The organism is Raineyella antarctica, from assembly GCF_900092135.1.
Taxonomy (GTDB): Bacteria; Actinomycetota; Actinomycetes; order Propionibacteriales; family Propionibacteriaceae; genus Raineyella; species Raineyella antarctica.
In genome coordinates this window covers 168,090-225,760 of sequence record NZ_FMYF01000002.1, presented here as the reverse complement: position 1 = coordinate 225,760, position 57,671 = coordinate 168,090, and the positions used below count along the sequence as shown (strand labels likewise).

Genomic DNA, 57,671 nt, shown 5'->3' with positions numbered 1-57,671 from the left:
ACGCAGGCGCTGTTCAACATGCCGCCGGGCGACTGGTCGGGGGGCGAGCGCGGCATTGCGGCCCTGCCCGGTCGGGAGGCCGAGTTCGAGGCCGCAGTCGAGACCGCCCTGGCGTACGCCGAGGTGCTCGACTGCCCGCGCCTGCACACCATGGCCGGGATCACCGGCGGCAACCCGTCCGCGGCCTGTGGCGAGACGTACCTGCGCAACATCCGCTACGCCGCCGACCGTGCCGCCGAGGCCGGCTGCCTGATCCTGGTCGAGCCGCTGAACCCGTACGACGTGCCCGGTTACCACATCGCCAGCGTGCGGCAGGGGCTGGAGTTCCTCGACACGGTCGAGCGGGACAACGTCCGGCTCCAACTGGACCTCTACCACGCGCAGATCACCGACGGCGACGTGACCCGGCTCATCCGGCGGACGGTCGACCGGGTCGGCCACGTCCAGATCGCCTCGGTGCCCGAGCGGCACGAGCCCGACACCGGCGAGCTGAACTACCCGTACGTGCTCGCCGCCTTGGACGACGCCGGTTACACCGGCTGGGTCGGGTGCGAGTACAACCCGGCCGCCGGCACCGAGGCCGGACTCGGCTGGCTCGACGCCTACCGGACATCCTCGCGATGATCCCCCTGGAGCGGCGCCGGCGCATCCTCAGCGTCCTGGAGGAGCGGGGAACGGCGAGGATCTCCGAACTCTGCGAGCTCCTGGACGTCTCGCACATGACCGTACGCCGCGACATCGGAGCCCTCGAGGAGCTGGGGCGCGTGGCCTCGGTGCCCGGCGGGGTGTCGCTGCCGGCCCGTCTGGTCCTGGACCAGTCCCACGCCGTCAAGGAAGGCATCCGCCAGGAGGAGAAGACCGCCATCGCCCAGCAGGCCGCGAGCATGGTCGGGCCCGGCGAGCTCGTGCTGCTGGACGCCGGCACGACCACCCTGGCCCTGGCCCGCGCGCTCGCCGACCGCGCGGACCTGACCTTCATTACCAACGACCTGGCGATCGCGACCTACCTGTCGGAGCATGCGGCCAGCGAGGAGCTGTACCTCGCGGCGGGCAAGGTCGATCGGGCGAACCTCTCCACCGAGGGCGCCCAGACGGCCGCGGCGATCGCCGAATACAACATCGACATCGCCTTCCTCTCCACGTCGTCCTTCGACCTGCGCGGCCTGTCCGTGCCGACCGAGGCCAAGAAGGTCGTCAAGCGCGCGATCGTCGAGAATTCCACCCGCACCGTGCTCCTCACCGACAGCAGCAAGTACGGCAAGGTGGCCGACCTGCGCGCGGCCCGGCTCTCCGAGCTCGACGCCGTCATCACCGACAGCGGGCTGCCCGAGCCCGCCCGTACGGCGATCGCGCAGCAGGACGTCCCGCTGGTCCTCGTCGACGTCCCCTCCCCCCGCTCCGCAGCCTCCCCGTCCGCTTCTCCCCAGACCCCCACAGCAAAGGTGCAGCCATGAACATCGTCGTCACCGGCGGCGCCGGCTTCCTCGGAAGCCGCGTGATCCGACTCCTCCTCGAGCGCAAGGACCAGGGCACGCCGCCGATCGCCTTCGACCGGATCGTCTCGTTCGACCTCGTCGAGTCCCCCGTGGACGACCCCCACGTGACCTCCGTGGTCGGCGACATCGCCGACCCCGCCCTGATCGCCTCGGTGATCACCCCCGACACGGTCGCCGTCTACCACCTGGCCGCCGTGCTCAGCGGCGGATCGGAGGACGACTTCGACCTCGCCATGCGGGTCAACGTCGACGGCACCCGCGCGCTCCTCGAGGCCGCCCGCACGACCGGAACCCGCCCGCGCTTCCTCTTCACCAGCTCGCTGGCGGTCTTCGGCGGACCGATGCCCGCGCGGGTGCCCGAGAACCTCGCGACCCAGCCCGAGTCGACGTACGGCGCGTTCAAGGCGATCGGCGAACTGCTGGTCAACGAGTACTCCCGCAAGGGTTTCGTCGACGGGCGGGTGCTCCGGCTGCCGACCATCTCCGTACGTCCGGGCAGGCCGAACTCGGCCGCCTCGTCCTTCGCCAGCGGCATCCTGCGCGAGCCGCTGAACGGCGTCGCCTCGTCCTGCCCGGTCCCGCAGGACACCCGGATGTGGCTATCCTCCCCGGACACTGCCGTACGCAACCTGGTGCACGCGCTCGAGGTCGACGGCGCCGAACTGGGCCAGTGGCGCACCCTGAACCTGCCCGGCATCTCGGTCACCGTCGGGCAGATGCTCGACAGCCTCGAGCGGGTCGGCGGCACCGAGGCCCGCGCCCTGGTCACCGACGAGCCCGACCAGCGGGTGATGGACATCGTCTGCTCCTGGCCCGGCGACTTCGACGTCGAGCGCCCGCTCGCCCTCGGCTTCGCCCGTGACGAGTCGTTCGACGAGGTCGTCGCGCAGTACCGCGACGAATTCGTGCCGGCGCACTGAACCCCGAGTTCTTCTCCCTCAGGCGCTGTCCCAGGGCGCTGATCCAGGGCGCTGACCCTCCGGTCATCGCTCGAGGGAACCCCTCACCCGACCCTTCGGCCCCGGGCTCCTTCATCGACCCCTGCCCGGGACCCCCTCCTCGACCCCTGATTCCTGCTCCCAGAAAGCGGACATCCCCATGAAAGAAGCAGCCACCGCGATCGGCCCCACGGCCATCGTCGGCCTGGTCATCGCGATCGCAGTGCTGGTGTTCCTCGTCATGCGCACAAAGGTGCATGCGCTCATCGCCCTTATCGCCGCCGCGTCCATCGCGGCCCTCTCCGCCGGTATGGCGCCGGCCGACGCCATCAAGTCCATCACCACGGGCTTCGGCTCGACCCTGGCCACGATCGGCCTCGTCGTCGGCTTCGGCGTGATGATGGGACGACTGCTGGAGGTATCCGGCGCCGCCGAGAAGCTCGCCATCACCTTGGTCCGCTGGCTCGGCACGAAGCGGGAGGAATGGGCGCTCGCGGTCGCGGGCTACATCATCTCCATCCCGATCTTCGTCGACAGCGCCTTCGTCATCCTCAACCCGCTGGTGAAGTCGCTGAGCCGCACCTCCAAGCGTTCGGTACTCACCCTTGGCATCGCGCTCGCCGGCGGCCTCGTGCTCACCCACCATGCCGTCCCCCCGACCCCGGGCCCGCTGGGCGCCGCCGGAATCTTCGGCGTCAGCATCGGCGACATGATCCTCTGGGGCCTGATCCTCACCCTCCCCGCGCTGGTCACCGTCACGATCTACGCGCGGGTCATGGGCCCGCGGATCGAGGCCATGATCAAGCGCGACACCGGTGAGTCGCTGGTGGTCGAGGACGCCTTCACGCAGGTCAGCACCCACGCCGAGGGGCACGGCGTCCAGAACGCCAGCGTCTCGGGCCGAGGCACCGCCACCATTGTCGAGGACGACATCGACGAGGCACTGGAGCCCAAGGAAGCCTTCGCGCAGTTCGCCGCCCAGGCCAAGGAACGCGAGGCCCAGTTGCCCTCGCTGTCCCTCTCCATGCTGCCGATCGTCGCGCCGATCCTGCTCATCTTCCTCAACACCGGCATCGCCGCCCTCGCGGCCAGCAACTCGGTGCCCCAGCTCCTCGTGGACACGGCCTCGTTCATCGGCAACCCGGTCATCGCGCTCGGCATCGGCCTGCTGCTCGCCATCTACGGCGTCGCCCGTCACCTGAGCCGCCGCGACGCGCTGGCCGAGATGGAGAAGGGCATCGACAGCGCCGGCATCATCCTGCTGGTCACCGGTGCGGGTGGCGCGCTCGGAGCCGTACTCCGCGACAGCGGCGTCGGCCAGGCAATTGGCCAGTGGGTCGCGGGACTGCCGCTGCCGGCGATCCTCATCCCGTTCCTGATCGCCACCATGGTCCGGCTGGTCCAGGGCAGCGGCACCGTGGCCATCATCACCGCTGCCTCGCTGTCGGCGCCCATCATGGCGCAGATCCCCGGCGTCAACATGGTGCTGGCGGCCCAGGCCGCGGCGTTGGGAGCCATGGTCTTCAGCTACTTCAACGACAGCCTGTTCTGGGTCGTGAACCGCATGCTCGGAGTCAAGACGGTCAAGCACCAGATCCTGACCTGGTCGGTGCCGACCACTGTCGCCTGGGCAACCGCACTGGTCACCATCCTGGTCGCCGACATCTTCGTCTGATGCCTCCCGCACCCGATCCCCGCCATCAACCCGAAACGACCCAGGAGCGGACATGAGCCAGAGCGAGCAGCGCCAGCAGATCGTCGAGTTGGGCGCCAGCCTGTTCCAGCGCGGGTTCTCCGTCGGCAGCGCCGGGAACATCAGCGTACGGGTGCCGGAGGGCTTCCTGATGACGCCCACCAACTCGTCGCTGGGCCGGCTGCGGGCCGATCGGCTCTCGCTGCTCGACCACCAGTGGAACCACGTCGGCGGCGACCGGCCCACGAAGGAGGTGGTGATGCACCGGGCGCTGTACGAGGCCCGCCCGGATGCCCAGGCGGTCGTGCACCTGCACTCCCTGCACGTCACGGCGCTCAGCTGCCTGCAGCCCGGGCCGGGCCCGCTCATCCCGCCGCTCACGCCCTACTTCGTCATGAGGCTGGGCCGGGACGTCCCGACGATCCCCTACTACCGCCCGGGCAGCCCGGAGATCGAATCGAGCATCACCGAGGCGGGGCGCGGTGCCAGCGCGATGATCCTCAGCAACCACGGCAGCGTGGTCGCCGGTTCCTCGCTCGAGGCCGCGGTCAACGCCGCCGAGGAACTGGAGGTCTCGGCGCAGCTCGCCCTCATGCTGGCCGACCGGCCGGTCCGCCAGCTGACCGAGGAGCAGATCGCCGAACTGCTCTGATCACGCCGACTCCCCGTCAGTCACTGGGTCCCGGCTTCCTGATCATGGAAGCCGGGACCCAGTGCCGCCCAGACAGCGTTGCCGCACTCTTCAGGCCCCTCCAGATCGCTCTCCCCGGACCCGAACCCTCTTCCCAGTTCTTGATCGTCCGTCCGAGACAACGGAGGATCAAGAACTGGGAACGCCACAAAGACGGGGAATCAAGAACCGACAGCGCCACCAGCACGGGTAATCAAGAACCTGCCGGTGAGCAGGCCACTACTCGTCACCTCGCCCACCGTTCACCTCGCCCACCGTTCACCTCGCCCCCGTTCACCTCGAGCGTTCGGTCAGTTGAACGGTGCCGCGTCGCAATTGTCGTTGGACGCGTCACAGCCCATCTGCAGCCACTCCCAGAATGCCTTCGGCTGCCCCTCGATCGCGTACCGCACCTGCGGCGTCATGCCCGCCTGCTGGGCGGTCGTGCCGAGCTGTGCCAGCAGCGCCTGGCTGCCGCACGAGGTGCTGGCGTTGGGGATCACCGTACGGATGTCGGTGAGGTTCACGTACGAGGTGCCACCGCTGACCTTGGCGCTGACCAGCGCGTTCGCGGTCGCCGACGAGAACCACGACCGATAGCCCTGCGCGGACTCAGCCGCCGTTGGGCCTGCGAGCAACTGCTGCATGCTCGCGGTCAGCATGTCGGCGGAGGCCGGAACGGTCCGCGGCACGGCGTACACCTTGGAGCAGTCGGCCGCGTTCGGGTTAAGCACCTGGTTGTCGAAGTACACCAGCACCGTCTTCGTCGCGGTGGAGGACTGACTGCGCTCAGGTCCGGCCCCGGGCCCGTTCGTGGGCTGGGGTCCGTTCCCGTCCGGCGGCGTGCACCCGGCCAGCAGCAACAGTCCGGCCAGCACCGCTCCGGCAGCCCTTACGCCGGCGAATCCCTTGGCCCGCACCATTAGACGCATCCTGGGCCCCTCTCCGATCCTGCCCCGATCCTGAAGAACCCAACAATTGTCCGCCCGCTGGCGGTGTCCTGTCAGGTTGCGCCATCGGTTCGGTACTCACGTGCGCCGTCCTGGCCAAGTAGCCGCTTGGGTACGCCGAATCTGCTGGTCTATCAGTAGATTCGGCGTACCCAAGGGGCCACCGCCGCGGAGGCCGCCCCTACGCCTGCGCATCGCTCCGCCAACACGCCCCACCCACACACCCCCACTCCCGCCCACACCACCCCCAATTCCCCCTCGCGCCCGCCGCGCCCCCGGTCTAGGGTGATTCAAGCCACCCGGCCACGGATCGAGGACAACGATGACCGACATCAAGCCGCGCAGTCGAGCCGTCACCGACGGCATCCACGCCACCGCCAGCCGCGGCATGCTCCGCGCGGTGGGGATGGGCGACGAGGACTGGGACAAGCCGCAGATCGGCATCGCCAGTTCCTGGAACGAGATCACCCCCTGCAACCTGTCCCTGGACCGCCTTGCGCAGGCCGCGAAGGAGGGCGTCCACGCCGGCGGCGGCTACCCGCTGGAGTTCGGCACCATCTCGGTCTCCGACGGCATCTCGATGGGCCACGAGGGCATGCACTTCTCGCTGGTCTCCCGCGAGGTGATCGCCGACTCGGTCGAGACGGTGATGTCCGCCGAGCGTCTCGACGGTTCGGTGCTGCTGGCCGGCTGCGACAAGTCGCTGCCCGGCATGCTGATGGCCGCGGCCCGGCTCGACCTTGCCTCGGTGTTCCTGTACGCGGGGACGATCGCGCCGGGCAAGGCGCTGCTGAGCGACGGCACCGAGCACGAGGTAACCCTGATCGACGGGTTCGAGGCGGCGGGCGCCTGCCTGGCCGGGCTGATGAGCCGGCAGGACCTGGACGCGATCGAACGCGCGATCTGCCCGGGCGAGGGCGCCTGCGGCGGCATGTACACCGCGAACACAATGGCCTCGATCGCCGAGGCGCTCGGGATGAGCCTGCCCGGCTCGGCCTCCCCGCCCTCCGCCGACCGGCGCCGCGACAGCTTCGCGCACAGCTCAGGGGAGGCGGTGGTCGAACTGCTGCGTCAGGGCATCACCGCCCGTCAGGTGCTGACCAAGCCGGCGTTCGAGAACGCGATCACCCTGCTGATGGCCCTCGGCGGCTCCACCAACGCCGTGCTGCACCTGCTGGCCATCGCGCACGAGGCCGACGTCGACCTGGAGTTGGGCGAGTTCAACCGGATCGGCGACAAGGTGCCGCACCTGGCGGACATGAAGCCGTTCGGCAAGCACGTGATGGCCGACATGGACTTCCACGGCGGCATCCCCGTGATCATGAAGGCGCTGCTGGACGCCGGCCTGCTGGACGGCGACGCGCTGACGGTGACGGGTCGTACGCTCGCCGAGAACCTGGAGCAGATCGGCCCCAAGCCGCTGGACGGCAAGGTGATCCGCAGCATGGACAACCCGCTGCACCCGACCGGCGGGATCACCGTCCTGCACGGCTCGCTGGCGCCCGAGGGCGCGGTGGTGAAGTCGGCGGGGTTCGACGCGGACGTGTTCGAGGGCCCCGCCCGGGTCTTCCAGCGCGAGCAGGAGGCGATGGACGCCCTGGACCGCGGCGAGATCCAGGCCGGCGACGTGCTGGTGATCCGGTACGAGGGGCCCAAGGGCGGCCCCGGCATGCGCGAGATGCTGGCGATCACGGGCGCGATCAAGGGCGCGGGCCTGGGCAAGGACGTGCTGCTGCTCACCGACGGGCGCTTCTCCGGAGGCACCACCGGCCTATGCATCGGTCACCTGGCGCCCGAGGCCGTCGACGGCGGTCCGGTCGCGTTCGTCCGCAACGGTGACCGGATCCGGGTCGACATCAAGGGTCGTACGCTCGACCTGCTGGTCGATCCCGAGGAGCTGGCCGCCCGGCGCGAGGGCTGGCAGCCGCTGCCGCACCGCTACACCCGCGGGGTGCTGGCCAAGTACGTCCAACTGGTGCACTCGGCCTCGGAGGGCGCGGTCACCGGCTGACCCAACAAGCCTCCACGTACGGGTGCGGTCACCGGCTGATCCAAACAAGCATCCGTACGGGCGCGGTCACCCGCTGATCCAACAGCGCTCCCCGTACGGGCGCGGTACCGGATGTGACTCCGCCCGCACTCGCCGTCCATGCGGGTCTTGATGTCAGCGCTGCTGGCTACGATCCGTCGGGATGGGTCGGTCGTCGCCCCACCAGGAGGCTTCGACATGGCATTGGATTTCGTGGCGATCGATTTCGAGACGGCGAACGGGGCGCGCACTTCGGCCTGCGCGGTCGGGGTCGCGGTGGTGGAGAACGGCCGCCTGACCCACCGGGACTCGTGGCTGATCCGTCCGCCGGGGCCGGCCACCCGCTTCGAACCGCGCAACATCCAGATCCATGGCATCACCGCGGCCGACTGCCGTGCCCGCGGCATCGGGTGGCCGGAGACCGAGCGCCGCCTCAGCACGCTGACCCGGGACCGGATCGCGGTGGCACACAACGCCACCTTCGACCAGGGCGTCTGGGCGGCGGCCAACGGGGTCACCGGGATCGGGTCCCGTACGGCCGCGTTCTGCTGCTCGCTGGAGCTGGCGCGACGTACGGTCGACTCCCCCAACCACAAGCTGTCGACGGTTGCCCAGGCCCTGCGGCTGCCGCCCTTCGCGCACCATGACGCCGGCGAGGACGCCCTCACCGCCGCCCGGATCGTGCTGGAGGTCGCGCGGCTGCAGGGCCTGCACGCCCTGCACGAACTGTGGCCCTCCGGTCCGCGGCCGGGACTGCCGGGCACCGGCGCGGGCGTGGGCACTGGCGTGGGCACTGGCGCAGGAGTCGGCGCCGGGGTGGGCCCCGGCCCCCAAACCGGCGGCGACCGGCCGGCCATGCCCAGCCGGGACAGGGGGTACCGGCGCGAGGTGCACCGGCCGACCTCGGGCCCCTCGCTCGCCGACCCGACCGTCCCGGTCCCGACGTCGCTGCGCGGTGAGGTGGTGCTGATCACCGGCCAGTTCGAGTTCGCCGAGCGCGAGGAGGCGATGGCCCGGATCGAACGCGCGGGCGGCCGCAACGTGAAGTCCGCCACGCGTGCCCTGACGCTCCTGGTCATCGGGGCCGGCCGTGACGCCCGGCGACCGCCGCTGACCGGCGCCACCACCAAGGAGCGGTGCGTGGTCGAGAAGCTCGGCCAGGGCCAGCGGATCGCCGTGATCGGCGAGCCGGAGCTCCGCGAACTGCTGGCCAAGCGGACCGCGCCGGATCCGGTCGTGATCATCCCGAGCAACGTGGGCGTCCAGGGTCTCCCGGCCATCAGCACACCTGACACCCCAGGCGCCCACTCAGCCCACTGAGCCCGCTTCTACTTCTTGATCGTCCACCCGAGACAGTGGAGGATCAAGAAGTGGGGACGCCGACACGACGGGCGATCAAGAAGTGAGCACGCGGGCGTCGATGACGGCGATACCCGCACCCGCTCCGGTCCTTGGGTCCTGGTCCCGCACCCGCTCCCGCCCCGCGGAAGCCGATCAGTTCCCGAGCCGGATCGGGATCCGCCGGGCCCCGAAGTCGCCCGGCCGGTCGTCGAACGCGCCCGGCAGCACGGCCCGGCACTCCGGACAGCGCCCCTGGGACGTGATCCGGTAGCGCTGCACGGTGTGGCCCTCGCGCTCGATCAGCGCGGCGCCGCAGCCGTGGCAGTACGTCGTCCCGGTCGCGGGCGTGCCGGCACCGCCGGAGTACACGTAGCGCAGGCCCACCTCCCGCGCGATGTCGACCGCACGCAGCAGCGCCTCCGGTGGGGTGGGCGGCACGCCGGCCAGCCCGGAGGCGGCCAGCCCGGTCTCCGGCATCCGCGGATCGGGCCGGTAGGCGCTGAAGTGCAGCGGCACGTCGGGTCCGAGCTCGTCGTGGATCCAGGTGCACATCGCGCGCAGCCGGTCCGGGGCGTCGTTGTGGCCGGGCACCAACAGGTTGGTGATCTCCAGCCAGGTCGAGGTGCGGTGGCGTACGTAGATGAGCGTGTCCAGCACCGGGCGCAGGCTGCCGCCGATGAAGGACTGGTAGAACTCCTCGTCGAACCCCTTGAGGTCGATGTTGGCGGCATCCATCACCCCGAACAACTCCCGGCGCACCGCGGGCATCATGAAGCCGGACGTGACCGCGACGGTCCGGACGTCCTGTACGTGGCAGGCCCGGGCGATGTCGATCGCGTACTCGGGGTAGATCGCGGGGTCGTTGTAGGTGAAGGCGACGCTGGTGGCCTGCCACTGGTGCGCGGCCGCGGCGATCGCGCGGGGCGAGGCCTCCTCGGCCATCCGGTGCACCCGCTTGGCCACCGCCTCGTCCCAGGTCCGGCACGGCCGGCAGGACAGGTTGCAGCCGGCGGTGCCCAGGGAGAGCACCGCGGTCCCCGGATGGAAGTGGTAGAGCGGCTTCTTCTCGATCGGGTCCAGGCAGAAGCCGGACGCCAGCCCGTACGTGGTGAGGACGATCCGCTCGCCCTGCCGGACCCGGACGAAGCACTTGCCGGCCTCGCCGTCGGCCAGTTGGCACTGGTGGGGGCAGACGTCGCACTGCAGTCGACCGTCGCCGACGTGGTGCCACCAGCGGGCCCGCTCGGCCGTGCCCGCGGCGGCGGGTGGAAGTCGGTGCCCGGGACCAGCCAGCTTGCCCACGGGTTCCATCCCCAACCTCCCCGGTGCCGTTGTGTCGAAAGTCTATCGAGCGGGGTGCCGCGGCGTGGGCATCCGTGGCAACTCCCCCGCTGTTGCCAAATGAGCCTCCGCGCCGCCTCAGCCGACCGCCCGGTCCAGCCACGTCCGCAGGTGGTTCAGCGGCATCGCCCCGCTCTGGCGCGCGACCTGCTGGCCCTTCCGGAACACCATCAGCGTCGGGATCGACTGGACCTGGAACCGCGCCTGCACCAGCGGGGAGATGTCCACGTTCACCTTGACCAGCTTCAGCTTGCCGGCCCGCTCGGTCGCGAGCCTCTCCAGTGCCGGCGACACCTGCCGGCACGGGCCGCACCAGGGCGCCCACAGGTCCAGCAGCACCGGCACGCCGGCGGTGTTGACCACCTCGTCGAAGCTCTGGTCATCGGCGTCAGCGATCCAGGGCAGCGGCCGGTGGCAGTGCGCGCACTGCGGCACGCCCTTCGCCACGGCAGGAACACGGTTGCGGGTGCCGCACGAGGGGCACGCCACCACATGGTTGGCCATGGGGCCATTCTCTCCGTAGCGTGCAGCCGTTGGGGTGACATCTGGGTGCTTTATCTAGTTTCAATAAAGCTCCCTAAAGCTTGTAAGGATCGGGCACCACACCCCCGTTCGCTCCTCAGTGCGAGAATGTCCTACGTAGCGTCGTAGGCGGCGAGGCGAGGAGAGCAGCATGAGTACACCGGAAGCCGGCGGCATCACGGCCCCCAGCGTCACACCCGAGGGCATCACGGCCCCCAGCGTCACACCCGAGGGCATCACGCCGGAGAGCATCACGGCCGACAGCATCGCTGCGGACACCAGCTCCGACGACATGATCCCCGACGACACCATCCCCGACGACGCCACCTGGGTGACGGTCGAAGGCAACGAGGCAGCTGCCCGGATCGCGCACGCCCTCAGCGACGTGATCGCGATCTACCCGATCACCCCCTCCTCCGCGATGGGCGAGCTCTCCGACCAGTGGTCGTCCCAGGGGCGTACGAACCTGTGGGGCTCGGTCCCCCAGGTGGTCGAGATGCAGTCCGAGGCCGGCGCCGCCGGCGCGCTGCACGGGGCGCTGACCAAGGGCGCGCTCGCCACCACGTTCACGGCCTCCCAAGGCCTGCTGCTGATGATCCCGAACATGTACAAGATCGCCGGCGAACTCACCCCCGCCGTGCTCCACGTCGCCGCCCGGACCGTCGCGACCCACGCGCTGAGCATCTTCGGGGACCACTCCGACGTGATGGCCGTCCGCCAGACCGGCTGGGCGATGCTGTCCGGCACCGGGGTGCAGGAGTGCCAGGACTTCGCGGCCGTCGCACACGCGGCGACGCTGCGCTCCCGGGTACCGTTTCTGCACTTCTTCGACGGCTTCCGCACCTCGCACGAGATCACCACGATCCAGCAGCTGCCGTACGAGGCGCTGCGCGCGCTGGTCCGCGAGGAGGACGTGCTCGCCCACCGCGAGCGCGGCCTGACCCCGGACCGCCCCACCGTCCGCGGCACCGCGGAGAACCCGGACACCTACTTCCAGGCCGCCGAGGCCGCCAACCTCTTCCACGACGCTGTCCCGGCGATCGTGCAGGAGGTCTTCGACGACTTCGCCGCCCTGACCGGGCGCGCCTACCACCTAGTCGACTACGTCGGCGCGCCCGACGCCGACCGGGTCGTGGTGGTGATGGGTTCGGCCGCCGGCACCCTGGCCGAGACCGCCGCCGAGCTGATCGAGCGCGGCCAGAAGGTCGGCGTGCTGACCGTCCGGCTCTACCGGCCCTTCCCGGTCGAGCAGTTCCTCGCCGCCCTGCCGCGGACCGTCACCTCGCTGGCCGTCCTGGATCGTACGAAGGAGCCCGGCGCCCCCGCCGAACCGCTGCACGCCGACGTCCTGACAGCCCTGGCCTCCCAGGACCGTACGCCGGACGAGCTGCGCCCGCGGGTGATCGGTGGCCGCTACGGGCTGTCCAGCAAGGAGTTCACCCCGGCGATGGCCAAGGCGGTGTTTGACGAACTGGCGAAGTTCGATGAGCTGGCGAAGTTCGACGCACCTGCGATGTCCCACGGCTCGGCGAAGTTCGATGCCCCCAGACCCGCTCCGAAGAAGCGCTTCACCGTCGGCATCACCGACGACGTCACCCACCTCTCCCTGGACGTCGAGACCGGCTTCCGGGTGCCGAGCGAGGCGCTGTCGGCGGTGTTCTACGGCCTCGGCTCCGACGGCACCGTCGGAGCCTCCAAGAACTCGGTCAAGATCATCGGCGAACAGCCCGGCAAGCACGCCCAGGGCTACTTCGTGTACGACTCGCGCAAGTCCGGCGCCACCACGATCTCGCACCTGCGCTTCGGCACCGAGCCGATCCGCTCGGCGTACCTTGTGCAGGAGGCCGACTTCGTGGCGGTGCACCAGTTCGGGCTGCTGGAGTCGATGCCGACCCTCGACCTGGCCATCCCCGGCGCCACCGTGCTGCTCAACTCCCCCTACCCGGTCGAGGAGACCTGGGCGCACCTGCCGGTGGAGGTGCAGCAGATCATCATCGAGCGCTACCTGGAGCCGTGGGTGATCGACGCGGCCGCCGTCGCCAGGGCCGCCGGGGTCGGCAAGCGGATCAACACCGTGATGCAGACCTGCTTCTTCTACCTGTCCGGCGTCGTCGCCCGCGAGCAGGCGCTGCCGGCGATCAAGGCGGCGGTGGAGAAGACGTACGGCAAGCGCGGCCGTACGGTGGTCGAGCGCAACTTCGGCGCGATCGATGCGGCGGTGGCCAACCTGCACCGGCTTCCGGTCCCCGACCTGGCCGATTCGGCGGCGCACCGCCTGCCGCCGGTCCCGGCCGAGGCCCCCGACTTCGTCAAGCGGGTCACCCAGACGATGCTGCACGGGCGCGGGGACCTGCTGCCGGTCTCCGCGCTGCCGGTGGACGGCACCTGGCCGACCGGCACCTCGCGGTGGGAGAAGCGCGCCACCGCCGAGGAGATCCCGATCTGGGACCCGAGCATCTGCATCGACTGCGGCAAGTGCGCGATCACCTGCCCGCACGCCGCGATCCGGATCAAGGTGATGCCCGAGTCCGACCTGGCCGGCGCGCCGGCCACGCTGCAGTCCAAGCCGTACAAGGACCGCACGCTGAAGGACCACCGCCTGATCGTCCAGGTCGCCCCCGACGACTGCACCGGCTGCGGGATCTGCGTCGACGTCTGCCCGGCCCGGTCCAAGACCGAGGTCAAGCACAAGTCGATCAACCTGGAGCCGGCCCGCGAGCACCGCGAGACCGAGCGGAAGAACTACGACTTCTTCCTCGACATCCCCGAGATCGATCGCACGCAGGTGCGCCACGACCAGGTCAAGGGCGTGGCGCAGTTGCAGCCGCTGTTCGAGTACTCGCTGGCCTGCTCCGGCTGCGGGGAGACCCCGTACCTGAAGACGCTCACCCAGCTGTTCGGGGACCGGATGATCATCGCCAATGCGACCGGCTGCTCCTCGATCTACGGGGCGAACATGCCGACCGTCCCGTACGCTACCGACCCGCACGGGCGCGGCCCGGCGTGGTCGAACTCGCTGTTCGAGGACAACGCCGAGTTCGGGCTGGGCATGCGGCTGGCCTGGGAGCAGCAGCACGCCGACGCGCGCCGGCTGCTGGCCGGCTGGCGCGACGTGCTCGGGGCCGACCTGGTCGAGGCCCTGCTGGGCGCCGACCAGTCCGACGAGGCCGGCATCGCAGCCCAGCGCGAGCGGGTCGAACAGCTCAAGGAGCTACTGGAGGCGCACCCGCACCACCCCGGCGCGGCGCAGTTGGCCTCGCTGGCCGACGAACTGGTGGAGAAGGCGATCTGGATCGTCGGCGGCGACGGCTGGGCGTACGACATCGGCTCGGGCGGCCTGGACCACGTGCTGGCCTCGGGCCGCAACGTGAACATCCTGGTGCTGGACACCGAGGTCTACTCCAACACCGGCGGGCAGGCGTCCAAGGCGACCCCGCGCGGGGCGTCGGCCAAGTTCGCCGCCTCGGGCAAGGCCGGTGCGAAGAAGGACCTGGGCCTGATGGCCCAGTCGTACGGCAACGTGTACGTCGCGCAGCTGGCGATCGGGGCGAACCAGCAGCAGACCATCCGGGCGATGCAGGAGGCTGCCGCCTGGGACGGCCCGAGCCTGCTGATCGCGTACAGCACCTGTATCGCGCACGGCATCGACATGGAGACCTCGATGAGTCACCAGGCCGACGCGGTCGCCAGCGCCCACTGGCCGCTGTACCGGTTCCGGCCGGGGGCCGAGGACGAGGCGCATCCGCTGCACCTGGACTCCAAGGCGCCGACCAAGCGGGTGTCCGCCTTCATGAACGGCGAGACCCGCTTCACCATGCTCCAGCGCACCGACCCGGAACGGGCCGCTGCGCTGGCCGCACTGGCCCAGTCCGACGCCGACGAGCGGTGGCGGCACTACTCCCAGATGGCCGGGCTGACGCGCAGCGTCATCGCCGAGCCCCACCCGGACGCCACCGCGCATCCGGCCGACGACGAGTGACCCGGAGGACTTTCGTGCGTACCGAACCCGACCTGACGACCTCCTACCTCGGCCTGCCGCTGCGCGGGCCGGTGATCGCCTCCGCCGGACCGTGGACCCGGACGGTCGACAAGCTGGCCAAGCTCCAGGACGCCGGCGCGGCAGCCGTGGTGCTGCCCAGCCTGTTCGAGGAGGACGTGATCGCCGAGGAGCTCGAGCTCGCCGACATGATGGACACCGGCGAGGAGTTCGCCGAGTTCGCCTCCCCGCCGGCCCCGCTCAGCACGCTGCCCGAGGTGGGCACGACGCCGCACCTGCGGCTGGTCGAGGAGGCCAAGGCTGCCTTGGAGATCCCGGTGATCGCCTCGCTGAACGCCACCCACCACGGGTCCTGGGAGCGCTACGCCCGCCAGCTGGCCGAGGCCGGCGCGGACGCCCTGGAACTCAACCTGTACACAGTCGGGGCTGACCCGGCGCTCCCGGCGGCCGAGCTCGAGTCCCGCCAGATCGACATCATCTCCTCGGTGGCGAACTCCATCGACGTCCCGCTGGCGGTGAAGGTGTCCGCCTACTACACGTCGTTCTCGCACTTCGCTGCGGCGGCCGTCGCCTCCGGCGCGGACGGCCTGGTGGTGTTCAACCGGTTCTACGCCCCCGACATCAGCCTGGAGACGCTGAAGGTCGAGCCGCGGCTGTCCCTGTCGCGCTCCGACGACCTGCGGCTGTCGCTGCGCTGGCTGGCGATCCTGCGCGCCCAACTGGCCGACACCGGCCTGGCCGCGACCGGCGGTGTCCACGGCTGGGGCGACGTGGTGAAGGCCCTGCTGGTCGGCGCCGACGTCGCCTGTACGACCGGCGCGGTGATCAAGGACGGCCCCCAGGCCATCACCGCGATGATCAAGGGCGTACGCGGCTGGCTGGACGAGCACGAGTACGAGTCGGTGGAACAGTTGCGCGGCTCGATGTCGGCCGCGTCGGTGCCGGACCCGTCGGCGTACGAGCGCGGGCAGTACCGGACGATCGTCACGAGCTGAACCGGACCCGGGTCAGCGCTCCCAGGGGAGCCTGTCGTGACAGCCCGGTGTCACGGCCACCTTGAGCATGGCTCCGGTCTCGTACGCGAAGGCCCTCAGCCAGACCCACAGGCCGTGCTCGGGGATCGCCACCACCCGTACGGTGCCGGGGAAGCACCGGCCCATCAGGATCCTGATCCGCGGCACGTGGCTGGTCTGGCTGACCACCGTGACCGACGTCCATCCGCGCTCCTGAGCCAGGCGCGCGAAGGCCTCGGCTTCGCCCTGGGTGGTCTCCGGGGACGGGGTGATGCAGGTCAGCCTGGGGTCGTCGCACGCCCGGTACATCGGCCAGTCGGCGATGCTCCGGGGACGGGAGACGACGACCTGTCCGATCCGCAGATCGGGACGATCCTGCAACGCCGCGTGCCCACCGTCTGAGGAGAGGAAGAAGGTCGCATCGGTCGTGGCAGGGACGTCGACCCGGGGGAAGGCGAAGACGACAGTGCAGGCGACCAGCCACACCACCAGCAGTGCCACCGCACCGAAGACCAACCGGTGGAGGGGTCGCCGCGCTTTCACGCCCGAACGCTAGCCTCGCCCTTTCATGTGGGGGCGTCCTGAGGGGTGGGCCGGATATGTGAAAGTGCTCCTGGCTAGGGAGAATGGGAGTGTCTAGATCACATTCTGGCCCGTAGCAAGGAGCACCTTCGAGGTGAAGCATACCGGCTCGTATCCGCGCGTCCATGTCGACCGCGCCCACGTCCCAGCAGCCGGGCAGGCCGGAGGTCTGCTGCTGGTCGAGACAGTCCGGGCGACCGGCCTGGACCGGGCACTGTCCGTCGAGTTGGAGGGCTGGCGCAAGCCGACCGCGGTGCACGACCCGGGCAAGATCCTCTGCGATCTGGCCCTCACGTTGGCGTTGGGCGGGGACTGTCTGGCCGACATCGCCCAGCTGCGCGAGGAACCCGGCCTCTACGGCCGGGTCGCGTCCGACCCGACCGTCTCCCGCCTCATCAAGGTGCTTGCGTCCGATGCTGATCGTGCTGTCGCCGCGATCGGGCGGGCCCGCAAGGCGGCCCGCCAGAGCGCCTGGGCGCTGGCGGGTGAGGCGTCGCCGGCGGCCCGGGCGACGCTGGCGGATCCGTTGGTGATCGACCTGGACGCCACCCTGGTCACCGCCCACAGTGACAAGGAACTGGCCCGACCGACGTTCAAGCGCGGCTACGGCTTCCACCCGTTGTGCGCGTTCGCCGACCATGGCCCCGACGGCACCGGCGAACCCCTCACCATCCTGCTGCGGGCAGGCAACGCGGGCTCGAACACCGCCGCCGACCATCAGAAGGTGATCGCCGACGCGCTCGACCAGGCCGGGTTGGGGCCACGTCCCGGCCGGCGGGTCCTGGTCCGCATCGACGGCGCCGGCTCCACCAAGGACACCATCGCGGCGCTCACCCGGCGCCGGGTCGCGTACTCGGTCGGGTTCACCCTGCCGATGAACACACCCGAGCTCTATCGGCTGGTCCCGGAGGGCATCTGGGAACCGGCCTACAACACCGACGGCCAGCCCCGCGACGGCGCCGACGTCGCCGAGTTCACCGGCCTGCTCGACCTGGCCGGCTGGCCGGCCGGCATGCGCGTCATCGTCCGGCGCGAACGGCCCCATCCCGGCGCGCAGCTGCGGTTCGACGACGTCGACGGCTACCGGTTGACCGCGTTCGCGACCAACACCCTCCGCGGCCAGTTGGCTGATCTGGAGGTCCGCCACCGGCGCCGAGCCCGCTGTGAGGACCGGATCCGCAACGCCAAGGACACCGGCCTGACCAACCTGCCGCTACACGGGTTCGACGCCAACCGGATCTGGTGCCAGATCGTCGCCCTGGCCGGGGAGATCACCGCCTGGATGGGACTGCTCGCCCACCCCGACCACCAGGCCCGACGGTGGGAACCGAAACGGTTGCGCTACCGGCTCTTCACCATTCCGGCCACACTCGTACGCAGATCCCGCCGCATCGTGGTGCATGTGTCCGCCCGGCACCGCTGGTCCGGGCTGGTCGAAGAAGCGATCGGCAGGCTGCGGGGCCTACCGGCCCCGGCCGGCTGACCGCCGGCCATCCCCGTCGACCACCATCTGAAGGACCCCGCAGGCCTGGACAGCCCGCCACCGCGTCGCCACGCGGACCGTTGTCACACCCACCTGCCACAATCAGCCCACGAGCCGGAGATCCCAGCCCAGACAACGACCAGACCCGGCCCCATGAAACATCGAGGCTAGCAGCGGCCGCCAAGTGGCGCGCCGGCACGCAAGCTGTGCCTCTCCCTCTGCAACGCTCCCCTCATGCCGGCTACTTGCCGCCGGTGGCCTCGTCCTCGACCTCCGTGATGCTGCCGGAGGTGAACAGGTAGGTGTGCAGCTCCTCGTCGAACTTCGCGTCGTGGCGCCGCAGCCACTCGATCAGCATCGCGGCATGCTCCTTCTCCTCGTCGCGGTTGTGCTCCAGGACTTGGCGCAGGCTGTCGTCGGTGGTCGCCTCCGCGCGCTGGGCGTACCAGTCGACGGCCTCTAACTCCTCCATGATCGACACGATCGCGCGGTGCCGGTCGAGGGTCTCGGGGCTCAGGTTCTGCTCGTGCAGGTGCTCGCTGCTCATCGGTGCTCCTGATCGGTAGAGGTGACAAAGCGATCCTGCCAGCCCGGCCCCCTGCAAACCAGAGGGCGCCCAGCTCTCCGAAGCCTCCACGACCAGCCCACGCGGTACAGCGCGCCGGGACGGTGGGGTGGAGATCTCAGTCAACTGCTGCTTCGTAGTCATCGGTGCGATCCCACATCCCAGACATCGCTTGGGCCCTACTCCAGACCCGAGTTGCGTCCGACCCGACCGTCTCCCGCCTCATCAAGCTCCTCGCCTCCGATGGGGTCTGATGCTCCTATTCTGGGGTCTGTCCAGAAAACGGTGTAACTGGGTTGTTGTTGTCGGTCAGGGACGAGCGGCGGAGAGCCGTCCGTCGAAGGTGATGTCGAACGCGTTCAGGGCCTGCTTCCAGCGTTGGGTCCACCGTGCCCTGCCCTTGCCTGTGGGGTCCAGGGCCATGATCGCCAGGTAGACACACTTCAGCGCGGCCTGCTCGTTGGGGAAGTGGCCGCGGGCCTTGACGGCCTTGCGGATCCGGGCGTTGACCGACTCGATCGCATTGGTCGTGCACACGATCCGGCGGATCTCCCGGTCGAACTGCAAGAAGGGCACGAACTCGGCCCACGCGTTCTCCCACAACCTGACGATCGCCGGGTACTTCTTGCCCCATGCTTCGGCGAACTCGAGGAAGCGTTCCTCGGCCTGCTCGACGGTGGAGGCCTGGTAGACCGGCTTCAACCCCCGGGAGATCGCGTCCCAGTCCTGGCGGGCCGCGTAGCGGAAGCTGTTGCGCATCAGGTGGACGATGCAGGTCTGCACGATCGTGGCCGGCCACACGTTGGCCACCGACTCCGGCAGTCCCTTCAGACCGTCACAGACCAGCATCAGCACGTCCTCGACGCCGCGGTTCTTGATCTCGGTCAGGACCTGCTGCCAGTACTTGGCGCCCTCCCCGCCGTCGCCGGCCCACAACCCGAGAATGTCGCGGTTGCCCTCCACGGTGACGGCCAACGCGACGTAGATGGGCCGGTTGGCGACCTGCCCGTCGCGGATCTTGACGTGGATCGCGTCGATGAACACCACCGGGTAGACCGGGTCCAGCGGTCGGCCCTGCCACTCGGCCATGCCGTCCAGGACCTTGTCGGTGATCGTGGAGATCGTCGTTTTGGAGACCTGCGAGCCGTAGACGTCGGCCAGATGCGCGCTGATATCGCCGTGCGTCATCCCGCGCGCCGACAGTGACAGCACCACGTCCTCGATCGAGCCCAGCCGCCGTTGCCGCTTGCGCACCACCACGGGTTCGAACGTGCCGGCCCGGTCCCGGGGCACCTCGATCTCGACCGGCCCGGCCTTGGTCAGGACCGTCTTGGACCGGGTCCCGTTGCGGCTGTTGCCGACTCCCTCGTCGGTGCGCTCGTGCTTCTCATAACCCAGGTGGGCGGTGATCTCGCCCTCCAGGGCCGACTCCAGCACCATCTTGGTGAGCTGGGCCAACAGCCCGCCCTCACCCTCCACCGACAGGCCCTGACGCTGCGCATCACCGACCAGCTGCGCTACCAGCGCCCGGTCCACCACCGGCGACTCGACCGTCGTCGTCACGTGTTCCTCAACCTCCATCAGGGCCGACTCAACCACCGGCTCGACCTGCATACTCATCGTGTACCTCCTGGATCGGAGTTACACCGTTGAAAGGGCTCTGGCGCACTTTCGGTGGTGGGGGCCGATGGCGCTCAGCCGAGGAGGATGCGGTGGCGTAGGAGGGCGAAGCCGGCGCGTCCGTACATCTGGCGTTTGAGCATTTTCGTCCGGGTGTTGACGCCCTCGGTCCTGCCGTTGTGGTGGGTGGTGGTGATCGCGGCGATGACGGCGTCGCGGTCCTGTTCGATCCCCCGGACGAAGGAGTGCACGTGGGGCAGGTCCGCCGCCCGGGCGGCAGCGGCCCAGGCCTGGAGTGCGGCGGCGTTGGACTGGTCGGGCTTCAGAAGGGCGGCGAACGCCCCGACCAGGCTCAGCGCGGCGGTGATCTGCGGGCAGGCCCCGGCGAGCTGGCCGAGACGTTCCTGCTGGCTGGTGGTGAGCTTGTCGGGCCTGGTCAGCAGAAGGCGGGCGGCACGGCGGGGTGACAGATGCGCGCGGTCGTCCTCGGCGCGGCCCTGGTTCAGGTAGCGATACAGCAGGTTCGCACTGCCTTGGTAGCCCAGCTCGCGGATCTCGCGCAGCAGCTGTTGGACCGCAACGCCGGGCTCTGCTGCGCGGCGGCTGCGCAGGTGGTCGCGGTAGGGGTCGACCAGGGTGGAGCGGTAGGTCGGGACCCGCTGGAGGCGTTCGGGGGCGCTGGCGCGGGCGTAACGCTTGACAGTGTTCAACGACAGGTTCAACCGGCGGGCACAGTCCAGCAGGCCGACGCCCTGCTCCAGCAGGCCATGGACCTGGGTCCAGCGTTCGGCGGTGGTGGCGGCCCGTGGCCCGTCCTGCAGGCCTGTCGCCGAGGCCCAGCAGGTCGAGTGCGCGGCGACTTCCTTGGCCACGGCCTCACCCAGGCCGTGCCACAGGTGCCAGCGGTCGGAGACCTGGACGGCGCCGGGCAGCGCGTCCCGCACCGCTTGGGCGTAGGCCGTCGAGCCGTCCCGGCACACGGTCTGCACTCCCGGATGCTCGCGCAGCCAGTCCGTGACTGGCTGCGCGCCTCGTCCGGGGATCACATCGATCCGGGCGCCGGTGGTGGCGTCGATCATCACGGTGGCGTAGGTGTGGCTGCGGCGCAGCGCGAAATCATCGATCCCCAGCACCGTGGGCACCGCCCGCTCGGGCAGTGCGATCCCCATCAGTGTCCGCAGGGCGGTGTCGCGCCCGGCGCCGATCCCGACCACGGGCAACAGCCGGGCCGAGGCCCTGCCGGCGAGTTCGCGCACCACGGCCCGGACCTGCTCCCTCAGCCGGACAGTGCGGCGCTGGTAGCGCTCCAGCAGGCCCGGGACCTGTTCCCGGAACGTCCGGCGCGCACAGCCGGTGACCGGGCACCGCATCCGGCGCACCCGCACGCGGACCAGCACACGGCGTCCGTCGACGGGCACATCCGCCGGCCTGCGCTCGCAGAAGGCGTGAACCCTGCGGGTCGGCGTCCCGCACGCGGGACACTCCACTGCCTCGCCCCTGGTCGAGGCCCGGACCACGATCACCTCGCCGGCGTCCTCGACATCCTCGATCACCAGCGCCGCCAGCCCCGAGAACACCGTCCTGACCAGCTTGTTTGTCTCAACCACGACCAATCATGGTAAGGCCACAGCCCACCCCGACCGTTGATCCGTCACCCACCACCGAAAGTGCGCCAGAGCCGTTGAAAGTACAGTCCCGAGGAGAGTGGCATGGTCAAGGTGTTGCGTTCGATCGTGCGGGGCCCGTTGGAACCGCACGTGGCGGGGTTCGCGGTGGAGCTGGAGCGGCAGGGCTATGCACGGAGCTCTGCGGAGCAGCAGGTGTGCTTCATCGCTCATCTGGATCGCTGGATGCTCAGCGAGGGCGTCGGCCTGGATGGGCTGAGCAAGTCGGTGCTGCGGCGATATCTGGCGGAACGACGGGCGGACGGGTATCGGCAGTACCTGTCGATGAGGGCGTTCGCGCCGTTGGTGGATTATCTGGTGCCGTTGGGCGTCCTTCCGGGTGAGGAGCCTGTAGCACGGGGTCCGGTCGAGGAGTTGCTGGACCGCTACCGCTGCTACCTGCTCGTCGAGCGCGGGCTGACCGAGGGCACGGCACGGGGTTACGTCGACAACGTGCGCCCGTTCGTCGCGACCCGGCTCAGCGGAAAGGTGCTCGACCTGGCCGGGATCGTGGCCGGCGACGTCACCGGCTACGTCCGGTCGGCGTGTCCGGGCAGAGCGTGCGGGACGGCGAAGCTGATTGTCTGCGCGCTCCGTTCGCTGTTGAGGTGGCTGTATCTGACAGGGCAGTTGCCGGTGTCGCTGACCGAGGCGGTGCCATCGGTGGCCGGTTGGCGGCTGTCCGGTCTCCCGAAAGGACTGGAGCCTGGCCAGCTGCAGCGGCTGTTGGCCAGTTGCGACCGGCGCATGCCGACGGGACTGCGCGACTACGCGGTGATGCTGTTGCTGTCGCGGTTGGGGTTGCGCGCCGGTGAGGTCGCCCGGCTGCGGTTGGACGACATCAATTGGCGCCGCGGTGAGGTCACGATCATCGGGAAAAGCAACCGAGGTGAGCGGCTGCCGTTGCCGGCTGACGTGGGAGAGGCGATCGCCGCGTATCTGCAGCGCGCTCGCCCGGCCTGCGCTGAAGGGCGCAGTGTGTTCGTGCGGGTGCATGCCCCGCTGGGGGCGTTGACGACCGGCGGGGTGACGATGATCGTGTTCGACGCTGCGCAACGCGCCGGGCTTGGGAATCTGCACGCCCACTGTCTTCGCCATACCGCGGCGACCGCGATGCTGCGGGCCGGCAGTTCGCTACCGGAGGTGGGCCAGGTGCTTCGGCACCGGTCGGCGTTGAGCACGGCGATCTATGCGAAGGTCGACCGGGAAGCGTTGTCCGTGCTGGCACGGCCCTGGCCGGGCGTGATCGCGGAGGCCAGGTCATGACCGGGCATCTGCGTGACCAGCTCGCCGACTACCTGACGTTGCGCCGTTCGCTGGGCTACCGGTTGGAGCGGCCGGAGAAGCTGTTGCGCCAGTTCCTGGGCCACCTCGAGGACCGCGGCGAGCCCATCCTCACGGTGGACAGCGCGCTGGCCTGGGCGCAATTGCCCGCTGACGCGTCGGTGAATTGGTGGGCATACCGGCTTTGCGTCGTGCGAGTGAGTATTTGGAGGTCTGAGAGCCACCCGTTCTGGACTTTGAGCGCCACCGGTTATTGGGTTTGAGCGCCACCTGATCGTGCGGGGGAGCGCCAGCGGCGCCGGGTGGTGTCGCTGGCGCTCCCCGGGGGTCAGTGGGTCTGGGCTTGGGCTGCTCGTTCGCGCATGTTGATGGGTCCGGTGTTGATCCAGATCGCGGTGTGGACGATCCGGTCCATGATCGCGTCAGCACGGACCCCGCCGCCGAGGCGCTGGTGCCAGTCCTTCTTGGGGTATTGGGTCGCGAACACGGTCGAGCCGGTGTCGTGGCGGCGTTCCATCAGTTCGAGCAGCATGGTCCGGGTCGCCTCGTCGGGCTGGTCGAGGAGCCACTCGTCGAGGACGAGGAGGTTGAACGAGGCGTACTTGCGCAGGAACTTCGTCGTGCCTTGGGTCTGGTCGCGGGCCAGGGTCCAGGCCTCGACCAGGTCGGGCATCCGGATCACGTGGGCCCGGATCCGGTGGTGGCAGGCATGGCGGGCCAGCGCGGAGGCGAGGTAGGACTTGCCCGACCCGGTGAAGCCTTCCAGGACCACGCTGCGGTTCGCGGCGATGAACCGACAGGTCGCCAGTTCGGCCAGCACGGTCCGGTTGATGCCTCGTTGTTCGACCAGGTCGAGGGCGCGCAGGTCCGCGTGCGGGTAACGCAGCCCGGCCCGACGGATCAGGCCGGCGACCTTGGTGTCGGTGAACGCGCCGTGCGCGTCATCGACCGCGAGCCGGACCCGTTCGGTGAACGGCAGGTCCATGGTGAGGGCCTCGTCCTGGGCCTCGAACGCGTCGGCCAGGTCTGCGGCGCCCATCTCGCGCAACTTGCGCTTGGTCTCCATGTCCAGGGCGCTCATCGGGATCCTCCGGCGTAGTAGTCGGCCCCACGAACGAACCCGGCCCCGCCGGCCTCGCCCGGTGGTGGGGTGTCGTCGGGGCGGGTCTTGTCCTGCCCGGTCGCCAGGATCGGCTGCAGGTGGGCGTAGCGCGGTGATCGGATGCCCGCGGACAACGCGATCCGGCTGGCGGTCTCCAGCCTCGGCGCCGAGTAGCGCCGCGACAGACGCAGCACGGCCAGGGCCGCGTCCAGACCTTGCTCCTCGACGGCCACCGAGGCGAAGATCCGATCCACGACCGTGGTGGTGTCGGGGCCGATCCGGCCCGCCCAGGCGCGGACCCGGTCGGGGTCCCATTCCCGCCAGGGCTTGCCGTCGGGCAGGTCGGCGGGCCGGGTGCGGTACTGGTTGACCGCCGTGGCCGCCAGCAGCGGATGGGAGGCCAGGCGTTCGTCGTGGCGCCACACCTGCAGCGTGGTGTCGCTGATCCGCAGGTCGACCTGGGCGCCGATGTGGACGAACGGCACCGAGTAGCGATTCTTGGCCCAGACCACGTGCCCGTCCCGCCCCACCCGCCGGCCGCGGGCCCAGACGGAGATCTCGAACGCGACCACCGGCAGCGGGCGCAACAGCGGCGCCTCCTCCGCGGCGAACACACTCGTCCGTGAGCCGGCGCGCTTCTGGAACGGTGCGTCGTTGTAGTCGGCCAGCCGTTCCCGGATCGCGGCCCGGAGCTGCGCCAGGCTGGTGAACGTCTCGGCGCGGAGGGCGGCGATCACGGCGGTGGCGATGTTACCGACCGTGTTCTCCACACTCGGCTTGTCCTTCGGTGCCCTCACCCGCCCGGGCAGCACCGCGGCCGAGTAGTGCGCGGCGAGCTCGCGGTAGGCGTCGTTCAGCACGATCTCCCCCTCGCGGGGGTGGCTGATCACGCCGGTCTTCAGGTTGTCCGACACGATCCGGGGCACCGATCCGCCGAAGAACTCGAACATCGCCACATGCGCCCGCAGCCAGGTGTCCTGACGCATGTCCAGGGCAGGCTCCACGAACGCATACCGGGAGAACGGCAGACACCCCACGAACAAGTACACCTTCTGCATCGTCCCGGTCACCGGGTCGGTGAGCTTCATGGTGGGGCCCGACCAGTCGACCTCGACGGTCCTGCCGGCCTTGTGACCCACCCGCGAGGACGCGCCGGTCACCAGCAGATACTGGCCGTAGGACTTGCAGAACCGGTCATAGCCCATCGCCACCCCACCCCCGGCGGCCGCGGCGTCGAGGTACTCGGCGTGCAGCAGACGCAGCGTCACCCCGACCTTGGCCAACTCCCGGTGCACCCGGGCCCAGTCCGGCTCGCTGAACACACTGACGTGCTCACCCCGTCCCGGGAACAACAACGCGTAGACCTCGGCCTCGGTCCGGTCGACGACGTCGTCCCAGCCGACCCCGGCCTCCTGGGCGGCATCGATCACCGCCGCCACGCTGTGACGCGACATGTTCTGGGACGTGGCGATCGCTCGCCCTGACAGGCCCTCGGCCCGCAGGCGAAGCACTGACTTCGCCTGAATCCTTCGTACCATTGCGATACTCCTTCTGCCATGCGGTAGGCACATGGCAGAAGGAGCCTGACAGGATGGCGCCCAACCACGCCAACCCCGGCGCTCACACCGAATAATCCGTGACCCGAACGGTGGCGCTCGACCCCACTACCGGTGGTGCCCCTGAGGCCGAATATTCAGTGCGAGGGTTCGCCACCTACCTGCATGCGATCGATCCGGTTCATCAGGCTCTGCCCATGGGCCTGCTGCCGCAACGATCGGTGCGGGCCAGCCCTTACCTGTACTCCGATGCCGAGATTTCCTGCCTGATCTCAGCCACCGCGACGCTGCGCACGCCGCTGCGCCGAGCCACGTTCGCGACGCTGATCGGGTTACTCGCCGTGAGCGGGATCCGTGTCGGGGAAGCGATCAGTCTGGACCGCGGCGACGTCGACCTTGCCGGTGGGCGACTCACGATCCGGTTCGGGAAGTTCGCCAAGACCCGGGAGCTGGCCCTGCACCCCAGCACGGTTCAGGCACTGCGCTCCTACCGGCGGATCCGTGACAGGTCCGCGCCCTCGACAGGAATGCTGGCGTTCTTCGTCTCGACCGCCGGGACCAGGCTGATCTACTGCAACGTCCACAACACGTTCCAACGGCTCATCCGGCACGTGGGTCTGATGCCGCGGTCGGCGTCGTGCCGGCCACGTATCCACGACCTGCGACACACCTTCGCGGTCAGGGCGATGCTTGACGCCTACGCCGCCGGTGAAGACGGGCAGACCCGGATCACGCTGCTGTCTACCTGGCTCGGTCACGTCCACCCGCGAGACACGTACTGGTATCTGTCCGCGGCCCCGGAACTGATGGCCCTTGCCGGGCAGCGACTCGAAGCGCACCTGGCCACCGGATCGGGGCACCGGTGATGAGCGCGCTGGCCCCCACCCTGCAGGCGTTCTTCACCGACCGGCTGATCCGACAACGCGACGCCAGCGCCAACACCATCGCCGCCTACCGCGACACGATGCGGATGCTGCTCGGCTACGTCACCGCCCGCACCGGCGTCCCACCGTCCCTGCTCGATATCGAACAGCTCGACGCCCCGATGATCGGCGCGTTCCTGGACCACCTCGAGCACGAGCGGGGTAACAGCGTCCGCACCCGCAACGCCAGACTGTCCGCGATCCACTCACTGTTCCGGTTCGCGGCCCTCGCTCACCCCGAACACGCCGACACCATCGCCCGCGTTCTCGCGATCCCACCCAAACGGTTCGACCGGGCGCTGGTCTCCTACCTCACCGAGGACGAGGTCGACGCACTGCTGGCCGCCTGCAACCCGGACACCTGGACCGGAAGGCGTGACCACACCTTCCTGCTGTTGGCCGTGCAGACCGGGCTGCGGATCTCAGAAATGATCGCCCTCACCCCAAGCGACGTCCATCTCGACACCGGCGCGCACGTCGCTTGCCACGGCAAGGGCCGCAAGGACCGGATCACCCCGCTCACCGCGACCACCATCACCGCCCTGCGGGAATGGCTGGACGAGCTGGACCCCGACCCAAGCGCACCGTTGTTCCCGGCCCCCCGCGGCGGCCGGCTCAGCCGCGATGCGATCGAGCACCGCCTCGCGCACTACACCGCCAAAGCGGGCAACGCCTGCCCATCGCTGCAAGGCAAGAGGATCACAGCGCACGTGCTGCGACACACCACCGCGATGCGGCTCCTGCACGCCGGGGTCGACACCAGCGTGATCGCGCTCTGGCTCGGACACGTCAGCGTCGACACCACCCAGATCTACCTCCACGCCGACATGACCCTGAAGGAGAAAGCACTCGCCCGAACCAGCACACCCCAAGGGCGAGACAGCCGCTACCGGCCGAACGACAACCTCATCACCTGGCTCGAAGCGCTCTGATTATGCCGCCCTCGCCAGCGCACAACCCGCGCCGGGCAAGGGACCAACCGCCCACATCGGCATAATCCGGACGTCGGCATAATGCACGATGCACGTCTGCACGATCGTCGCCGGCCACACGTTGGCGACCGACTCCGGCAGTCCCTTCAGCCCGTCACAGACCAGCATCAGCACGTCCTCGACACCACGGTTCTTGATCTCGGTCAGCACCTGCTGCCAGTACTTGGCGCCCTCCCCGCCGTCGCCGGCCCACAACCCGAGAATGTCACGGTTACCCTCCACGGTCACGGCCAGCGCGACATAGATCGGGCGGTTGGCGACCTGCCCGTCGCGGATCTTGACGTGGATCGCGTCGATGAACACCACCGGGTAGACCGGGTCCAGCGGGCGGCCCTGCCACTCGGCCATGCCGTCCAGGACCTTGTCGGTGATCGTGGAGATCGTGGTCTTCGAGACGTCACTGCCGTAGACGTCGGCCAGGTGCGCGCTGATGTCACCGTGCGTCATTCCCCGGGCGGACAGTGACAGGACGACGTCCTCGATCGATCCGAGGCGCCGCTGACGCTTGCGGACCACCACGGGTTCGAACGTGCCGGCGCGGTCGCGGGGGACGTCGATCTCGACCGGGCCGGCCTTCGTGAGGACCGTCTTCGACCGGGTCCCGTTCCTGCTGTTGCCCGCGGAGTCGTCGGCGCGTTCGTGCTTCTCATAACCCAGGTGCGCGGTGATCTCGCCCTCCAGCGCCGACTCCAGCACCAGCTTGGTCAGCTGGGCCAACAGCCCGCCTTCGCCGTCCACGGACAGGACCTGGCGCTGCGCGTCGCCGACCAGCTGCGCTACCAGCGCCCGGTCCACCACCGGCGGCTCGACCGTCGTCGTCACGTGTTCCTCGACCTCCATCAGGGCCGGCTCAACGACCGGCTCGACCTGCATACTCATCACGTACCTCCTGGATCGGAGTTACACCGTTGAAAGGGCTCTGTCGCACTTTCGGTGGTGGCATCAACGGTGCTCAGCCGAGGAGGATGCGGTGACGTAGAAGGGCGAAGCCGGCTCGTCCGTACATCTGCCGCTTGAGCATTTTCGTCCGGGTGTTGACGCCCTCGGTCCTGCCGTTGTGATGCGGGGTGGTGATCGCGGCGATGACGGCGTCGTGGTCCTGCTCGATCCCGCGGACGAAGGAGTGCAGGTGAGGCAAGTCCGCGACCTGGGCGGCAGCGGCCCAGGCCTGGAGTGCGGTGGCGTTGGACTGGTCGGGCTTCAGAAGGGCGGCGAACCCCTGGACCAGGCTCAGCGCGTCGGTGATCTCAGGACAGGCCCCGGCGAGCTGGGCGAGACGTTCCTGCTGGCTGGTGGTCAGCTTGTCGGGCCTGGTCAGCAGCAGACGAGCAGCCCGGCGGGGTGACAGATGGGGGTGGTCGTCCTCGGCGCGGCCCTGGTTCAGGTACCGGGTCAGCAGGTTCGCACTGCCCGGGTAGCCCAGCTCGCGGATCTCGCGCAGCAGTTGTTGGACCGCAACGCCGGGCTCGGCTGCGCGTCGGGTGCGCAGGTGGTCGCGGTAGGGGTCGACCAGGGTGGGCCGGTACTTGGGGACACGTTGGAGGCGTTCGGGTGCGTTGGCGCGGGCGTAGCGTTTGACGGTGTTCAAGGACAGGTTCAGCCGGCGGGAGCAGTCCATCAGGCCAACGCCCTGCTCCAGCAGGCCGTGGACCTGGGTCCAGCGTTCGGCCGTGGTGCGGGCCCGTGGCCCGTCCTGCACGCCTGTCGCAGAGGCCCAGCAGGCCGAGTGGTCGGCGACTTCCTTGGCCACGGCCTCGGCCAGGCCGTGCCACAGGTGCCAGCGGTCGGAGACCTGGACTGCGCCGGGCAGCGCGTCCCGCACGGCCTGGGCGTAGGCGGTCGAGCCGTCGCGGCACACGGTCTGCACTCCGGGGTGCTCGTGCAGCCAGTCCGTGACTGGCTGGGCGCCTCGTCCGGGGATCACATCGATCCGGGCGCCGGTGTCGGCGTCGATCATCACGGTGGCGTAGTTGCGGCTGCGGCGCAGCGCGAAATCGTCGATCCCCAGCACCACCGGCACCGCCCGTTCCGGCAGCGCGATACCCATCAGCGTCCGCAGTGCGGTGTCCCGTCCGGCTGTGATCCCGACCGCTGGCAGCAGCCGGGCCGAGGCCCTGCCGGCGAGTTCGCGGACGATGGCCCGGACCTGCTCCCGCAGTCGGACGGTGCGGCGTTGGTAGCGCTCGAGCAGGCCCGGGACCTGCTCCCGGAACGTCTGACGCTTACAGCCGGTGACCGGGCACCGCATCCGGCGCACCCGCACCCGGATCAGCACGCGGCGCCCATCGACGGGCACGTCCGCCGGCCTGCGTTCGCAGAAGGCGTGGACCTTGTGGGTCGGCGTCCCGCACGCGGGGCATTTGACCCGAGTTGGTTCAGATTAGTGCACACCCTGACCGGGGAGGGCGTCGAGGATTTGTTGGGCCTCGGGCGAGATAGCCGGCGGAATAGTGAGGGTCTGGGTGCCGGTGTTGATCACTGCTGACGTCAGCGGCCGGAGGGCGTGCAGGAACTTCTTGATCGAGAGCCCGGTCCGGGCCTGGATCGTGCGGGCAATGGCGAGGGCGGCGAACACGACGGTGAGGTGGGCATCGATCGATTCGCGCTTGTAGTGGTAGATCGGGCGCGCGGCGAGATCTGACTTCGCCATACGAAAGGAGGCCTCGACGTTCCACAGGTCCCGGTAGGTCGCCACGACAGCCGGCCCGTCGAGCAGATCCGGGTCCAGGTTGGTCACGTATCCCTTGAACCCGGCAGCGGCGCGGGCGCGCTCGACCAGGGTCCAGTCCACGCCCTTGGTGGCACCCTCCAGGGTGACGAAGCGGTGCTTGCCGATCGGCGCCTTGCCGTCGGCGATCGTCTCGGCCCGTTCGATCTGCTTGTTCAGCGTCTGCTGGTCCCGCCGCGCCCGTGCCGACAGGTAGTGCCAGACCACCCGCCGGTCACGCCGGTCCTTGCCCACGCCCATCGGGCGGGTGACCTCGAACGTCGCCCCGTCGGCCAGGTAGTTGCCGTGGGCCTCGAAATGGCCCTGCAACTCGGCCGGCGCCTTCGATTGCCGGGCGGCGACGATGAAGGAGAACCCGGCGTCCTCCAGGGCGTTCAGGTTCGCCGCCGACAACATCCCGGCGTCGGCGACCACCACCAGATCGCGCACCTGGTGACGGGCCTGAAAGGCTTCGATGACCGGCAGCAGGGTCGTGGTCTCGGCCTTGTTGCCCTCGAACATGTGCACCTCCAGCGGGAAACCTGTCGGGTCGACCAGCAGTCCGACGGTGATCTGCGGGTCGACCCGGCGCTCCTTGGACATGCCGACCCGCCGGAGCGCATCCTCGTTCTCGGCTTCGAAGTACAGGGTCGTGACGTCATACATCACCAGGGCGACGCCGCCCTTGGCCGTGACGTGGTCCCAGCAGGCCCGGGCGAGCAGGTCACGGTAGTCGCCCTTGTTGATCCGCGGCAGGGTCCGTTTGATCGTGCTCAACGACGGCGCGGCCACCCCGAGACCGTCCAGGACCCGGATCGAATCGAGCTTGCTGGTCGGTTCCACGATCCTGGCCAGCACCAGCTGGCGGAAGCACTCATCGCCCAGCACGTCGAACCCGAGCCCGTCATAGACCGACGACAACGCGTCCCACAACACCGCCGAAGCCGTTGATTCGACGACCGCCTGGCCCGGCGGCCGCCCGGTTGGCTCCCAGCCCAGCTCCAGCTCGTCCTGCCCCTGCACCAGCCGTTCGCGGGCGACCTGCAACAGCAACTCCAGCTCGCCCTGGTCGTGGGCCGAACCGATGTGGTCGATCCCGAGACGCTGCTTGCCGCGCTTGTGCACGATCTGGACCGCGGTCGCTCCGGACGCGGTCTTGACCTTCCGCACGAACGACCCCACCCCGACAGGCTACCGAGTACCTTCTTAGCCTCGATCCACCGATGTGCTGGGTGGGGTGGGTAGGCGCGGGAGCGTGGAAATGCCCTTCTGGCCTGGGAAGATACGACTTGTCTAAGGTCCGTATCAGCCAGTCAAGAAGGGCATCTCGTAGATGCAACTCTCTCACACCCGCCGGGTCGCCTCGGCAACATTCGATGATCCCAACCTCGTGTCGGCGGCCGGCCTGGTCCCGTTGATGCGGCTGGCCCAAGCGGCGGGGCTGCGCGAACTGGCCGACGAACGGATGAGCGTCCCGACCGACAAGGGCGCCCATCCGGGTCTGAAACTGTCCAGCCTGGTTGCGGGCATGGCCGCCGGCGCCGACAGCATCGACGACATGGCCCTGCTGCGCCACGGCGGGATGGGCAAGGTCTTCACCGGCGTCTACGCCCCCTCGACGTTGGGCTCGTTCCTGCGCGCGTTCACCTTTGGTCACGTCCGCCAGGCCGACGCGGTCGCGTCCCGGTTCCTACTCAACCTCGCCGATCACACCAACCTCCTCGGCGAGGCCCACGACACCGGCGCGGTGATGGTCGATATCGACGACACCATCGTTGAGGTCCACGGCCACCGCAAGCAGGGCGCCGCGTTCGGCTACTCCGGGGTCCGGGGCCTGAACGCTCTCCTCGCGACCGTCTCCACCGACCAGATCGCGCCGGTGATCGCCGCTCAACGGCTCCGCAAGGGATCGACCGGCTCCTCGCGGGGAGCGGCCCGTCTGGCGACCGATGCCCTGGCACTGGTGCGGCGCAGCCGGCTGGCGGGCCGGCCGGTGCTGGTGAGGGCCGATTCGGCGTTCTACTCCCACACCCTGGTCGCCGCGGCCATCAAAGCAGGAGCGGAGGTCTCGATCACCGTGCGGATGGACCCGGCCGTCAAACGCGCCATCGCCTCGATACCTGAGGATGGGTGGACGCCGATCAAGTACACCGACGCGATCTACGACCAGACCAGCGCCACCTGGGTCTCCCGCGCCGAGGTCGCCGAGATCGCCTTCACCGCGTTCTCCTCCAAGAAGAAGACCGCACAGGTCCCCGGCCGCCTGATCGTTCGCCGGATCCCCGACCTGAACCCCAAACAGGCCGACGGGCAGGGATCGCTGTTCGACCTCTGGCGCTTCCACGCGTTCTTCACCACCACACCGGCCGACCAACGCGACACCGTTCACTCCGACCAGGTCCACCGCCGGCACGCGATCATCGAGAACGTCCACGCCGACCTCAAGGCCTCCGCCCTGGCCCACCTGCCCTCGGGCCGGTTCACCGCGAACGCGGCCTGGCTCGTCTGCGCGGTGATGGCGTTCAACCTCACCCGCGCCGCCGCGACGCTGACCCAGAGCGCGGCGCTGGCCCGGGCCACGACCCCCACGATCCGCCGCAAGTTGATCACCATCCCGGCCCGGATCGCGACCTCGGCCCGACGGCTCCGCCTCCACCTACCCGTCGGCTGGCCCTGGCAACAGGCCTGGGCCACCCTCGCGGCAGCGGTCGGGCTCCCCGCCCAATCCGCGACCTGACCATCACGCCACGACCGCTACGACCAAGGAACCACCAGTGGAAAAGCCGGGCAGACCGGCAGCTTCCACACGCCCATCGGTCCCCGCCCCCGTCCACCCGACCTCACCAGCCACACCCCCGCGGGTCGGTGGATCGAGGCTTAGTGCACACCTCCGGCAGCAACACCCCTAGTCAACACCATTTCAGACCAGAGAATCCGGCGACCTGAACCAACTCGGGTTTGACCGCCTCGCCCCGGGTCGAAGCGCGGACCACGATCACGTCGCCAGCGTCCTCGACATCCTCGATCACCAGCGCCGCAAGCCCCGAGAACACCGTCCTGACCAGCCCATTTGCTTCAACCACGACCGATCATGACACAAGCCCACAGCACGCCCCGACCGTTGACACTTCATTCACCACCGAAAGTGCGACAGAGCCGTTGAAAGTACAGTCCCGTATGAGGGCGGCAGAGAACCTGGGACGCTTCAAGCAGAGAACCTGGGGCGCTTCAGGCAGAGAACCTGGGGCGCTTCAATCTGCTAAGAGAGGCTCTCACGAGCCGGCACCTTTCCCACACCGGCCACTGTTCCGCGTGAAGCGTCTCAAACACACGGACTGCACCACAAGATAGGGCACGAGTGCCGCCACATCCGATACCACAACCCAAATCCAAGCGCCGGTTGCCGCGGTCATCGTGGACGCAATCAGGAGTTTAAGTGCCACACCCAACGCGAGCATTATTCCCTGAACGCGTAAAATGCCCGCCCCGTTGGCGATGCTCGAGAGGACACCGTTCCAGGCAAACACGCTTGCTGACGCCGCGAATGCCAATGCATATCCGGGGTCTATGTGGATCGCGTTCGCCCCCAGCCAAACGTCCACGAAAGGCTGCAGGGCAGGCACGAAGGCGAACATAACAAGCGTGGTCATTACCGCGAGCACGGATAGCCGCTTGAACAGTTGATCAAGCCAGCCGAAGTCAGACTTCACGACAGCCTCGGTCACTGCCGACCAAATGGGAGTCAATGCCAGCACGAAGAGAGTACTAAGCGCAGTGAAGGGCCGCGAATAAACCTGGAAGTCGACAACGTCTTTAGGGTCAGAAAGCCTTGAGATAAGAAACGGGTTCGTGTTAGCCAACAGCATGAACAGGATCTGCAAGAGAAAGAAAGTGCCACCAAGCTGGAACACGTCAACGGCATCAACGAATCGGAATGCCGAGGGCCACGGCAGGCAGTGCCTTAGGGATGTCGCAAAGACAAGAATTGTCGCTATTACGAGGGGAAGATTCGCGGCGAGGGCATAGGCTTGGGCTAGCATCAGAACGTTGTGCCCAGAAGTTCCGGGCTCCACCAACAGTACGAACGCTAGTAGCGAGGCGTTTGTGGCCAGACTGAGCAAAGCGGGCAGGGCGGCCTTCTGCAGCGCAAATAGTATCGAAGTGATCGTTCTTAGCAACAGCTGGGCGAGTATCCCCGCGAAGATGAAGCCGACTGCCGCTGTCAGCGACTCACTCGAGATATTCTCTTTCGAGACGTTGAATACGGCGTTCCAATCCACCAAGGGAACTAGAATGCCGAGAAAGAGCCCGAGCAAAACCACCAAGCCGAAAGTGACAAGGTATGTTGATGAGATGTAACCTCTCGCTTTTTCAACGGAATTCTCCCCAAGAGCACTGACAAGCCTGTTTCGAAGCCCATTCCCAAGACCCATGTCAAAATTGAGAATCCAACTCAATGTCGTGATTATCGTGAACCAAAGGCCCAGCACCTGCTGGTTATCAAAAAAGCGGATGTAGGCGGGCATCGTCAACAACGCCAGCAAGAGTGAGCTGCCCTTGATTGCAAACGATGCGACGATATTCTTGAGTATCACCACATTACGCCCGTTCGTTGGACGGAATCTGACGATCCGGCGTATATTCGCAATCACCTGCAGCCGCCTTGGCTCTTTACTGCTTCGACCAATCGTGCGAGGCTGGACATGAACTCTATATCGAGTTGTTCAATCAACGCAATATTATCTCTCGCCCGAGAGGAGACCGCTTCCCTTATAGCTTCGGCAATCTCCGGCGGTTCTTGATGATCATAGAATGTCACCGCGGGAGCAATCCTCGACCGTTCGATCGCCGGTATTCGCACGGTGACGACTTTCAGGCCGTGAGCTAGGTATGAAAGGATTTTGGAGGGAAACGAACTGTCATTGAATTCAGCTGAAGGGTTCTGCGTAGAAAGTCCAACGTCGCATTGACGTAGGAATTTGGAGTACTCCTTGCCGCGGAGGACACCATCAAACGAGACCAGACCAGCGTTCGCGGAACTTACCCTAGAGACCGCGCGCTTCATAGCAGCAATGTCACTGTCGGAGCCAAACCCCAAGATATGGATGTGGAATGAGCCGTCCAAATATGCTGCTGCTGCTGCCGCTGCTGCCGCGCCACCCTTCCTCGGGTCTAAGGTTCCGGCGTAGACAACGTGCGTCCGGCCATCGTTAGTCGATTTGCCCGTCTGCTCGGGGCGCTTGTACGTTCCATACACCACTGCGTGCGGCTTGCCCCCAGTGTTCAACTTCTCGTCTAGCAGTTCTGTTGAGAAGATGAAGGCGTCGGCTTTTCCGAACAGTGCATACTCGGTTTTACGCTTCCAGCGAGAAGTGTTCACAACATCCTGATAGATCTCCTCAACCTCAAGAATCAATCGAAAGCGACGGAGCACTTTCGCCACGAGGACCACTTCTTGGATATCCAGTGAATGGTAGACCAAGACTGGTTCGCCTGCACGTGTATTGCGCAAGAGGTAGGCGAGCAAGAATATCTTCCCGGCAACCACTCGAAGAAGCCGTTGCGCGATGGTGCCACGGGGATAGGTTGGAAACACTCTCAACCACGTCATGGGCGTAAGTTGTCTTGTATGGCCGGGGAAGTACCTACGATGTTTCGTCTGGCTTGGCGAGATGATTAGCACCCTGTGCCCTAAACGATTCAATGCATCAGCAATGTACTCCATTTTGCTCGCCGCGGAAAGCGCATGCGCTCGACCCTCGCGTGCATTGGAGACGTGATCGAAGAATCCGATATACTTGATGTCCAAGAGTTTTCCTGACTGAAGGTTAGATTCCGAGGTGCGTTCTCGAGAAGCTGAGGGACCTCGCCACGTCGACGGTAACGGACTCCGCTCAGTCGGACGTGGGGACGGTGCTGGGTCGACACGCCGCAGCAGGGGCACGGGTGGAGGTATCACGAAGGCCACGGTGAAGAGCCGGTTAACTGACAGCCCCGATCGAGGCTAACGAGGTCAAGGGCTGGTGTGAAATAGGCAGAGCCGGAGGAAATCGGCCTCTGCCTCGAGGCTCCCAGGCTCGCAACGTCTCCAGATCCGGCCCTCCCCTGCGACGCCCTCGATTGAAGAGTCATCTCGCGAGGGTCAGCCCTGAGTACGGCGAAGCCCAGTATGTGTATGCTAGAAGCACGCCGAGCACACCGAAGTAGATCATGCTGCGCTGATTTCTCGGCGTTCCGTGGACTACTGCCATGGGGATCAAAAACACGGCCGCGATGTTGAAATAATATGCAACTCGAAAGAACTCGGCAACAAGCGTCGCCATCGCTTGGAAGCCGGCACCCACGGCTAGCACGTTATAAAATGACAGAGCTTGAGGGTCCTGCTTCAAAACCCTTGCACGAAGGGCTACGCAGAAGAGTAATATCGACACGGCAATAATCAATCCGGAAACAGAGAGCGACACGCGACTATCCGCGTATTCCTTCAAACTCTCAGTCCACGCGAATTCGGTTATCATCTGTCGGACGCGGTCTGGGGCGAGGAATGCTCCAGCCCAGCCCAACATCACCAAGATCACTTGCCGCCAACCCAAGACCAATCCTGCGAGCGGGTAAGCAACGAGGAAGATGAGCGCAGCCGAGTGAAACGCCGACGCAAGCGCCACAATCAAAATAAACCGAACAGGCCGACGCTCGCGGAGTGCACCGTACGCCCAAAGCAATACTGACATAGCGAGCGTTTGCCTCAACCCGTTCATTGCGAAATAGGTTAAACCTAACGAAATAGTCGCAATGAAGCTGAGAAATGGTTCGGGTGAATACTTATGGACCGCACGGCCGAGTGATATGCAGAAAATAGCTGCCAGAACGGCGATCCAAGCTCTCGGGCCTACTCCAAGCTCCGAAAAAATCTTCGCCAGCAGGTAGAACGCTGGATCCTTGACTGAGGGGTCCAATAAGCGTGCTGCAACGTCGGCGAAACTCACGCACTGCAAAGCTTTGTAGTTGGCGATATAGACTGCAGTATCGGAACCGAAGCCCAAGTCTCTGAATGCAATCACAACCCACATCGCGCAAGCCGCCAACGCCCCGAAAACAAGTTTCCCAGGTCGCAATGGAAGCGTGATCACCCGTGCCAATCCCAAGAAGATAATGAGGAGGGAGATGGCTAGCATCACTTGCCCAATGAGAGCATGGCGCAGAGTCGCCGATACAAGTCGACGTATTCATCTATCTGGACTGTTGGATCAAATCGCCTCTCAACTGACTCAACACATGTCTCCAGGAATGAGCTCTTGCCAGTAGCGGCGTGTGCTCGGATGGCTTGCGAAAGGCCTTCAATATCACCTGGTTCCACCACCGTGCCGCACCCGTCCGCGACCAGTTCAGGGCTTGCCGTGGAGTTCATAACCACGGCGGGCGTTCCACATGCGAGTGCCTCAACAGTCACAAGGCCGAAGGTCTCTGCTTCCGAAAGGCTGACGAAGACATCGGCTGCCGAGTACAGCCTCCGTAATTGCGATGGATCAGCCAAGGGGCCGACGGAAACCACGTTCTTGGGCAGATTCTCTGCGTCTGCGATTGATCCGACGAGTGTGACTCTGAAATCGGGGTTCAGCCGCGCCAACTCGACGAACTCGCCTAGTCCTTTCTTCTCTGACCAACCACTTGCTACCCCAAGCACCATTGTGTCGCCGTCGGGGATCCCGAGCCGCTCCCGCGTCACTCCGGCAGCGTCGGGAAAGAACACTGCTCGATCCACCCAGTTGTAGATTCTTGTCAGGATGGGAGCACTGGCTAGGTGCGACGCACGCGCCTCCTTGGTGATCCAGTCCGATACACCGACAACAGCAAGACGCGGGATAGCCTCAAACCAATTCATCTTGTCTAGCTTCATTCTCGCCGTGCGGTCGAAGAGCCAACTCGGATTGTCAGCCCTCAGGAGCGGGCACTCGCCACACTCCGCCTCCCACCTCTGACATCCGACTGACACGTAGTGCGTGCACTTACCTGTCATGAACCAGCAATCATGGAGCGTGATAACCGTGGGGATGTCCTCCTGGCCCAAGTAGCTCAGCAGCATCCCCAGGTTCACGTAGTTGGCGTGCAGGTTATGCAGATGGACGACGTCCGGCCGCAACTTGCGAATGTCGGCCAGCAGTGTGGCAGTGGCTCTCTTGGAGAAGTACCCCTGCATGCCTGACACTCGAGAGAACAAGGCGTGGAGCTTTGCATCGAGTCGCGAGCCGATTCGGATTCGCCCGGCACCGTCCCCCCCAACCGAGTATGCGACGTACGCTTCATCGCCGAGCTCGCTGAGTCTCTGGGAGATCTCATCACATAGGCGACCGGTGCTTCCTCTGCCAGCGACCGCGTTGATGTGTAGGACTCTCACGTCGTCCCCCCTTTACGGTTGAAGGGCATCTAAGCTTCTCCTTCGCATCAGACGCACTATTTCAGGCCCGACCACGCCGCGTGACGTCGCCAGGTCGACAGGATGAAGCCCACTGCCCGTTCCGACGAGTTGGGGTGGCTGTAGTCCTGCGGGAGCAGGGATCCCTGCGCGAGGGCAGCGTCCGCCATCCTCACCCTGACCGCCTCCAACACGTTGGCCGGGTCGAGACCCGTCATGATGATGGCCCCGCTGTCGAGGGCCTCCGGCCGCTCGATCGAGTCGCGGAGAGTGACCGCCGGGAACCCGAGCAGCGACGACTCCTCAGCAATGGTGCCCGAGTCCGAGAGTACGCAACGCGCCTTCAACTGCAAGTGGTTGTAGTCGTGAAAGCCCAACGGCCTGTGAAACCTGACGCCATCGACGTCCCGACCGGATGCTTCGAGGCGCTTACTGGTGCGTGGATGGGTCGAGACCAGTACCGGCAGCTTGAAGTCGTCGACCACGGCCTCGAGGCAGTCCAGCAGCGCCGAGAGACGGCTTGGGTTGTCGACGTTCTCTTCCCGATGGGCACTGACGAGGAAGTAGCCCCCCTCCTCCAAGCCAAGCCGCTTGAGCACGTCGGAATCCTCGATGGCCGCACGTTGAGCGGTGAGCACTTCGTTCATTGGCGAGCCCGTCAGCAGGATGCGACGTGGATGGAGCCCTTCGGCGAGCAGATTGCGCCGCGCATGCTCGGTGTAGACAAGGTTAAAGTCGGCGACATGGTCGATCATGCGCCGGTTCGTCTCCTCCGGCACGTTCTCGTCGAAGCACCGGTTACCGGCCTCCATGTGGTAGACGGGGATGCGCATCCGCTTGGCGATCACGGCTGCGACACAGCTGTTCGTGTCCCCGAGGACGAGGAAGGCGTCCGGCTTCTCCTGCAGCAGCACCTGCTCGGTCTTGATCAGCACCTCACCGAGCACGTGGCCCAGGCTCGAGGTGTCTACTTCGAGGAAGTGGTCAGGCCTGCGCAGCCCCAACTCCTCGAAGAAGATCTCGTTCAGCTCGTAGTCGTAGTTCTGGCCCGTGTGAACAAGCACGTGGTCGACCGTCGCGTCCAAGCGCTTGATCACCTCGGACAGCCTAATAATCTCAGGGCGGGTGCCCACCACCGTCATTACTTTGGTCATCAGGCTACCTCGGTGTAGGTGTCGGTGCCCTGCGGTATGAACAGTTCGCTCCTCCAGAATATGGTGGCGAGTTCGCCATCTCCGCGGCAGCTCGCTGCGCCTGCGGCTACAACACACATCAGGCGACACCCCGCTCGGTCAGCGCTGCGATCTCGGGGATCGTGAGTAGCAGGTCTTTCGTCTCCTCCAGCGAGAGCCGGTCGGTGTTCTCCGACGTGTAGTCATCCAAGCCGGCCAGTCGCGTCTCGCCATCGTCGAAGTACAACTCGTACTGCAGCGATCGGGCGTCCAGGGGGACCCGAAAATACCCGCCCTGATCCTCGGCCTTCGCCATCTCTTCGCGGCTCAGCAGCGTCTCATGGAGCTTCTCACCATGACGGGCTCCGATCACGCGGATCTCGGGGTCGTCGTTACCGAGCAGCGAGGCGACCGCACGTGCCAGCGTTTCAACCGTGCTCGCGGGAGCCTTGCGTACGAACAAATCCCCCGCCGTAGCATGGAAAAAAGCGTGGTAGACGAGATCGACCGACTGCTCCAGCGACATAAGGAAACGTGTCATCAGCGGTTCAGTCAGCGTCAGAGGCTTCCCAGCCTGCAACTGCTGGATGAAGAGCGGAATAACCGAGCCGCGCGAGTACATGACGTTGCCGTAGCGGGTCAGCGAGACGGTCGTCGGGCAGTTCGGGTTGTTCCGAGCGAACGCCTGAGCGGTCTTCTCCATCAACGCCTTGGTCATGCCCATCGCGTTGACCGGGTAGACGGCCTTGTCTGTACTGAGGCAGACCACCGAGCGGACCCCCGCCTTTGCCGCGGCTTCAATCACGTTATAGCTCCCCCGCACGTTGGTCTTGACAGCCTGCTCAGGGAAGAACTCGCACGATGGAACCTGCTTGAGCGCAGCGGCATGGAAGACGAAGTCAGCGCCACGCACGGCCTGGTAGACGCTGTCGGTGTCTCGCACGTCACCGATGAAGTAGCGGACGCGTGGGTCATCGGTGCGACGACGCATCGCGTCCTGCTTGGCCTCGTCACGACTGAAGATGTTGATACCGCCGACGCCCTTACGAAGCAGGTCCATGGCCATGGTGGAGCCGAAGGAACCGGTGCCTCCTGTGATGGTTACGACGGAGTCACGGATGCTGGTGGTGTTAGGCAAGTTCTTCTCGCTCATCTGGGTTGGAATCCTTCGGAAAGCTGAGCGCTAGGCGAAGCCGGATGATATCTGGCTGTGCGCAACAGGGGTACGACCTCAAGCCGGTCTCCCATCACACCACCTCCGCGAAGGTGTCAGGATCCCCTGGGTCAAAGAGCTCGTTGATCCAGAAAAGTGTTGTCAGGGTTTCTGATCCGATATTAATGATGTTGTGAGACCACATCGTAGGCATGTCCACAACACACGGTTCATCACCCGAGACGTCAAAACTCACAACTTCGTCGCTAAATATCCGTCGCAAGCTTATGCGGGCATTACCGGAGAGAACGACGAATCGTTCGATCTTCCGCAGGTGATAGTGGTTTCCCCGAGTGACACCTGGCACAGTCGTGGAGAAGGACGTCTGGCCTCCCCCATCGACAACACGGACAGTCTCGAAGAACGATCCGCGCTGGTCTGCGTGCTTAACAAGCGGGATAGGCGAGCGCAGCGGAAACAGAGCTGCCCGATAGCTGTTAAAAAGGGAAACTTCGAAGGGTGAACGCAATGCCGGAATATCGCCCTTAGAGTAAAGCCGGTCGAAATGGAGCAGCATATCGTAAACACCTCGGACGGTCGCCTGCGAGCCCATGATCGGAAGAGCCAACGCCTCGGCTTCCGAAGCCGTACGCTCCAGGGTTAGCCCGTCTATGAGTGCCTGTGCCGCCTCTTGCGCATGCAACAGAGCGATCGGACGATCGACGATGTTCGGCACAGTACCGTCTATGACGGCCTGGATGAACGTTGCGACAAAGGTGTTGTAGTTAGGGCGGGCATGCTCCCCGAACAGATTCGGGAATCTCAAATTGACAAATTTTGCCCCCTTTTCCGCAGCCACCTCTGACAAGATCTCAGCGGAACGTGCCTTGTCGCTACCATAGGGCGTCCCATTCCCTGCATGAATCGTGTTTGCGTAAACGATCCTAGTGCACGAATCGGAATTTCTGGCCGCTTCGGCAACTTGAGCCGCCAGATCGCTATTTCCCGTAGGTTCCCCATGGGCGTTCACCCCGGCGACGTGAATAATCGCGTCCACATCTCGCGCCAATGCGGACAACTGGCCCCACATGCTCCTCGTGACAGGAACAACCTCGTGATCGCCTTGCGCACTGAGACGTGTCCGAGTATGCCACCCCAAGAACCCATCTGCACCAGTCAATAAAATCTTCATGCGGTCCTGCCTACCATTTCCTAAATATCGGGAAGGCCCTCATTAACAATTCGCCACGAGTTCCCTCAACACTTCCAACTCTCGACTTCAAGTTAAACCTATCTAATGGAATTCGCAGTGATGTGAGTCTTTCATGACCAGAGCCTTCGCACAGTTCCGAATTGTCCACGCCTCGTGCGACCGTTGCGTCACATCTTCTTGTTGAAGCAGATAGCAAGGCTGATAATAAGTACTTGCATTCGCACTGCCGCCCAAATTGAAGGCACTAGGTGTCATAAGGACGTTCATTACGCTGCAGTTGTTTCCATGAAAGTATCCTCTTCGTGCGGTTCGCTGCATGTGTTAATTTAGTTCCACTGGGGAGAATGAGCAGCATAACCCGACTCACCTCAGACGAGGACATCATCAAGCGATTCTTCCAACCGACTGCCCCGCGCTGACCAGGGACCCAATGGCGGAAGTAAAATCGTCGCGAATTCTTGACAATTCATGGTTCCGCACCCCGCAAGCCCAAGCTTTATCGCCATACTCAGCAATAATTTCAGGATTATGAAGGATTCTTCGCAATTGCGGCCCAATGGCGTCCTCGTCACTCGCTACAATTGCGGCATCATTCTCAATCAAATAGCTTATTGAATTCGCACCAGCCCAGCCCGCCGCAAATATGCACTTCCCGCTCCGAAAGTAGTCGACCAACTTCGTGGAAAATGAAAGCCGAGTCTGCATCTTGTACTTAAGCTCAAATGATTCGACATGCACGACAATATCACCCCCACCGAGAATTCCGGGTATCGCACTTGCTGGAACTTCACCCATCAGAAACACTTCACCAGGGAAGTCGAAAGACTCCACCATTCGCTGGGTCAGCGCATCGGCACTATAAATATGGAGCCGCATCTTAAGACTCCCCGCATTCTGCCGATGAATTTCTCGTGCCAACATGGACAGCGTCTTCCACCTCTTCCCACCAAGTAAATTCCCGGCGTAGACGAAATCGACAATAGGGCCGAGTGTGGTGTGCGACGGCTTCCCATCTCCGATTACCATGCCCCTCCTCATGATACGGAACTTATCTCCGAATTCTCTACTCAGTTCATCCTTCTGTGTATCGCTCATGCAATAGCACAGGTCCGCATGCACAAGACTCCTGCGGACCTTGCTCCTTAGCACAACCCTGTTAATCCAGTACAAAGGAGATAGCGACACCTGCCTCAACGAATACATATCGTCACCAGTGAAGAGCACAACCTTCGCACCAGTGCATGCCTTTACGTAATGCAATACGTCGTGCATGTAGAAGCAGCCATGGATAGGCATATATATCACTTCGGGGTTGAACTCCGTGAGGAAGTCACGCAGATTAGCGTTCTTCCACTTCCCAGCACACCACAATAACTCCCGCGCCCACAGCAGCGCGTGGAATCTCCGGCTTCGGAAGAAGCGGTATAGCCTTCTCTCGTTGTCCGCAGCTTCGCGATCAGTCGCCTGCTGGCTCTTCGTTAGGCCGACATAGTCCGATCTCGTTCCGATGGGTCCGCCCTGAAAAATACTTTGAACAAGGTCGGCTTCCGTTATTCGAAAGTACTGATCGCAGACATCATTGTTCGGCGCTTCAGACCGGCAATACAAGTTCGCGATACTGTTTCGATCCCAGCCGCCAAAGAAGTTCGTTGTAGTGAGGCCCGTGCTATTGCTGTCATTCCAAGAATTATTAGTGATCACTAGAACTCGAGTCATATCCAAATACGCTCCTGTCTGGACCCACATCGCATGGTCACTGCTCAACTCTTTCACCCATGAGCAAGGTTAGGCTACTGCATCCTTCATGGCGCATGTTTCGCGGATTGAGTCATGACCACTTCGTCAATGCACCAATCCAGCGCGAACTCAGGTTCACGGATATGCCCTCCGAATCAACTGCGCCAGTTCGGCGTGGCGGTCCCCGCAATCCTTGCGAAGTGTAACAAGATGATCTCTCAACTCGGGTTCATCTACCAATTCGGAAAAGAGCTCGGAGGCTGCCTCCGCACGGAATGCCTCAATATCGATGGCAAACCGCGATAGGCCAGCGTCCCTCATAATACCCTTCCCCTTATTGCCGCCATAGGCGATAGCTAGCGCTGGAACGCCTTCGGATAACGCAAATATCACGGAGTGGAATCTCGTTCCAATCACGTAGTCGCATTCTCCGTAGAGAGCCTTCAGTTCGCGACACGTGTAGGTCGGCTGGGAAACTACTTCGTAGTCAACTCCTGATAGCCGATGCGTGATCGCTTTGATTGCCGAAATGTCGCTCTCATGTTCACCGCCGGCTATTACGTGCTCGATTAGCACCGGAATGAAGTCGTGGCTGGAAAGCCATGCGACAAGCTTGGCCATTTCGTCTAGATAGCGAGCGTATGCTTCGGCGGGGTCTGGAGAGTGCGGAAAGCGATATGGTCGCGCAGTTATACCAACAACGGGTTTGCTGCCGTGGTGCTGCCGTATTGATCTAATGGGCGATTCGTCTAGGGGGAGGCTGTCCAAGCTGAAGGCGAGGTCCGGGTATAGCTGACTTTCGACTCCGATTGCACTGAGAGCTTTCTGCGAAATGGACTCACGGGCCGTGACCACTGAGCATCTATTGAGCGCACCTCGAACCAGAAATCGGTATAGGGCTCCTTTGAACGGCCCGAATGAATTCGGCATCACGTAGACTGGCTTGCCTAGCGACTGTGCGAGAAAGACATGGAAGAGAAGGTAAAAGGCGCGGTAAGGGTCGGTAATGCTGTTCGTGGAGTGGATGAAGCCTCCGCCTTTCACGAAGCAAATATCACTTTCCTCCATGACCTTCAACGTCTTACGCTCCCCCAGCGTCAAGAATCTGCGTAGAACTGCTCGGCCTGTTGTCGTCAGCAGAATCATGCACTTGACCGTATCGACAAGAGCAATAGCCCCCCAGACTAGTACCAGCAACGGCCCGTAGTGCAGGTTACTCTTGGGGGAGTATCTGGTGTTTGGGTGGCTTAGAAGCGGTGCGAGGAGACCGATTCCCGTCGCCTCTGACTGTGGCGCACCTTGTACGGGGTCGCCAAGCATGTAGAATTGGCCAGTGTATCCCGCTGCTTCAGCCACGCGACGAGTCTCCCACACGAGGGCCTGATCGCCCCTATTAGAGTCATCACACGTGGGAACAATCACGGCGCCCCCCGTTTTTGGCAGACTGTGCTTCTCGGGCATCCTAGGTTCCTCCCATGCTAGACCGCCCCGCGTGTTCGGGAGCTTCTGGATTTGCCTCTACCCGGTTTGGCAGAGGATGTTTCTTGCAGCATTGTAGAACTCTTCTCCTCGCAGCGGTTCGAGATAGCGGAAAGGCTGACGTCGCCGGTGCTGCGACCAACGCCTAGGTGCCCGCAAGGACGAACATCGACACAATAGGCGAACAGACGACGAAATCCGAGGCGGAGTCCAGGAAGTAGCGGGCGACGCTCGAGGGGATGAGACCGGCACACCCCAGTTATGAGCATCCACCGTTCGAAGTCTCGCTTCCTACTCAGGGGGCGCACAGGCGTTTCGGATCTCCGCCATGTACTGGTCTACTACCTTCTCGCGGTCGAATTGTGTTTCCATTTTTTGCCGAGCTGCCAACCCCATGGATCGCCGACCTTCCCGAGAAATTGAGAGAAAACGCTCGATTGCAGATGCCAGCGCGTGAGCGTCCTTCACGGGGAAGAGAAGCCCAGAGGTGCCGTCGTCTATAGCCTCATGGCAGCCAGGGATGTCGGAGACGATGCATGGGACCCCTGTCGCGGATGCCTCTAAGATGACGTTCGCCATCCCCTCGTGATGGGACGCGTGGATCAGGCAATCTGACTCTGAGAGCAACTCCCGCACGCGCGCCTGTGGGACGCTACCGTGAACGACGACTGGGAATCCGTTCTCCATCTCTCCCACCACCTCACGGTACGACTCATCCTCGTACCAACCGACGAGGTGGAACTCGACGTCGTCATGCACCGCGCAGATTTGCCGGATGGCGGCGAAAAGTTCGTCGAACCCCTTGTCTCGGCGGATTCGTGCGACAGTGATAAACCGGGTTACCCCTTCATTCTCGCGAGCCTCTGCGAGGCTATTTTCCTTCAAGTTGACTCCAGAGCCTGAGACAACGGTCGAGTTGGCGTAAGTGACTACTTGGCGGTCAATGAAGAATTTCCTGTTCGCGGAGTTTTCAAAGAACACGATGGACGCTCTCCGCAAAGCCAGCCGGTAAAGCGAGGTCATGAAGTTGCGAACGGCCCCTTCTCTTTGAAAGGTGGAACCCAACCCCGTGACAGCGCCGACAAACGGCGCGTGAACGATTTGACTGACGAAACCACCGTAAATGTTCGGCTTTGCGGTGAATGTGACGATCACGTCAGGGCCAACATGCTGAGCGATCTTGAAGAGATTGAACACCGAGACCAACTCCTGAAGTGGGTTGGTCCCGAAGCGGCTTAGTGACGTCTCCACTACTTCGCAACCCAAGTCACGCAGCGCCTGACTGCGGTCGTGTGCAGGGAGGGCAATGGTGACCTCGAAGCCCACGGCTACCAAGCGACGAAGCAGTTCACGACGGAAGTGGATGATGCTAGTGATGTCATTCGCGAAGATCAGGACCCTAGGCATTCGCCACCTCACGGACACGGGCAGCGATCTTCCGTGCGCTCATGCCGTAGACGTCGCGGAGATACTTCTGCGACCCAACGATGCTGGAGTAGCGATCATCCAGTCCGATCCGGACCAGCCGCGCCCGCGGGTTAGGCAACTCCGACAGCACTTCGGCTACGGAGCCCCCAAATCCCCCGACCACGTTGTGTTCCTCCACGGTGACCAGGACGCCGAACCGGGTTGCCAAGTCGGCGATAGCATCGGCGTCGATCGGCTTGACGGTTGGGAATGAGACCACCGCGACGCTGACGCCTTCTGCGGCAAGCAGCCTGCGGGCCTCCAGCACCTCGTCGCCGATCGCCCCGGTGAACAGCAGTGCGGCGTCGTTCCCGTCGAACACCGGCATCGCGCGCCCGATCTGGAAACCTTCGCTCGGGCAGTTCAACTCTGGTTCACCGCCCCGACCGAGCCGCAAGTAGCAGGTCCCCGGATGCGCGTAGATCGCCTCAGTGGCCAACTGCGCTTGCGAGGGATCGGAGGGCGCCATCACTGTGACGTTCGGCAGCCCTCGCATGATAGCGAGGTCCTCAGTGGCGTGGTGGCTCATCCCGAGTGAACCGTACACAAAACCGCCGCCCACGCAGACGATCTTGACGTTCGCCTCGTGGTACGCGCAGTCGTTGCGGATCTGCTCCAGCGCACGGATGGTGGGGAAATTGCCGATGGAGTAGGTGAAGACTGTCTTGCCCTCCAGAGCCATCCCCGCCGCGAAGCTCGTCATGTTCTGCTCTGCGATGCCCGCGTTGGTGAACTGGTCCGGAAACCGCTCCCAGTATGGCTTGAGCACGCCGAACCCGAGATCGCCCGTAACCAGGTGCACGCTCGAGTCCTTGGCGGCCAAGCTCATTAGCGTCGAAACGAAACGATCCCTCATCGCGCAGCCTCCTCGCTGGTGGTGGCGGGGCGCTGGGCGTCCAACTCGGCCACTGCGCCGTCGTACTCCTCGCCCTCATGGGGGAAGCGGTAGTGCCACAGGATGTCGTTCTCCATGAACGAGATCCCCTTGCCTTTCGTTGTCTCGGCGATGACGACGGTTGGCTTCGCCGAGCCGCGGCAGCCGTGCAGTGCCTGCCTCAGTTCGGCGTGGTCGTGGCCATCAACCTCGAGGGTGTTCCACCCGAATGCGCGCCACTTGTCCGCGAACGGTTCGAGGGCGATGGTGGCCTCGGTATCCAAGAGGCTCTGCATCCGGTTGCGGTCGATGATGGCCACCAGGTTTCCGAGCCCATAATGGTTCGCGACCAGCGCGGCTTCCCAGACCGACCCCTCATCGCACTCGCCATCACCGAGGATGACGAAGACCCGGTGTGCCTTGCCGTCCTTCTTGGCCGCGTACGCCATGCCAGCCCCGACCGAAAGACCGTGGCCGAGCGACCCGGTGGAAAGCTCGACCCCCGGCACGCCCTTGTGTGAGACATGCCCAGACAGCCGGCTGCCATCGGCGTAATGGGTGGCGAGTTCGGCGACCTCGAAAAACCCCTTCTCGGCGAGCGCAGCGTAGATCGACGCGCCGGCATGCCCCTTGCTCAGGATCACCCGATCGCGGTCGACCTTCCTCGGGTCGCTCGGGTCGACGTTGGCAACGTCCGCATAGAGGACGGCGACGATATCTGCCACAGACAGGATGGAGCCGACATGCGATCCGCCGGAGAGGTGGGTCATCTCGACCCCATGGCGGCGGATGCGCCAAGCAAGTTCAATGCTGTTCAAGACACCCGTTCCTTTGTGGTCGAAATTGAGTCCAATACACTGATGGCTTCTGCGGGAAGGTGCCAATCCACCGCCTCTAGGTTGGACTCCAATTGCTTCACGTTCTTGATGCCCACGATCGCCACGGTTCCTGGCACGTGATCGAGAATCCACCGGACCGCCACGGCAGCCACGCTCTTGCCAACCTCGCCCGAGATACTCCGTAAGACCTCGACGATGCGCAGGTTGTGCGCCAACTTGTCGCCGTGGAAGTTCACATAGACCGAACGGCTGCGACGATCGTCGGGACCGAAGGTGCTTGTCGCGTCGTACTTGCCGGTGAGGATTCCCTGACCCAAGCTGCCCCACGTGAGCGGGCTGAAGCCGAAGTGGTCCGCGAGCGCCAACATGTCGTCCTCGTGGGCGCGATTCGCGAGGCTGAACTCGTCCTGAAAGCTGACGAAGGCGTCCGAGAGCGTGCCCAGATCGGCGGCGTCGTCCCGTCCTACGTTCGAAAGGCCGAGGTGGCGGATCTTCCCTTCTTGCTGTAGGTCGCGCAGAGTGCCGACCACGTCTGCCAGCGGGGTTGCGCCGTCGCGGTAGTGAATCTGGTAGAGGTCAACATGGTCTGTGCCCAACCGCTCGAGGCTGTTCTCAAGGGCAGTGCGGATCCAAGTGGGCGAGTTGTCATAGAAGGTGCGCCCACCCTCGACGCGCACCCCGAACTTGGTCGCGATCACCGCGTCGTCACGTCGGCCCTGCAACGCCTCACCGAGCGTCCGCTCGCCCTCGCCCAGACCGTACGTATCGGCAGTGTCGAAGAAGTTGAGCCCGGAATCGAGTGCGACGTTGATGGCGCGGACGAAATCTTCGCGGGAAACATTGCCCCAACCGTGACCACCCATCGGGCAGCCGCCAAAGGCCAAACGGGAGACTTGCAACCCGCTCGCCCCCAACTCAGTTGTCTCCATGAGATCCTCCCCCTTTGAAGATGTGACGAAGCACGCCCTTGACCGCTCGGACCACAGTGATGACGAAGAGACGTAGGTCGGTCAGCGGAGACATCTGCTCGACGTAATGGATGCGCAACTGATTCTTCCGTTGCAGGACATCGCGTTCATATGCGGCGTCAGCGTCTCCAGCCCCGACGACCTCGTCGAGGTTGATGTACTCGATCGAACTGAAATCGGTGATTCCAGGGCGAACCTTGCTTATGTAGGTCTCCAGCCCCGCGTATTGCCGCGTGTATTGGAGGAGTTCGGGGCGGGGGCCGACGAAGCACATCTCGCTCCGGATAATGTTGAGCAGTTGCGGAAACTCGTCCAACTTCGTCTTCCGCAGGAGTCTGCCGACCCGGGTGATCCGGGGGTCCGCCAAGGCTGTCGTGCCCCCGCCGATCTGATCCGCGTTGCGAACCATGGTGCGAAACTTGTAGATCCGGAACGGCTTGCCACGGAAGCCGCCGCGCTCCCCCCGATAGAAGACCGGCAGGCCCGTATCGACGATGATGGCCAAGGCGATGACCGTGAGTACTGGCGACAACGTGACGAGCAGCGGCACCGCGATGACCGGTCCGACGATCGGCTTGAAGATGAGGTTGTACGGCCCGGAGACCCTGCGTTCGAGACGGCGCTCAAAGGACTGCTCACGATCTTGGTTAGGTTCCCCCGACGCAGCGTTGTCTAGCGGGGTGAGGTGTTCGCTGACATCACTGCGCTCAGCCACGGTTGTAGACCGCCGAATCGCAAACGGCATTCGCCCCAGCCTCCGGCGACAACTGGGTGCTCAACCTTTGGCGAGACAGCACCGCCTTGATGGCATCCCCGTCCTGCGGATCCGTCGCGCGCGCCTCCCCCGGTGTCATCTCTGGCACCGAGACGCGGTTGATCAGCGGGTGGGCGCTCGGCTCACCGTTCTCCCGGGCGCTGAAGAGCACCTCATGTAGCTTCTCGCCGTGCCGCAGTCCGGTGAATTCGATCTCCACGTCCGTCCGGTGGGACTCCTCCAGGAGCCTCCGGGCCACGTCGACGATCCGAATCGGCTCACCCATGTCGAGCACCAGCACGTCCCGTGGCCGGCCGATCGCGCCGGCCTGGAGCACCAGCTCGCAGGCCTCCGGGATCGTCATGAAGTAGCGGGTGACGTCGGGGTGGGTAACGGTGATCGGTCCGCCTCGCTCGATCTGCGAGCGGAAGGTGTACAGCACCGAGCCGCGCGAGCCCAGCACATTGCCGAACCGAACCGACAGGTAGCGCACGTCGTAGGTGCCGGCATACCAGGAGGTGAGCCGCTCGGCGATCCGCTTGGACTGGCCGAGGACACTCGAGGGGTCGGCGGCCTTGTCGGTGGAGATGTTGACCAGCGTCTCCACGCCGGCCTCGTGAGCGGCCTGCAGCACGTTGAGGCTGCCCAGGACGTTGGTCTTCCACCCCTCCAAGGGGTACATCTCGAGCATCGGCAGGTGCTTCAGCGCAGCCGTGTGGAAGACGACCTCGGGCCGGTGGTGCCGGAACACCTCCGCCAGGGCGGCCTTGTCGCGGATGTCGCACAACACCATGTCGTCGGTGTCCAGCAGGCCGACGCCGTAGATCGATAGCTGCAGCGCGTGCAGGGCTGATTCGTCCCGGTCGAGCAGGATCAGCTTTCGTGGCCCGAGCTTGTGCACCTGGCGCGACAGCTCGGAGCCGATCGATCCACCGGCACCCGTCACGAGCACGACCTTGCCGGCGACGTAGTCCCCGATCGCCTGCAGGTCCGTGTGGATCTGGCGCCGACCCAGCAGGTCCGCGACGTTGAACTCGCGCAGTTCCTGGAGGCGGACGCGCCCACCGATCCGTTCCCGCACCGGCGGAACGGTGATGAACTTCAGGCCTGCGGCCTGGCTCTCCTCTGCGAGGCGATCGATCAGCTCGCGGGTGGCAGCGCTGATCGCGAGGATGACGCCGTCAGCATCGGTCTGTCGGGCGATGTCCAGCAGGTCCGAGCCCTGTCCGAGCACCCGGTAGGAGCCGATCCTCCGGTATCGCTTGGTCAGGTCGTCGTCGATGAAACCGACGATCTGGTAGGGCGGCTCGGAGGCGTGGTCGACAAGCCGAGCTACGTCATGGCCGTCGTCACCAGCGCCGTACACGAGAACCTTCGCTGCCGTCGGGTTGGGCAGTGGTCTGCCTCCTCGACGGTGGTCCTGTCGGAACAGGCTCCGGAACGCCCACCGGCCCAGGCCCATGAACGTCAGGGCAAGGGGAGGTAGCACGAGGGCAACACCACGGGGGAAGTCAGGCACCGCGACAACGAAGACAAGGCCGAGCGACAGGGATACGGGCGCAACAAGGACGCCCAAGGCGCTTGCCTCGGCGAAGCTACCGACCCGGTACCGCCCCATGTAGAGGTGGAACCCGTAGGCGCAGACCAGCGTCAGGACGATGGCGCTGACGGTGTAGTTCAGGACGGCCTGCCACTGGGACTGGGTCAAGATGAGGTCATAACGAAGCGTCACGAAGATCGCGAAGGAGAGCAACCAGGCCAGTGCGTCCCAGCCCGCCAGCACCAGTCGGCGCCAGAAGATCGGCAGCAAACTCATCGCGCAACTCCTTCGGTGATGAGGTGCCCGCAAGGGTGCACCTCGCTACCTTCACCGAGCACGAGCCGGGCCATGAGATGCCCGTCGGCTCCGGTCGTCACAACGATCGACGTCTTGTCTTCCACCTTGCTTCCCCCCAATTTGTCGTGCCGCGCCCGCGGCGCGCCCTGCTCGGTCTCTCGTCGGTTCAGCGTCCCCAGTTGGCGCTGCGTCGGGGCCCCGCCCCTTCCATCGGAACGGGCACCTCCTCGGCCCGCTGCGGAGCAACGAGCGATCCCTGACGGTGCACGTCATCGGCATACCGGCGGTAGTAACCACCTGTATTCATGTCCTTGGCCTGCAGCTTGTTCAGGACGACGCCCAGGATCCGGCCCTCGACCGACTCCAGGCTCTCCACGGCCGCGGCCAGCTCGGGTGCCCGTACTTCTCCGCTCCCAACGACGAGCAGGGCACCGTTGGTGATCCGCGACAGGATCGCCGCATCGGTGACCGGCAGCAGCGGCGGCGCATCGAGCACCACGACGTCGTACTCCTGGGTGACCGTGGTGATCAGGTGCTCCATCGCCGCCGAGCCGAGCAGTTCGGCCGGGTTGGGGGGCACGTGGCCTGCAGGGAGGACTTGGAGGCTCGAGAACCCGGCCTGCTGGACGACCTCGCGCAGGTGGGTGCGGCCGATCAGCACGGTGCTCAGCCCGACCGAGCCCTCCAGCCCAAGGGCCCCCGCCACTGTGGGCTTGCGCATGTCGGCATCGATCAGCAGCACCCGCAGACCGGCGTCCGCGAGGGACTCGGCGGTGTTGATCGCCGTACTCGTCTTGCCCTCGTCAGCAACAGAGGACGTGATCACGAAGGATCGTCCACCATGGCCCGGATCGAGGAACTGCAGGTTGGTCCGCAGCCGTCGGAACGCCTCCGCCCGCGGGGAGGTCCGGTCGTCAGACAGCAGCAGGGGCGCGTCCGTAGCGGTCCTGTCGAGGGCGATCCGGGCGATGATCGGGGCATCGGTCACCGACGCGACGTCGGCATCGGTGCGGACATGGGTGTCCAGGCTGTCTCGCAGGATCGCCTGGCCGGCCCCGAGGAACAGGCCGAGCAGCAGCCCGAGGGCCAGGTTCTGGGCGATCTTCGGAGTGGTCGGCGACGTCGGCGTGGCCGCGGGAGTGATCACCGTCGCGACGACTGACTTCTGGCCGTTCACCGCGGACGGCGAGAGGTTCCGGACGGTCTCCACCAACTGGCCGCTGACAGCGTCGGCTGCCGCGGCTGCCGCCTGGGGGGACGGGTCGGTCACCGCGATATCGATGACGGCGGTGTTGGTGGGAACCGTCACCGTGAGCCGCTTGGCCAGATCTGCCGGGGTCTCGGACAGCCCGAGCTTGGTGATCACCGGCTGCAGGACCAGCGGGGAGGTCGCCACCTCGACGTACGACTCGACCTGCTTGGCGGTGAAGGTCGTGCCCTGGGCGAGATCGGAGGCGGTTCCCGAGCCGTTGACCGAGAAGAAGAGGGCCGACTTCGCGGTGTAGATCGGCGTGCTCAGGAGGTTGAAGGTCGCTGCGGCGATCACACCCAGCAGGACGAGGGCCGTCAGGCTACGCCAGTACTTGCGCAACACGGCGATGTAGTCCCGCAGTTCCATGGCCGCTCCCCGATCGACATCAGCTATCGGGGGGCAGACTACGCGGTCCATATGACACCCACAGGGCGACCGGGGGTAGCCTAAAGTCTCTTCAGTGCCCTTAGAGGCAAGCTGCCCCTGTCACGGGAGGGCACGCGGTGTGTTAAAGATCACAAAACAACTGGGAGCAACGCCGTTCCGAAGCACTCTGCACCGTCCCTATCTCCCGCTGCGAGGACGTGCGGAACAGATCGCCGACAAGCGCCAACGCTCCGGGCTGCAGAACAGTCTCAGCGGACGATCGTCAGGAGCCGACCAGGGAAAGGTCGAGGCACCAGCGCACCCTGCCCCGCTCCGCCGCACCGTCGAGGACGGGGTCCGGGTCAGCCACGAACCCCAATCGCTCCAGCGTCTGGGGCATAGCGGTGTGATGCTCGGGGACCGTGGTCACGAGGTGATCGGCCAGGCGCCGGCTCGCAGCCCATGCGATCCAGGCGCGGAGCGCCTCGGTGGCGTAGCCGCGGCCGCGCCGATCCGGGGTGATCGAGAACTCGATGCCGAGCTCGTCGCGTTCCTCGTTCCTGACCAACCCGGCCAGTCCGACGAAGACTCCGGTGGAGCGTTCGACCAGGCCACTGGGGCCGTAGCCGTACCGGTCCCAGTGGGCTTCGCACCGCCTGAGTCGGTCCTTGGCCGCCATCAGGGTCCGGGCGTCCAGCCCGAGCTCGCGAGCTACTGTCGGGACCGCGAACAACTCCGAGACCCGATCGAGGTCGGCGTACACCAACGGCCGCAGCACGAGGCGATCGGTGATGAAGGTCAGGCAGGCGTGAGGGGCGGCCATGCGATCACGCTAACAGTGCGGAGTGGTCAACTGTCCAACGGCTCCCGGCGGGGTGTCACCGTCCCGACCTCGTCGTCCCCCGCCGCGGCGGAGCCGTCAGCGGATCCTCCGGCCACGGATGCTTCGGGTAGCGGCCGCGATTCTCGGCGCGGACCTGCGGGTACGCGTTCACCCAGAACGAGGGCAGGTCGTCGGTGATCGCCAGCGGCCGGCGGGCCGGCGACAGCAGGTGCAGCAGCACTTTCACCCTCCCCTCGCACACCGTGGGCGTCCGGGTCATTCCGAAGCATTCCTGCAGCTTCACCGCCAGCACCGGGCGGCCGTCCGGGTCGTCGATCTCGGGGTAGTCGATCCGGACGTGCGAGCCGGTCGGCACCTCGATCCGTTCGGGCACCAGTTCGTCCAGCCGCCCGGCCTGCGGCCAGGGCAGCAGCCGGCGCAGCGCCGAGGTCAGGTCCAGCCGGTCGGCCGGGGTTCCCCGCACCAGCGCGTCGATCTCGGGCACCAGCCAGTCCTGCCAGCGCGACAGCAGGTCCTCCTCCGCCATCGAGGGCCACGGCTCCCCGTACACCCGGTGCAGCAGCGCCAGCCGCCGCGCGAGCATGCGCCCGTTGTCGGTCCAGCTGAACACCCCTGGTCCGGCCAGCCCGAGCCCCTGCTCCCGCAGCGCGTCACGGACCGCGGCGCGGGCGACGTCGGGTGAGGGGCGGACGTTCGCCGCGGTCAGTTCGATCGCACCGAGCCGGCGGACCTTGCGGGCGCTGACCTTCCGGCCGGTCCAGGTGCCGACCTCCTCCTCGACCAGCAGCGCCGCGGCGGCCTCCAGTGCGGTCGCCTCGTCGATCGCGACCGCCGAGCGGATCACGGCACCGGTCGTCCCGGCGGTGGCCGAGCGTTCGACCTGGGCGATCGCCAGCCATTCCTGGCCCAGTAGCCCCGAGCCGCGGTCCAGCACCGCCCCCGTGCCCGAGGCCAGCAGGTAGGACGGGTCGTCGCGCCCACCCCGGCGGTGGGCGATCCGGTCCGGGAACGCCATCGCCACCACCAGCGCCAGCGCCGCCTCCGCGGAGCCATGACCGCTCGGGCCGGCCGGACCGCCCGGGCCGACTGGGCCGGCGCCCCTGCCGCTGCCCTTGCCACCCCCCGGCACCAGCCGCGCCAACCGGTCGGCCTCCCGCCGCCACCGCTGTGCCGCCGGGCCGCCGCCGCGCCGGAACTCCCGCAGCAGGGCCGCCAGGTCCCCGCCCGGTGGCCGCTCGTCGGAGGCGACCAGCGCGACCGCCTCGGCGGCGGCCTTCGCGCCGAGCCGTTCGGCCCCGTCGAGCAGCGCCCGGGCCAGCCGCGGGTCGGCCGGCACCGCGGCCATCGCCCGGCCCCGGGCGGTGACGTGCCCGTCGGCCAGCGCGCCGAGTTCGGTCAGGGTCCGCTCGGCCGCCGCCAGGGTGCCTGCCGGGGGCGGATCGGGCAGCGCCAGCCCCTGGCCGCCAGGTGCTCCCCAGACCGCCACGTCGAGCGCGAACGAGGTCAGGTCGGCAGTGGCGATCTCCGGCGGGGCGTACGCATCCATCCGCGCCCAGTCCTGCTCGGCGAAGCACCGCACCACCACGCCGGGCCCGAGCCGGGCCGCGCGGCCGGCGCGCTGCTCGGCCGAGGCGCGCGACTCGCTGACGGTGACCAGCCCGGCCATCCCGCGGATGCTGTCGTACGCGGGTCGGCGGGCCAGCCCGGCATCGACGACCAGCCGGACCCCTGGCACCGTGAGCGAGGACTCGGCCACCGACGTCGAGACCACCACCCGGCGGCGCGGGCCGGGCGCCAGCGCGGCGTCCTGCTCCCGGGACGACAGCCGGCCGTGGAGCGGCAGCACGTCGATGCCCGCTCCCGATCCGAGCGCACCGGCCAGCCGGGAGACGACCTGGCCGACCTCGCGCGCCCCGGGCACGAACACCAGCGCGTCGCCCTCGGGATGGTGTTCCAGGGCCGAGCGGGTCACCCGGGCGACGTGGTCCAGGAACGCCGGCGTGATGCCGCGGGCGTCCAGCCGCAGGGTGCCGGGCGGCAGCGGCGCCCACTCCACCTCGAGCGGGAACAGTGCCGCGTCGACGTCGACCACCGGCGCCGGGTCGGGCGCGGCGAGCAGGCCGGCCCAGCGGTCGGCGTCCAGGGTGGCCGACATCGCCACCACCAGCAGGTCCCCGCGCAGTTCGGCCACCTCGCGGGTCATCGCGACCGCCAGGTCGGAGTCCAGGTGGCGTTCGTGCACCTCGTCGAGCACGACCGCGCCGACGCCGGGCAGGTCGGGGTCGCGCAGCAGCCGGCGGACCAACACGCCCGTGGTGACGAACTCGACCCGGGTCGCGGGCCCGACCTGCTGCTCGCCCCGGACGGTGTACCCGACCAGGTCGCCGAGCCGGGTCCCGGTCAGCTGGGCCAGCCGGCGCGCCGCCGCCCGCGCGGCGATCCGGCGCGGCTGGGTGACGACCACCCGATCGGCCGTCAGCCCCGCCACGGTGGGCGGCACGACAGTGGTCTTGCCGGTGCCGGGCGGGGCCTGGACGACCGCTGTCCCGCTGCGGGCCAGCGCCTCGCGCAGGGTGGGGACGAGCGCGGCGGCGGGGAGTCCGGCGCCAATCACGGCGAGGTCGAAGGTGGGCACCCGTCCAGTGTCGCGTACGGTCCTCACCCACCTCTGCCCCGACGACTGGCACAATCAGCCACGGGGACCGAGACCAGGGAGAGCAATGGGTACGTGGGAATCACCGGGCAACGAGCCCGCAGCCGACGCCGGCAACGGCCTGCCCGGCGGCTCCGCCCGTCCCGCGCCCTGGCAGCCGGCGGCCACTCCGCCGCCGCTGG

General features: G+C 66.2%; 45 protein-coding genes and 2 pseudogenes (2 of these 47 cut by a window edge). 16 read left to right on the top strand and 31 right to left on the bottom strand.

Going from position 1 to position 57,671, the window contains the following annotated elements; genetic code table 11:
- The 5 genes from otnI to otnC all read left to right on the top strand — a co-directional run.
- Window positions 1-624, top strand: partial view of a 2-oxo-tetronate isomerase gene (otnI, locus tag GA0111570_RS03525; RefSeq protein ID WP_092606415.1) — the 3' portion only. It extends 162 nt beyond the left edge of the window; only the last 624 of its 786 coding nucleotides appear in the window; its start codon lies beyond the left edge, outside the window; its stop codon occupies window positions 622-624.
- Window positions 621-1,454, top strand: a complete 834-nt coding sequence (locus tag GA0111570_RS03520) for a DeoR/GlpR family DNA-binding transcription regulator (RefSeq protein ID WP_092606413.1) — start codon at window positions 621-623, stop codon at window positions 1,452-1,454. The genes otnI and GA0111570_RS03520 overlap by 4 nt, the downstream gene beginning before the upstream one ends.
- A complete protein-coding gene (denD, locus tag GA0111570_RS03515; RefSeq protein WP_092606411.1) occupies window positions 1,451-2,416 on the top strand; it encodes a D-erythronate dehydrogenase in 966 nt (321 codons plus the stop codon). Before GA0111570_RS03520 ends, denD begins: the two co-directional genes overlap by 4 nt.
- Window positions 2,417-2,594: 178 nt before the next feature.
- On the top strand, window positions 2,595-4,109 hold the full coding sequence (locus GA0111570_RS03510; RefSeq protein ID WP_092606409.1) for a GntP family permease: 1,515 nt from the start codon (window positions 2,595-2,597) through the stop codon (window positions 4,107-4,109).
- 52 nt (window positions 4,110-4,161) lie between these two features.
- Entirely contained in the window at window positions 4,162-4,779 is a 618-nt protein-coding gene (gene otnC / locus GA0111570_RS03505; protein ID WP_092606407.1) for a 3-oxo-tetronate 4-phosphate decarboxylase, read from the top strand.
- A 329-nt stretch (window positions 4,780-5,108) separates the two neighbouring features.
- Here the strand turns inward: otnC and GA0111570_RS03500 are convergent, their stop codons facing one another.
- A complete protein-coding gene (locus tag GA0111570_RS03500; RefSeq protein WP_092606405.1) occupies window positions 5,109-5,729 on the bottom strand; it encodes a GerMN domain-containing protein in 621 nt (206 codons plus the stop codon).
- 340 nt (window positions 5,730-6,069) lie between these two features.
- Between GA0111570_RS03500 and ilvD the strand changes: the two genes are divergently transcribed.
- Together ilvD and GA0111570_RS03490 are read left to right on the top strand one after the other, a co-directional pair.
- Window positions 6,070-7,758, top strand: a complete 1,689-nt coding sequence (gene ilvD, locus GA0111570_RS03495) for a dihydroxy-acid dehydratase (RefSeq protein WP_092606403.1) — start codon at window positions 6,070-6,072, stop codon at window positions 7,756-7,758.
- Between the two features lie 216 nt (window positions 7,759-7,974).
- Window positions 7,975-9,096 (top strand): exonuclease domain-containing protein, encoded by a 1,122-nt coding sequence (locus GA0111570_RS03490; protein ID WP_175557303.1) that lies wholly within the window; start codon window positions 7,975-7,977, stop codon window positions 9,094-9,096.
- Window positions 9,097-9,270: 174 nt separating this feature from the next.
- On the opposite strand, the gene amrS is transcribed toward GA0111570_RS03490, so the two are convergent.
- Both amrS and trxA read right to left on the bottom strand, forming a co-directional pair.
- Window positions 9,271-10,419: an AmmeMemoRadiSam system radical SAM enzyme gene (gene amrS / locus GA0111570_RS03485; RefSeq protein ID WP_245703006.1), complete on the bottom strand. Its 1,149-nt coding sequence runs from the start codon at window positions 10,417-10,419 to the stop codon at window positions 9,271-9,273.
- Between the two features lie 117 nt (window positions 10,420-10,536).
- The gene (gene trxA, locus GA0111570_RS03480) at window positions 10,537-10,962 is read right to left on the bottom strand and encodes a thioredoxin (RefSeq protein WP_092606397.1); all 426 of its coding nucleotides are present in this window, start codon (window positions 10,960-10,962) and stop codon (window positions 10,537-10,539) included.
- 169 nt (window positions 10,963-11,131) lie between these two features.
- On the opposite strand from trxA, the gene nifJ reads away from it, so the two are divergent.
- Both nifJ and GA0111570_RS03470 read left to right on the top strand, forming a co-directional pair.
- A complete protein-coding gene (gene nifJ, locus GA0111570_RS03475; RefSeq protein WP_245703005.1) occupies window positions 11,132-14,959 on the top strand; it encodes a pyruvate:ferredoxin (flavodoxin) oxidoreductase in 3,828 nt (1,275 codons plus the stop codon).
- Between the two features lie 14 nt (window positions 14,960-14,973).
- Entirely contained in the window at window positions 14,974-15,972 is a 999-nt protein-coding gene (locus GA0111570_RS03470; protein ID WP_092606395.1) for a dihydroorotate dehydrogenase-like protein, read from the top strand.
- Between the two features lie 12 nt (window positions 15,973-15,984).
- Here the strand turns inward: GA0111570_RS03470 and GA0111570_RS03465 are convergent, their stop codons facing one another.
- Complete coding sequence (locus GA0111570_RS03465) at window positions 15,985-16,533, bottom strand: YdcF family protein (RefSeq protein ID WP_139283129.1); 549 nt, start codon at window positions 16,531-16,533, stop codon at window positions 15,985-15,987.
- A gap of 133 nt (window positions 16,534-16,666) precedes the next feature.
- On the opposite strand from GA0111570_RS03465, the gene GA0111570_RS03460 reads away from it, so the two are divergent.
- On the top strand, window positions 16,667-18,055 hold the full coding sequence (locus tag GA0111570_RS03460; RefSeq protein WP_092606391.1) for an IS1380 family transposase: 1,389 nt from the start codon (window positions 16,667-16,669) through the stop codon (window positions 18,053-18,055).
- Window positions 18,056-18,296: 241 nt separating this feature from the next.
- On the opposite strand, the gene GA0111570_RS03455 is transcribed toward GA0111570_RS03460, so the two are convergent.
- From GA0111570_RS03455 to GA0111570_RS03445, 3 genes are all read right to left on the bottom strand, one after another.
- Entirely contained in the window at window positions 18,297-18,602 is a 306-nt protein-coding gene (locus GA0111570_RS03455; protein WP_092606389.1) for an encapsulin-associated ferritin-like protein, read from the bottom strand.
- 327 nt (window positions 18,603-18,929) lie between these two features.
- Complete coding sequence (locus GA0111570_RS03450) at window positions 18,930-20,201, bottom strand: IS256 family transposase (RefSeq protein ID WP_092607119.1); 1,272 nt, start codon at window positions 20,199-20,201, stop codon at window positions 18,930-18,932.
- A gap of 113 nt (window positions 20,202-20,314) precedes the next feature.
- The gene (locus tag GA0111570_RS03445; protein ID WP_425438603.1) at window positions 20,315-21,853 is read right to left on the bottom strand and encodes an ISL3 family transposase; all 1,539 of its coding nucleotides are present in this window, start codon (window positions 21,851-21,853) and stop codon (window positions 20,315-20,317) included.
- 96 nt (window positions 21,854-21,949) lie between these two features.
- On the opposite strand from GA0111570_RS03445, the gene GA0111570_RS03440 reads away from it, so the two are divergent.
- Together GA0111570_RS03440 and GA0111570_RS03435 are read left to right on the top strand one after the other, a co-directional pair.
- Window positions 21,950-23,170 carry a site-specific integrase gene (locus GA0111570_RS03440; protein WP_092606384.1) on the top strand — a complete coding sequence of 407 codons (1,221 nt, stop codon included), beginning with the start codon at window positions 21,950-21,952 and terminating at the stop codon, window positions 23,168-23,170.
- Window positions 23,167-23,451, top strand: coding sequence for a hypothetical protein (locus GA0111570_RS03435; RefSeq protein ID WP_092606382.1), 285 nt, complete (start codon window positions 23,167-23,169; stop codon window positions 23,449-23,451). The genes GA0111570_RS03440 and GA0111570_RS03435 overlap by 4 nt, the downstream gene beginning before the upstream one ends.
- 65 nt (window positions 23,452-23,516) lie before the next feature.
- Here GA0111570_RS03435 and GA0111570_RS03430 read toward each other — a convergent pair whose 3' ends face one another.
- Together GA0111570_RS03430 and istA are read right to left on the bottom strand one after the other, a co-directional pair.
- Window positions 23,517-24,269, bottom strand: a complete 753-nt coding sequence (locus GA0111570_RS03430; RefSeq protein ID WP_092606380.1) for an ATP-binding protein — start codon at window positions 24,267-24,269, stop codon at window positions 23,517-23,519.
- Window positions 24,266-25,828: an IS21 family transposase gene (gene istA / locus GA0111570_RS03425; RefSeq protein WP_092606378.1), complete on the bottom strand. Its 1,563-nt coding sequence runs from the start codon at window positions 25,826-25,828 to the stop codon at window positions 24,266-24,268. The genes GA0111570_RS03430 and istA overlap by 4 nt, the downstream gene beginning before the upstream one ends.
- Window positions 25,829-25,938: 110 nt before the next feature.
- Here istA and GA0111570_RS03420 point away from each other — a divergent pair, with 110 nt between their 5' ends.
- Together GA0111570_RS03420 and GA0111570_RS03415 are read left to right on the top strand one after the other, a co-directional pair.
- A complete protein-coding gene (locus tag GA0111570_RS03420) occupies window positions 25,939-26,712 on the top strand; it encodes a tyrosine-type recombinase/integrase (RefSeq protein ID WP_217634001.1) in 774 nt (257 codons plus the stop codon).
- The gene (locus GA0111570_RS03415; protein ID WP_092606374.1) at window positions 26,712-27,701 is read left to right on the top strand and encodes a tyrosine-type recombinase/integrase; all 990 of its coding nucleotides are present in this window, start codon (window positions 26,712-26,714) and stop codon (window positions 27,699-27,701) included. The genes GA0111570_RS03420 and GA0111570_RS03415 overlap by 1 nt, the downstream gene beginning before the upstream one ends.
- Before the next feature lie 81 nt (window positions 27,702-27,782).
- On the opposite strand, the pseudogene GA0111570_RS03410 reads toward GA0111570_RS03415, so the two are convergent.
- The 3 genes and pseudogenes from GA0111570_RS03410 to GA0111570_RS03400 form a co-directional block, all read right to left on the bottom strand.
- Window positions 27,783-28,601: pseudogene (locus GA0111570_RS03410) on the bottom strand (IS256 family transposase); the annotation flags it as partial.
- 112 nt (window positions 28,602-28,713) lie between these two features.
- Window positions 28,714-30,120, bottom strand: a pseudogene (locus GA0111570_RS03405) (ISL3 family transposase); the annotation flags it as partial.
- Window positions 30,121-30,141: 21 nt separating this feature from the next.
- Window positions 30,142-31,650 (bottom strand): IS1634 family transposase, encoded by a 1,509-nt coding sequence (locus GA0111570_RS03400; protein ID WP_092606370.1) that lies wholly within the window; start codon window positions 31,648-31,650, stop codon window positions 30,142-30,144.
- Between the two features lie 151 nt (window positions 31,651-31,801).
- Between GA0111570_RS03400 and GA0111570_RS03395 the strand changes: the two genes are divergently transcribed.
- Window positions 31,802-33,205: an IS1380 family transposase gene (locus tag GA0111570_RS03395; protein ID WP_092606368.1), complete on the top strand. Its 1,404-nt coding sequence runs from the start codon at window positions 31,802-31,804 to the stop codon at window positions 33,203-33,205.
- Window positions 33,206-33,377: 172 nt separating this feature from the next.
- Here the strand turns inward: GA0111570_RS03395 and GA0111570_RS17555 are convergent, their stop codons facing one another.
- From GA0111570_RS17555 to hrpB, 19 genes are all read right to left on the bottom strand, one after another.
- A complete protein-coding gene (locus tag GA0111570_RS17555; RefSeq protein WP_175557302.1) occupies window positions 33,378-33,551 on the bottom strand; it encodes a hypothetical protein in 174 nt (57 codons plus the stop codon).
- 189 nt (window positions 33,552-33,740) lie between these two features.
- Window positions 33,741-35,066 carry an MATE family efflux transporter gene (locus tag GA0111570_RS03390; RefSeq protein WP_092606367.1) on the bottom strand — a complete coding sequence of 442 codons (1,326 nt, stop codon included), beginning with the start codon at window positions 35,064-35,066 and terminating at the stop codon, window positions 33,741-33,743.
- Between the two features lie 50 nt (window positions 35,067-35,116).
- A complete protein-coding gene (locus GA0111570_RS03385; protein ID WP_092606366.1) occupies window positions 35,117-36,277 on the bottom strand; it encodes a glycosyltransferase in 1,161 nt (386 codons plus the stop codon).
- Between the two features lie 319 nt (window positions 36,278-36,596).
- Complete coding sequence (locus tag GA0111570_RS03380) at window positions 36,597-37,643, bottom strand: EpsG family protein (protein WP_092606364.1); 1,047 nt, start codon at window positions 37,641-37,643, stop codon at window positions 36,597-36,599.
- Window positions 37,643-38,863 (bottom strand): glycosyltransferase, encoded by a 1,221-nt coding sequence (locus tag GA0111570_RS03375; protein WP_092606362.1) that lies wholly within the window; start codon window positions 38,861-38,863, stop codon window positions 37,643-37,645. Before GA0111570_RS03375 ends, GA0111570_RS03380 begins: the two co-directional genes overlap by 1 nt.
- A gap of 56 nt (window positions 38,864-38,919) precedes the next feature.
- Window positions 38,920-40,035, bottom strand: coding sequence for a non-hydrolyzing UDP-N-acetylglucosamine 2-epimerase (gene wecB / locus GA0111570_RS03370; protein ID WP_092606360.1), 1,116 nt, complete (start codon window positions 40,033-40,035; stop codon window positions 38,920-38,922).
- A gap of 118 nt (window positions 40,036-40,153) precedes the next feature.
- Window positions 40,154-41,206: a polysaccharide biosynthesis protein gene (locus GA0111570_RS03365; protein WP_092606358.1), complete on the bottom strand. Its 1,053-nt coding sequence runs from the start codon at window positions 41,204-41,206 to the stop codon at window positions 40,154-40,156.
- Between the two features lie 94 nt (window positions 41,207-41,300).
- Complete coding sequence (locus GA0111570_RS03360) at window positions 41,301-42,398, bottom strand: polysaccharide biosynthesis C-terminal domain-containing protein (RefSeq protein WP_092606356.1); 1,098 nt, start codon at window positions 42,396-42,398, stop codon at window positions 41,301-41,303.
- 405 nt (window positions 42,399-42,803) lie between these two features.
- Window positions 42,804-44,192, bottom strand: a complete 1,389-nt coding sequence (locus GA0111570_RS17250; protein ID WP_139283128.1) for a glycosyltransferase family protein — start codon at window positions 44,190-44,192, stop codon at window positions 42,804-42,806.
- A gap of 99 nt (window positions 44,193-44,291) precedes the next feature.
- Window positions 44,292-45,617 (bottom strand): polysaccharide pyruvyl transferase family protein, encoded by a 1,326-nt coding sequence (locus GA0111570_RS03355; protein ID WP_092606354.1) that lies wholly within the window; start codon window positions 45,615-45,617, stop codon window positions 44,292-44,294.
- A gap of 309 nt (window positions 45,618-45,926) precedes the next feature.
- A complete protein-coding gene (locus GA0111570_RS03350) occupies window positions 45,927-47,042 on the bottom strand; it encodes a glycosyltransferase family 4 protein (RefSeq protein ID WP_092606352.1) in 1,116 nt (371 codons plus the stop codon).
- Window positions 47,035-47,925: a transketolase family protein gene (locus GA0111570_RS03345; protein ID WP_217634000.1), complete on the bottom strand. Its 891-nt coding sequence runs from the start codon at window positions 47,923-47,925 to the stop codon at window positions 47,035-47,037. Before GA0111570_RS03345 ends, GA0111570_RS03350 begins: the two co-directional genes overlap by 8 nt.
- 29 nt (window positions 47,926-47,954) lie before the next feature.
- Window positions 47,955-48,794 carry a transketolase gene (locus GA0111570_RS03340; RefSeq protein ID WP_092606348.1) on the bottom strand — a complete coding sequence of 280 codons (840 nt, stop codon included), beginning with the start codon at window positions 48,792-48,794 and terminating at the stop codon, window positions 47,955-47,957.
- The gene (locus GA0111570_RS03335) at window positions 48,791-49,744 is read right to left on the bottom strand and encodes an aldo/keto reductase (RefSeq protein WP_092606346.1); all 954 of its coding nucleotides are present in this window, start codon (window positions 49,742-49,744) and stop codon (window positions 48,791-48,793) included. The genes GA0111570_RS03340 and GA0111570_RS03335 overlap by 4 nt, the downstream gene beginning before the upstream one ends.
- On the bottom strand, window positions 49,731-50,498 hold the full coding sequence (locus GA0111570_RS03330) for a sugar transferase (protein ID WP_217633999.1): 768 nt from the start codon (window positions 50,496-50,498) through the stop codon (window positions 49,731-49,733). Before GA0111570_RS03330 ends, GA0111570_RS03335 begins: the two co-directional genes overlap by 14 nt.
- Window positions 50,491-52,353, bottom strand: coding sequence for a polysaccharide biosynthesis protein (locus GA0111570_RS03325; RefSeq protein ID WP_092606342.1), 1,863 nt, complete (start codon window positions 52,351-52,353; stop codon window positions 50,491-50,493). The genes GA0111570_RS03330 and GA0111570_RS03325 overlap by 8 nt, the downstream gene beginning before the upstream one ends.
- A gap of 187 nt (window positions 52,354-52,540) precedes the next feature.
- Window positions 52,541-53,992 (bottom strand): tyrosine-protein kinase domain-containing protein, encoded by a 1,452-nt coding sequence (locus GA0111570_RS03320; protein WP_175557300.1) that lies wholly within the window; start codon window positions 53,990-53,992, stop codon window positions 52,541-52,543.
- Window positions 53,993-54,275: 283 nt separating this feature from the next.
- Complete coding sequence (locus tag GA0111570_RS03315; protein ID WP_092606338.1) at window positions 54,276-54,815, bottom strand: GNAT family N-acetyltransferase; 540 nt, start codon at window positions 54,813-54,815, stop codon at window positions 54,276-54,278.
- A 55-nt stretch (window positions 54,816-54,870) separates the two neighbouring features.
- Window positions 54,871-57,471: an ATP-dependent helicase HrpB gene (gene hrpB, locus GA0111570_RS03310; protein ID WP_092606336.1), complete on the bottom strand. Its 2,601-nt coding sequence runs from the start codon at window positions 57,469-57,471 to the stop codon at window positions 54,871-54,873.
- A gap of 85 nt (window positions 57,472-57,556) precedes the next feature.
- On the opposite strand from hrpB, the gene GA0111570_RS03305 reads away from it, so the two are divergent.
- Window positions 57,557-57,671, top strand: partial view of a DUF6884 domain-containing protein gene (locus tag GA0111570_RS03305; RefSeq protein ID WP_092606334.1) — the 5' end (the start) only. 1,175 nt of this gene lie beyond the right edge of the window; the window shows 115 of its 1,290 coding nt (coding positions 1-115); the start codon lies at window positions 57,557-57,559; its stop codon lies beyond the right edge, outside the window.

Excerpts from the sequence above, each read along its gene's own strand:
- GA0111570_RS03360 (WP_092606356.1), bottom strand. The coding sequence starts at position 42,398 with ATGAAGATTTTATTGACTGGTGCAGATGGGTTCTTGGGGTGGCATACT.
- GA0111570_RS03315 (WP_092606338.1), bottom strand. The coding sequence starts at position 54,815 with ATGGCCGCCCCTCACGCCTGCCTGACCTTCATCACCGATCGCCTCGTG.
- GA0111570_RS03350 (WP_092606352.1), bottom strand. The coding sequence starts at position 47,042 with ATGCCTAGGGTCCTGATCTTCGCGAATGACATCACTAGCATCATCCAC.
- nifJ (WP_245703005.1), top strand. The coding sequence starts at position 11,132 with ATGAGTACACCGGAAGCCGGCGGCATCACGGCCCCCAGCGTCACACCC.
- GA0111570_RS03500 (WP_092606405.1), bottom strand. The coding sequence starts at position 5,729 with ATGCGTCTAATGGTGCGGGCCAAGGGATTCGCCGGCGTAAGGGCTGCC.
- GA0111570_RS03355 (WP_092606354.1), bottom strand. The coding sequence starts at position 45,617 with ATGCCCGAGAAGCACAGTCTGCCAAAAACGGGGGGCGCCGTGATTGTT.
- GA0111570_RS03455 (WP_092606389.1), bottom strand. The coding sequence starts at position 18,602 with ATGAGCAGCGAGCACCTGCACGAGCAGAACCTGAGCCCCGAGACCCTC.
- GA0111570_RS03395 (WP_092606368.1), top strand. The coding sequence starts at position 31,802 with ATGCAACTCTCTCACACCCGCCGGGTCGCCTCGGCAACATTCGATGAT.
- ilvD (WP_092606403.1), top strand. The coding sequence starts at position 6,070 with ATGACCGACATCAAGCCGCGCAGTCGAGCCGTCACCGACGGCATCCAC.
- GA0111570_RS03415 (WP_092606374.1), top strand. The coding sequence starts at position 26,712 with ATGAGCGCGCTGGCCCCCACCCTGCAGGCGTTCTTCACCGACCGGCTG.
- GA0111570_RS03320 (WP_175557300.1), bottom strand. The coding sequence starts at position 53,992 with ATGGAACTGCGGGACTACATCGCCGTGTTGCGCAAGTACTGGCGTAGC.
- GA0111570_RS03365 (WP_092606358.1), bottom strand. The coding sequence starts at position 41,206 with ATGAGCGAGAAGAACTTGCCTAACACCACCAGCATCCGTGACTCCGTC.
- GA0111570_RS03435 (WP_092606382.1), top strand. The coding sequence starts at position 23,167 with ATGACCGGGCATCTGCGTGACCAGCTCGCCGACTACCTGACGTTGCGC.
- wecB (WP_092606360.1), bottom strand. The coding sequence starts at position 40,035 with ATGACCAAAGTAATGACGGTGGTGGGCACCCGCCCTGAGATTATTAGG.
- GA0111570_RS03520 (WP_092606413.1), top strand. The coding sequence starts at position 621 with ATGATCCCCCTGGAGCGGCGCCGGCGCATCCTCAGCGTCCTGGAGGAG.
- GA0111570_RS03490 (WP_175557303.1), top strand. The coding sequence starts at position 7,975 with ATGGCATTGGATTTCGTGGCGATCGATTTCGAGACGGCGAACGGGGCG.
- GA0111570_RS03440 (WP_092606384.1), top strand. The coding sequence starts at position 21,950 with ATGGTCAAGGTGTTGCGTTCGATCGTGCGGGGCCCGTTGGAACCGCAC.
- istA (WP_092606378.1), bottom strand. The coding sequence starts at position 25,828 with ATGGTACGAAGGATTCAGGCGAAGTCAGTGCTTCGCCTGCGGGCCGAG.
- GA0111570_RS03430 (WP_092606380.1), bottom strand. The coding sequence starts at position 24,269 with ATGAGCGCCCTGGACATGGAGACCAAGCGCAAGTTGCGCGAGATGGGC.
- GA0111570_RS03510 (WP_092606409.1), top strand. The coding sequence starts at position 2,595 with ATGAAAGAAGCAGCCACCGCGATCGGCCCCACGGCCATCGTCGGCCTG.
- GA0111570_RS03325 (WP_092606342.1), bottom strand. The coding sequence starts at position 52,353 with ATGAGTTTGCTGCCGATCTTCTGGCGCCGACTGGTGCTGGCGGGCTGG.
- GA0111570_RS03335 (WP_092606346.1), bottom strand. The coding sequence starts at position 49,744 with ATGGAGACAACTGAGTTGGGGGCGAGCGGGTTGCAAGTCTCCCGTTTG.
- trxA (WP_092606397.1), bottom strand. The coding sequence starts at position 10,962 with ATGGCCAACCATGTGGTGGCGTGCCCCTCGTGCGGCACCCGCAACCGT.
- denD (WP_092606411.1), top strand. The coding sequence starts at position 1,451 with ATGAACATCGTCGTCACCGGCGGCGCCGGCTTCCTCGGAAGCCGCGTG.
- otnC (WP_092606407.1), top strand. The coding sequence starts at position 4,162 with ATGAGCCAGAGCGAGCAGCGCCAGCAGATCGTCGAGTTGGGCGCCAGC.
- GA0111570_RS03450 (WP_092607119.1), bottom strand. The coding sequence starts at position 20,201 with ATGGAGGTTGAGGAACACGTGACGACGACGGTCGAGTCGCCGGTGGTG.
- GA0111570_RS03380 (WP_092606364.1), bottom strand. The coding sequence starts at position 37,643 with ATGCTAGCCATCTCCCTCCTCATTATCTTCTTGGGATTGGCACGGGTG.